This is a genomic window from Flavobacterium jejuense (genome assembly GCF_006491595.2).
In the GTDB taxonomy this organism is placed as follows: domain Bacteria; phylum Bacteroidota; class Bacteroidia; order Flavobacteriales; family Flavobacteriaceae; genus Flavobacterium; species Flavobacterium jejuense.
This window is the reverse complement of the sequence record NZ_VEVQ02000012.1, coordinates 1-57,671: the sequence shown is the minus strand read 5'-3', so window position 1 is coordinate 57,671 and position 57,671 is coordinate 1. Positions and strand designations below refer to the sequence as shown.

The 57,671-nt window shown below is 30.2% G+C and carries 41 protein-coding genes and 1 pseudogene (1 of these 42 running past the window's edge); 29 read left to right on the top strand and 13 right to left on the bottom strand.

What is annotated here, in order from left to right; translation table 11 throughout:
• Both FIA58_RS16215 and FIA58_RS16210 read left to right on the top strand, forming a co-directional pair.
• Positions 1–115 carry the 3' end of a DUF547 domain-containing protein gene (locus FIA58_RS16215; RefSeq protein WP_243754694.1) on the top strand. Its footprint begins 854 nt before the window's first position, so the window shows 115 of its 969 coding nt (coding positions 855–969); the start codon falls outside the window, past its left edge; the stop codon is at positions 113–115.
• A gap of 141 nt (positions 116–256) precedes the next feature.
• Entirely contained in the window at positions 257–832 is a 576-nt protein-coding gene (locus tag FIA58_RS16210) for a DUF2911 domain-containing protein (protein ID WP_140963732.1), read from the top strand.
• A gap of 115 nt (positions 833–947) precedes the next feature.
• Here the strand turns inward: FIA58_RS16210 and FIA58_RS16205 are convergent, their stop codons facing one another.
• A complete protein-coding gene (locus FIA58_RS16205) occupies positions 948–1,940 on the bottom strand; it encodes a glycoside hydrolase family 113 (RefSeq protein ID WP_140963729.1) in 993 nt (330 codons plus the stop codon).
• A gap of 170 nt (positions 1,941–2,110) precedes the next feature.
• Here FIA58_RS16205 and FIA58_RS16200 point away from each other — a divergent pair, with 170 nt between their 5' ends.
• The 6 genes from FIA58_RS16200 to mptB all read left to right on the top strand — a co-directional run bounded on the left by FIA58_RS16200 (position 2,111) and on the right by mptB (position 9,251).
• Positions 2,111–3,403: an NAD(P)/FAD-dependent oxidoreductase gene (locus tag FIA58_RS16200; RefSeq protein ID WP_140963725.1), complete on the top strand. Its 1,293-nt coding sequence runs from the start codon at positions 2,111–2,113 to the stop codon at positions 3,401–3,403.
• 2 nt (positions 3,404–3,405) lie between these two features.
• Positions 3,406–5,265 (top strand): 4Fe-4S binding protein, encoded by a 1,860-nt coding sequence (locus FIA58_RS16195; RefSeq protein WP_243754693.1) that lies wholly within the window; start codon positions 3,406–3,408, stop codon positions 5,263–5,265.
• Positions 5,266–5,342: 77 nt separating this feature from the next.
• Positions 5,343–5,747 carry a toxin-antitoxin system YwqK family antitoxin gene (locus FIA58_RS16190; RefSeq protein ID WP_140963721.1) on the top strand — a complete coding sequence of 135 codons (405 nt, stop codon included), beginning with the start codon at positions 5,343–5,345 and terminating at the stop codon, positions 5,745–5,747.
• A complete protein-coding gene (locus FIA58_RS16185; RefSeq protein WP_140963718.1) occupies positions 5,744–6,442 on the top strand; it encodes a glycosyltransferase family 2 protein in 699 nt (232 codons plus the stop codon). The genes FIA58_RS16190 and FIA58_RS16185 overlap by 4 nt, the downstream gene beginning before the upstream one ends.
• Complete coding sequence (locus FIA58_RS16180) at positions 6,442–7,926, top strand: cellulose synthase family protein (RefSeq protein ID WP_140963715.1); 1,485 nt, start codon at positions 6,442–6,444, stop codon at positions 7,924–7,926. The genes FIA58_RS16185 and FIA58_RS16180 overlap by 1 nt, the downstream gene beginning before the upstream one ends.
• A gap of 2 nt (positions 7,927–7,928) precedes the next feature.
• The gene (mptB, locus tag FIA58_RS16175) at positions 7,929–9,251 is read left to right on the top strand and encodes a polyprenol phosphomannose-dependent alpha 1,6 mannosyltransferase MptB (RefSeq protein WP_243754692.1); all 1,323 of its coding nucleotides are present in this window, start codon (positions 7,929–7,931) and stop codon (positions 9,249–9,251) included.
• A 371-nt stretch (positions 9,252–9,622) separates the two neighbouring features.
• On the opposite strand, the gene FIA58_RS16170 is transcribed toward mptB, so the two are convergent.
• Complete coding sequence (locus FIA58_RS16170) at positions 9,623–10,903, bottom strand: UDP-N-acetylmuramoyl-tripeptide--D-alanyl-D-alanine ligase (RefSeq protein ID WP_140963713.1); 1,281 nt, start codon at positions 10,901–10,903, stop codon at positions 9,623–9,625.
• A gap of 69 nt (positions 10,904–10,972) precedes the next feature.
• Positions 10,973–12,670, bottom strand: a complete 1,698-nt coding sequence (gene gldJ, locus FIA58_RS16165) for a gliding motility lipoprotein GldJ (RefSeq protein ID WP_140963710.1) — start codon at positions 12,668–12,670, stop codon at positions 10,973–10,975.
• Between the two features lie 209 nt (positions 12,671–12,879).
• Between gldJ and porU the strand changes: the two genes are divergently transcribed.
• The 11 genes from porU to FIA58_RS16110 all read left to right on the top strand — a co-directional run bounded on the left by porU (position 12,880) and on the right by FIA58_RS16110 (position 26,693).
• Entirely contained in the window at positions 12,880–16,788 is a 3,909-nt protein-coding gene (gene porU, locus FIA58_RS16160) for a type IX secretion system sortase PorU (protein WP_140963708.1), read from the top strand.
• A 37-nt stretch (positions 16,789–16,825) separates the two neighbouring features.
• Positions 16,826–18,028 carry a type IX secretion system outer membrane channel protein PorV gene (gene porV, locus FIA58_RS16155; RefSeq protein WP_140963705.1) on the top strand — a complete coding sequence of 401 codons (1,203 nt, stop codon included), beginning with the start codon at positions 16,826–16,828 and terminating at the stop codon, positions 18,026–18,028.
• Positions 18,029–18,092: 64 nt separating this feature from the next.
• On the top strand, positions 18,093–18,575 hold the full coding sequence (cdd, locus tag FIA58_RS16150; protein ID WP_140963702.1) for a cytidine deaminase: 483 nt from the start codon (positions 18,093–18,095) through the stop codon (positions 18,573–18,575).
• A 164-nt stretch (positions 18,576–18,739) separates the two neighbouring features.
• Positions 18,740–19,738 carry a pyruvate dehydrogenase (acetyl-transferring) E1 component subunit alpha gene (gene pdhA, locus FIA58_RS16145; protein WP_140963700.1) on the top strand — a complete coding sequence of 333 codons (999 nt, stop codon included), beginning with the start codon at positions 18,740–18,742 and terminating at the stop codon, positions 19,736–19,738.
• A gap of 5 nt (positions 19,739–19,743) precedes the next feature.
• A complete protein-coding gene (locus FIA58_RS16140; protein WP_140963697.1) occupies positions 19,744–21,387 on the top strand; it encodes a pyruvate dehydrogenase complex dihydrolipoamide acetyltransferase in 1,644 nt (547 codons plus the stop codon).
• 129 nt (positions 21,388–21,516) lie between these two features.
• Positions 21,517–21,900 (top strand): DoxX family protein, encoded by a 384-nt coding sequence (locus tag FIA58_RS16135; protein WP_140963695.1) that lies wholly within the window; start codon positions 21,517–21,519, stop codon positions 21,898–21,900.
• A 70-nt stretch (positions 21,901–21,970) separates the two neighbouring features.
• Positions 21,971–22,954: a M28 family metallopeptidase gene (locus FIA58_RS16130; RefSeq protein WP_140963693.1), complete on the top strand. Its 984-nt coding sequence runs from the start codon at positions 21,971–21,973 to the stop codon at positions 22,952–22,954.
• 2 nt (positions 22,955–22,956) lie between these two features.
• On the top strand, positions 22,957–23,637 hold the full coding sequence (locus FIA58_RS16125; protein ID WP_140963690.1) for an SDR family NAD(P)-dependent oxidoreductase: 681 nt from the start codon (positions 22,957–22,959) through the stop codon (positions 23,635–23,637).
• A gap of 3 nt (positions 23,638–23,640) precedes the next feature.
• Positions 23,641–24,243 (top strand): SprT-like domain-containing protein, encoded by a 603-nt coding sequence (locus FIA58_RS16120; protein WP_140963688.1) that lies wholly within the window; start codon positions 23,641–23,643, stop codon positions 24,241–24,243.
• 8 nt (positions 24,244–24,251) lie between these two features.
• Positions 24,252–25,307 (top strand): mannose-1-phosphate guanylyltransferase, encoded by a 1,056-nt coding sequence (locus tag FIA58_RS16115; protein WP_140963814.1) that lies wholly within the window; start codon positions 24,252–24,254, stop codon positions 25,305–25,307.
• A gap of 6 nt (positions 25,308–25,313) precedes the next feature.
• The gene (locus FIA58_RS16110; protein ID WP_140963686.1) at positions 25,314–26,693 is read left to right on the top strand and encodes a DUF389 domain-containing protein; all 1,380 of its coding nucleotides are present in this window, start codon (positions 25,314–25,316) and stop codon (positions 26,691–26,693) included.
• A gap of 1 nt (position 26,694) precedes the next feature.
• Here FIA58_RS16110 and FIA58_RS16105 read toward each other — a convergent pair whose 3' ends face one another.
• From FIA58_RS16105 to FIA58_RS16090, 4 genes are all read right to left on the bottom strand, one after another.
• Positions 26,695–27,465 carry an ABC transporter ATP-binding protein gene (locus FIA58_RS16105; protein ID WP_140963684.1) on the bottom strand — a complete coding sequence of 257 codons (771 nt, stop codon included), beginning with the start codon at positions 27,463–27,465 and terminating at the stop codon, positions 26,695–26,697.
• A complete protein-coding gene (locus FIA58_RS16100; protein ID WP_140963681.1) occupies positions 27,462–28,211 on the bottom strand; it encodes an MlaE family ABC transporter permease in 750 nt (249 codons plus the stop codon). The genes FIA58_RS16105 and FIA58_RS16100 overlap by 4 nt, the downstream gene beginning before the upstream one ends.
• 162 nt (positions 28,212–28,373) lie before the next feature.
• Positions 28,374–29,225 carry a glycosyltransferase gene (locus FIA58_RS16095; RefSeq protein ID WP_140963679.1) on the bottom strand — a complete coding sequence of 284 codons (852 nt, stop codon included), beginning with the start codon at positions 29,223–29,225 and terminating at the stop codon, positions 28,374–28,376.
• Between the two features lie 18 nt (positions 29,226–29,243).
• Positions 29,244–29,774, bottom strand: coding sequence for a class I SAM-dependent methyltransferase (locus tag FIA58_RS16090; RefSeq protein ID WP_140963676.1), 531 nt, complete (start codon positions 29,772–29,774; stop codon positions 29,244–29,246).
• 140 nt (positions 29,775–29,914) lie between these two features.
• Between FIA58_RS16090 and FIA58_RS16085 the strand changes: the two genes are divergently transcribed.
• The gene (locus FIA58_RS16085) at positions 29,915–31,195 is read left to right on the top strand and encodes a metal-dependent hydrolase family protein (RefSeq protein ID WP_140963674.1); all 1,281 of its coding nucleotides are present in this window, start codon (positions 29,915–29,917) and stop codon (positions 31,193–31,195) included.
• A gap of 74 nt (positions 31,196–31,269) precedes the next feature.
• On the opposite strand, the gene FIA58_RS16080 is transcribed toward FIA58_RS16085, so the two are convergent.
• Positions 31,270–32,328 carry a 3-oxoacyl-ACP synthase III family protein gene (locus FIA58_RS16080; RefSeq protein WP_140963671.1) on the bottom strand — a complete coding sequence of 353 codons (1,059 nt, stop codon included), beginning with the start codon at positions 32,326–32,328 and terminating at the stop codon, positions 31,270–31,272.
• Between the two features lie 521 nt (positions 32,329–32,849).
• Here FIA58_RS16080 and FIA58_RS16075 point away from each other — a divergent pair.
• Positions 32,850–33,053, top strand: a complete 204-nt coding sequence (locus FIA58_RS16075; protein ID WP_140963668.1) for a hypothetical protein — start codon at positions 32,850–32,852, stop codon at positions 33,051–33,053.
• Positions 33,054–33,071: 18 nt separating this feature from the next.
• Here the strand turns inward: FIA58_RS16075 and FIA58_RS16070 are convergent, their stop codons facing one another.
• On the bottom strand, positions 33,072–33,443 hold the full coding sequence (locus tag FIA58_RS16070; protein WP_140963665.1) for a group III truncated hemoglobin: 372 nt from the start codon (positions 33,441–33,443) through the stop codon (positions 33,072–33,074).
• Positions 33,444–33,902: 459 nt separating this feature from the next.
• Here FIA58_RS16070 and bglX point away from each other — a divergent pair, with 459 nt between their 5' ends.
• The 7 genes from bglX to FIA58_RS16035 all read left to right on the top strand — a co-directional run bounded on the left by bglX (position 33,903) and on the right by FIA58_RS16035 (position 50,867).
• A complete protein-coding gene (gene bglX / locus FIA58_RS16065) occupies positions 33,903–36,185 on the top strand; it encodes a beta-glucosidase BglX (protein ID WP_140963663.1) in 2,283 nt (760 codons plus the stop codon).
• 127 nt (positions 36,186–36,312) lie between these two features.
• Positions 36,313–40,467: a hybrid sensor histidine kinase/response regulator transcription factor gene (locus tag FIA58_RS16060; protein WP_140963660.1), complete on the top strand. Its 4,155-nt coding sequence runs from the start codon at positions 36,313–36,315 to the stop codon at positions 40,465–40,467.
• Between the two features lie 406 nt (positions 40,468–40,873).
• Positions 40,874–43,978, top strand: coding sequence for a SusC/RagA family TonB-linked outer membrane protein (locus FIA58_RS16055; protein WP_140963657.1), 3,105 nt, complete (start codon positions 40,874–40,876; stop codon positions 43,976–43,978).
• A gap of 57 nt (positions 43,979–44,035) precedes the next feature.
• The gene (locus FIA58_RS16050) at positions 44,036–45,559 is read left to right on the top strand and encodes a RagB/SusD family nutrient uptake outer membrane protein (RefSeq protein ID WP_140963656.1); all 1,524 of its coding nucleotides are present in this window, start codon (positions 44,036–44,038) and stop codon (positions 45,557–45,559) included.
• A gap of 10 nt (positions 45,560–45,569) precedes the next feature.
• Complete coding sequence (locus FIA58_RS16045) at positions 45,570–46,682, top strand: IPT/TIG domain-containing protein (RefSeq protein WP_208022826.1); 1,113 nt, start codon at positions 45,570–45,572, stop codon at positions 46,680–46,682.
• Between the two features lie 173 nt (positions 46,683–46,855).
• Positions 46,856–48,205, top strand: a complete 1,350-nt coding sequence (locus FIA58_RS16040; protein ID WP_140963650.1) for an endo-1,4-beta-xylanase — start codon at positions 46,856–46,858, stop codon at positions 48,203–48,205.
• A gap of 28 nt (positions 48,206–48,233) precedes the next feature.
• Positions 48,234–50,867: a glycoside hydrolase family 3 protein gene (locus FIA58_RS16035; protein WP_140963647.1), complete on the top strand. Its 2,634-nt coding sequence runs from the start codon at positions 48,234–48,236 to the stop codon at positions 50,865–50,867.
• Positions 50,868–50,959: 92 nt separating this feature from the next.
• On the opposite strand, the gene gcvP is transcribed toward FIA58_RS16035, so the two are convergent.
• Positions 50,960–53,803 carry an aminomethyl-transferring glycine dehydrogenase gene (gene gcvP / locus FIA58_RS16030; protein WP_140963645.1) on the bottom strand — a complete coding sequence of 948 codons (2,844 nt, stop codon included), beginning with the start codon at positions 53,801–53,803 and terminating at the stop codon, positions 50,960–50,962.
• 194 nt (positions 53,804–53,997) lie between these two features.
• Here gcvP and FIA58_RS16025 point away from each other — a divergent pair, with 194 nt between their 5' ends.
• A complete protein-coding gene (locus tag FIA58_RS16025; protein WP_140963642.1) occupies positions 53,998–54,810 on the top strand; it encodes a UbiA prenyltransferase family protein in 813 nt (270 codons plus the stop codon).
• Between the two features lie 264 nt (positions 54,811–55,074).
• On the opposite strand, the pseudogene FIA58_RS16020 reads toward FIA58_RS16025, so the two are convergent.
• From FIA58_RS16020 to FIA58_RS16010, 3 genes and pseudogenes are all read right to left on the bottom strand, one after another.
• Positions 55,075–55,773, bottom strand: a pseudogene (locus FIA58_RS16020) (IS1 family transposase).
• A gap of 272 nt (positions 55,774–56,045) precedes the next feature.
• Complete coding sequence (locus tag FIA58_RS16015) at positions 56,046–56,774, bottom strand: hypothetical protein (RefSeq protein WP_140963640.1); 729 nt, start codon at positions 56,772–56,774, stop codon at positions 56,046–56,048.
• An 11-nt stretch (positions 56,775–56,785) separates the two neighbouring features.
• On the bottom strand, positions 56,786–57,671 hold an 886-nt coding region (locus tag FIA58_RS16010), incomplete at its 5' end, for an RHS repeat-associated core domain-containing protein (RefSeq protein WP_140963637.1).

Here is a 57,671-nt window from a genome sequence, read left to right as displayed (position 1 = left end):
TTTTAAAAATACAAACACTTCAGTTATTGATTTTTTGAATAAATATTCAGCAACAAAAATTAGTAATGAAGCAAAAGTCAGTTATTTAGATTATAATTGGAGTTTAAATGAATAACTTATTATAATACATCTTTTTAAAATTGCATTAAGGTTATTTCAAAATCATGAATAAACTAAAATGATGTTAAATAGTACTTCATTCTACTACAAAGGAATTACTTTTGGATAATATTTTCAAATAAACAAACTATATAAAATGAAAAAAATTGTATTAAGTATTGTTTTAGCAGTATTTACTTTAGCTGTAAATGCTCAGGAGTTCTCAAAAATTGATAAAAGTATTATGGATGCTTCTTATTATCCGGATAACGCTCCAAAACGCGCTTTTATCAAAGATAAAACAAAACAAATGGAAGCTGAACCAAAAATTAGAATATTGTATTCTCGTCCATTAAAAAATGGAAGAACTATTTTTGGTGATGTGGTTAAATTTAATGAAGCATGGAGAATAGGAGCGAACGAATCAACAGAAGTTTTATTTATGACTGATGTTGTTTTTGGTGGAACCAAAGTAAAAGCAGGTCGCTATACGCTTATTGCAATTCCAACTGAAAAGGAATGGACTGTTAAATTAAATTCTGTAAATGATGGATGGGGAAATTATTCTCATGATCCAGCATTTGATATCGCAAGTATAACTGTTCCAACTTTAACATCAGACAAAGAGATTGAAGCATTATCTATTACTATGTATGAAAAAAGTAAAAATGTAGTGCATATAAAAATTGGTTGGGATAAAACAATTGCTGAAATTCCAGTGACTTTAAAATAAAATTTAAGAGACTGATAGTAATACACTTTTACTATCAGTTTTTATATTTTAAGTAAAATAGAGTGCTTTTAATATTAAATAAAGTAATCTTTGTGAAAAGAACTTATTTGAATAGTTATTTCATTTTCTCGTAAACTTGTTTTACTATTTCAAATGAAGGTTTATTTTGCACCGTATAATCAGTGTCGTTTAGTCCACCAACTTGTGAATGATTTTCAAACCATTTCCATAAAAAACCTCCAGCAAACCAGTCTTCATGCCAAAATTCATTATACAAAGCTTGTAATGCGTTTTTTTGAGCCAATAAGTTTACTTTTTTTTCTTTTGAGAAGTTCCAAGGTTCATGAGTTGTGTAATCCATACTTTGATAACCGTATTCAGTAAATAAAACCTTCTTTTTGATATTTTTAGAAAAATTAGCAATACTATTTTTATGAGTTGACCATTTTTCTTCTAATTGTGAAATAGTTGGAGTTTGTTCATTAGCCAATGGGAAATAAGCATCAATCCCTATGTAATCTAGTTCTTTAAAAAAAGGAACATTTTGATAAGTATCCCAATTTTCAGCATAGGTTAATTGGCCTTTGTATGTCTTTTTTATTTTTTGAATTAAGGTATGCCAAAATTGTGGCCTGTTTTTTACAAAATAGTTTAACTCTGTTCCAATGCATAATAACTCAATACTCTGTTTTTGAGCTAGCTCGGCATAAAAAAGAATAAATTTTGCATAATTATTTTCAAATTTCATCCATTCTTCTTCTGTTTTCATTTCTATATGTCCTGTAAAACCTCTGGGAATCCAAATTTGGGGTTTTAACATGATTTTCATTTGGTTAGAATGAAAAATTGTACTAGCATTTACAATGCCTTCTTCTCTTTCTCCAATCCATTGTCTTTTTGAATTATAAAAAATAGTAGTATCATTTAAAGTTTTCATAAATGCAAAAGGCATTAATGTTACCCAATTAGCATTTATTTCTTTAACAGGATTCACTTCCTTTTGACTTGTTAAAGTATTTGACGCTACAAAACTAATTCCATTGATTTTGTTTTCTTGCGAAGAACAGAAAGTAAACAGAAGAAATACTAAATAAGATAATTTTTTCATTTTTTGAGTGACTTTGTAAAAAGTATTGTTTTTTTATTTAAATATACTATTTTATGTAGCATTGGGAAAATATTTAATTTAGAACTAAAACCTATTTTCTAAATAAAAGTAAGAATTCTAACTTTAATTAGTATCTTAATGTTTTATTTTTACCCTGTTAAATTTTATACATGGAACATATTGTTATTATTGGAAATGGGATTTCGGGTGTCACACTCGCGAGACACATTCGTAAAAATTCAGATAAGAAAATTACTATAGTTTCTGCTGAGACCGAATTCTTTTTTTCAAGAACTGCTTTAATGTATGTTTATATGGGACATATGAAATTTGAACATACGCAATCTTATGAAAATCATTTTTGGAAAAAAAACCGAATAGATTTAGTCTTTAAAAGAGTGGAAAAAGTTATTTCCACAGAGAATAGTTTGCAAATGGAGGATAATTCGATTTTAAAATATGATAAATTAGTTATTGCTGCTGGTTCTAAATCGAATAAATTCGGTTGGCCTGGTCAAGATTTAAAAGGAGTTTTAGGGTTATATCATAAACAAGATTTAGAAGTATTAGAAGACCTTTCTAAAAATGCAAAACGTGCTGTTATTGTTGGAGGTGGTTTGATTGGAATAGAATTGGCCGAGATGCTATTAACTAGAAATATTCCAGTTACTTTTTTGGTAAGAGAAACCAATTTTTGGGGTGGAGTTTTACCAGAAGGAGAAGCTAAATTAATAGGGCGTCACATGTTAGAACATCATATAGATTTACGATTTGAAACCAATTTAAAAGAAATTATTTCTGATGAAAATGGGAGAGCTAAAGCAATAGTTACAGAAAAAGGGGATGTGATTGAGTGCAATATAGTTGGTTTAACTGTTGGTGTTTCTCCTAATATAGATTTTTTAAAAGGTTCAGGTATTGAAACCAATAAAGGGGTCTTGGTAAACCGATTTTTAGAGACTAATATTTCAAATATTTATGCTATTGGAGATTGCGCTGAACAGCATGAGGCTATTGGCTACAGAAAAAATATTGAAGCCGTTTGGTACACAGGTAGGATGATGGGTGAAGTCTTAGCACAAACTATCTGTGGCAATAAAATGCAATACAATCCTGGTCATTGGTTTAATTCAGCTAAATTTCTAGATATTGAATACCAAACTTACGGTTGGGTTTGGGCAAAACCGAAAAGCTATGAAAAACAATTTTATTGGGAACATAAATCGGGTAAAATAGCTATTCGAATTTCATATCATAAGGAAACTATGGAGTTTTTAGGAATAAATATCTTTGGTATTAGAATGCGTCATGAGTTTTTTGATAAAGTTTTAACGGAGAAGAAAAGTGTAGATTTTGTGATTGAAAATTTAAAACAAGCCAATTTTGATCCAGAATTTTATAAGCATTATGAAAAAGAGATTGCTAGTCAATTTAAAAATGAATTTCCAACCTTAAAAACGTAGTAATGAAAAATATAAAAACTTTACGATTAATAGGTTTAATACTCTTTATCGCATCAGTATTCATTTTTATTGTGACTTTATTCATTGGTAGTTATTCTTTAACTGAATTGGTAATTAAAGATACTTTTTCAAGTAAATCTGAAAGAGTTATTTCAACTTTTACCAAAGTTGCTAAAGAAAGAGGAGTTTTAGGCAAGGAAATTGGAAATCCATTTTCTTTTAATGATGAAATCACTTCGTTATTAGAAGAATATAATGCTAAGATTACTAAGGATATTGAGATTGAAAAAGGACTTTCAGAAGAAGAAATTAATCAAATATTCGAAAAAACGATTCAAGGAGGCAAGATTTCCTATTCAAAAGCAGTTTTAGAATCTGTTTTCCAAAATAACTCAGATAAAATAAAATTAGTAGATGAAGCTACAAATTGGATGTATTCGTCTACTAAAAATTATGGAAAAGCAGCAGACTTTAAAAATGATTTTACCAATAAAATAGTAGATATTAACAGAAGTAATGCACAAGAATTTTTGTTATATGATAACAAGTATACTAAATTTGATATTGCTAAAGCAGCTGTAACGGGTCCGTTAAAGGAAAATAAAAAAGGGTATTTATTTCTAACTTTTGGATTAGGAATTATTGGTTCGTTGGTGTTTATTATAACAGGTTTATTTCTAGAACCAATTGCAGGAATTAAAAACAATGGAATTTATTTATCTGAAGCTACTAATAGAGGTTGGGTAGCGCTTTTTGTATTTGGATTTTTAGTTTCTTTTTATATTCTTTTGTATTTCTGTCCTTATTACATAGTTAACTGGACAAACATTGTAGACCCATTAAAATCAATGTTTAAAGAAGGAGAAAGAGCTTCTCAATGGTTTTTATACGGTATTTTGTACTGTGTTTCCATGATTGTAATGGGAATTCGAATGTTTATCAAATACAGACACAATAGTTATCAAATAGTACGAACAGCAAGCGTTTTGTTTTTTCAAATCATTTTTGCTTTTTTATTAGTTGAAATTTTACCCTTATTTGATTTGCCAGGAGTTGATTTAAAAAACGCTTGGCCTTTAGATTATAACTTTGTTACCGATTGGAATGTAAAACAACATTTAGATGCAGGGCATTTAGGTAAATTTATGTTTGTTTGGAGTGTTATTTTGAGTTTAATTGTTGTTCCAGTAATGGTTTATTTTTATGGGAAACGCTGGTATTGTTCATGGGTTTGTGGTTGTGGTGGCTTGGCTGAAACGTTAGGTGATCCTTATCGTCAGCTTTCAGATAAAAGACTAATTGCTTGGAAAATTGAAAGATGGACTATTTACCCTATTTTCGTTTTTGCTATTATTATGACTATTGTTGTTGGCTATAATACTTATAATATTGTTTACAATCCTTCAAATGTTGGAGATAGCACGCTATTTGGAATTAATGCATACAAAATAAATGAAATTTACGGTTTTTTAATAGGGTCGATTTTCGCAGGTGTTATTGGAACAGGTTTTTATCCAATTTTAGGTAATCGAACATGGTGCCGTTTTGGATGTCCTTTGGCAGCTTATATGGGAATTATTCAACGTTTTAAATCTAGATTCAGGATTACTACTAATGGCGGGCAATGTATCTCATGTGGAAATTGTTCAACTTACTGTGAACAAGGGATAGATGTAAGAGCTTATGCACAAAAAGGGGAGAATATTGTACGTGCTTCCTGTGTCGGTTGTGGTGTTTGTTCCGCTGTATGTCCTAGAGGAGTACTAAAATTAGAGAATGCTTCCGAAAAAGGAAGAATTAATCCTAATGAAATTTTACTAGGTAATGATGTTAATTTAATGGATTTGTTAAATCAAAAATAATTTAAAACCACAAATTCCCTTTCCACGTATATGTATTTATAAGTTTAGCTTTTGAAAATTTTAAATTTTGTATAAATATGAACAAGTTAGTAATAGTATGTTTCTTTTTCTTAATTGTATCTTTCGCTTTTGGACAAAAAAAATACATAAAGAACTATTATAACAATGGCAAGTTGAAAGAGGAAGGTTGGATAGAAAATAATAAAAAAGTAGATTATTGGTTTTTTTATTATACTGATGGAACCAAAAAAGAAGAAGGGCATTTTGAAGATGATCAAAAGATAAAATGGTGGATTTTTTATAATGATAATGGAAAGGTTATTAAAAAAAGTGAATTTGAAAACAATAAATTAAACGGATTTACAATTATATACAAAAAGAATAAAATTATACGAGCCGAAGAATATTTTATGAATAAAAAAACTAATCAATGGGAAAGTGTAGCGGCTTTCAAAAAAGATAATCCGTTTCTGTTTTTATGATACAACCAAGAATAAAAGTGATTATTCCTGCTTTTAATGAAGAGAAGGCGATAGTTAATGTAATAAATGAAATTCCCAATATTGTTTCCGAAGTTATTGTAGTCGATAATAATTCTATTGATAAAACGGCTGAAGTTGCTGAAAATGCTGGAGCAACTGTTCTATTTGAATCTAGAAAAGGATACGGTTATGCTTGTTTAAAAGGCTTAGATTACATAAAAGAACAAAATGAAGATCCAGATATAATTGTTTTTTTAGATGGTGATTATTCGGATTATCCAGAAGAGTTATTAAAAATTATTGAACCTATTGTAAATAAAGAAGTTAATTTTGTAATTGGTGCAAGAGTGAAGAGACTTCGAGAAAAAGGAGCAATGACTCCTCAACAAGTTTTTGGTAATTGGTTAGCGACGTTTTTAATGAAGGTTTTTTTTAATGCTAAGTTCTCTGATTTGGGTCCGTTTAGAGCTATTGAATATCAAAAATTGCTAGCTTTGCATATGGAAGATAAGACCTATGGATGGACAGTGGAAATGCAGTTAAAGGCTTTAAAACAAAATTTGACATATGTTGAAATTCCTGTTCAATATAAAAATAGAATAGGTGTTTCAAAAGTATCAGGAACTGTAAAAGGTACAGTAATGGCAGGAGTAAAAATAATAGGGTGGATACTTAAATATAGTTTAAAGAAATAATGATATATCTTATACTTTCTTACATAATATTGTTTTTTTACAGCTTAGCAATAGTATTGATTTTTTTCTATAGTTTAGCTCAGTTTAATTTGCTTTTAAACTATTTGAAAAGCAAAAAACAAGTATTAAAAAGACAACAATTTGACTTTGAAAACACTTCTGAAATTCCTTTTGTAACTATTCAGCTTCCCGTTTTTAATGAAAAATATGTAGTTGAAAGATTACTTCAAACAATCTCAAAATTAGAATATCCAATTGAAAAACTTGAAATTCAAGTTTTAGATGATTCCATTGATGATTCAGTTATAGAAACAAAAAGAATAATTAATGAGATTTCAAAAAGAGGAATAGATATTCAACATATTTGTAGAGAAAATAGAATAGGTTTTAAAGCAGGTGCTTTAAAAGCAGGTTTAAAAACAGCAAAAGGCGATTTTATAGCTATTTTTGATGCAGATTTTGTTCCAAAAACAGACTGGCTTCTTAAGACGATTCCTTACTTTAAAGATGGAAAAGTTGGAGTAGTTCAAACAAGATGGGGTCATATTAACAGAAACTTTTCTTTATTGACAAAGATTCAAGCCTTTGCTTTAGATGCCCATTTTACTTTAGAACAAGTGGGACGTAATTCTAAAAAGCACTTTATTAATTTTAATGGAACTGCTGGCGTTTGGAGAAAATCATGTATTATAGATGCAGGAAATTGGGAAAGTGATACTTTGACTGAGGATTTAGATTTAAGTTATAGAGCACAATTAAAGGAATGGGAATTTGTTTATTTGGAAGATATAGAAACTCCAGCCGAACTTCCAGCGGTCTTGAGTGCTGCACGTTCTCAGCAATTTAGATGGAATAAAGGTGGTGCAGAAAACTTTAAAAAAATGTCAAAATGTATTATAGAAGCTCATAATGTTACAACTAAAACAAAATTCCATGGTTTATTACACCTTCTGAATAGTTCTATGTTTTTATGCGTTTTTGCAATGGCAGTTTTAAGTGTGCCAGTTTTGTATATAAAAAACGAATATCCACAACTAACAATATTGTTTAACATTGTTGCATTTTTTGTGGTGACATCGATTATTTTTTTTATATGTTATTGGTTTACATATAAGAAAATCAATGGTGGAGGAGTTAGTAATTTTTTTAGATATATTAGAATGTTTTTTACTTTTTATACTATTGCTATGGGATTTTCTTTTCAGAATTCAATAGCTGTTTTAGAAGGATTAATTGGTAAAAAAAGTGAATTTGTAAGAACTCCAAAATTCAATATAGAGACATTAAAAGAAAAATGGAAAGAAAATATTTATATATCTCACAAAATTTCTAAAAATACTATTGTAGAAGGGTTTTTGGTTTTATATTTTCTATTCGGTATTTATAGTGGATATTTATTAAATGATTATGGACTATTGCCTTTTCATTTAATGTTATTGATAGGTTATGGATATGTTTTTATAAAATCATTTAAATCAACTTGAAATTGAATATTTCTTTTATAAAAAAATATAAAGAGGCTTACCTTGTTATTTTATCTATTATAGCTTATGTTAGTTTAGGTTATTTTGTAGTTAGGGATAATTTCTTCCATTTGTTTTTATTTTATTCATTTGCTTTTATAGCTCTTTATTTTCTATATAATTCCCAATCGCTTTCTGAAAAAAAGTTGTTCATAATAGGTGTTTTTTTTAGATTAGTATTCTTATTTTGTTTGCCATTTTGGTCACAAGATTTTTATAGGTTTATTTGGGATGGAAGGCTAGTTCTCTCTGGAATTAGTCCTTATTTATTTCGTCCAAATGATGTGATTGAAAATATAACAATGTTTCAATCTCAGGAATTATATAATGGAATGGGTAATTTAAGCGCATCTCATTTTTCAAATTATCCACCAATTAATCAGTTCTTTTTTGCAGTTGCTGCTTTTTTTTCTCCTAAATCTATTTTTTTTTCATCCTTTATTTTTAAAATAATAATCCTTTTTTCAGATATTGGAATTTATCATTTTGGTAAAAAAATACTAAATATGCTAAATTTGAATTCTAAGAATGTTTTTTTGTATTTTTTAAATCCTTTAGTCATTATAGAACTAGTTGGTAATGTTCATTTTGAAGGTGTAATGTTGTTTTTTTTTATTTTGGGAGTGTTTTTGTTTTTTAAAGATAAATGGATAATTAGCGCTTTGTTTATTGCTTTGTCTATATCAACGAAGTTGTTACCATTGTTGTTGTTGCCTTTTTTTTATCAAATGTTAGGTTTTAAAAAGAGTATTGTTTTTTATACAATAGTTATAGTGCTTAATCTTATTCTTTTTCTTCCTTTTGTATCTGAAACATTAATTCATAATTACTCAGAAACGATTTCTTTGTGGTTTGTGAATTTTGAATTTAATGCGAGTTTTTACTATATATTTAGAGAAATAGGTTATTGGGTTAAAGGGTATAATACAATAGGTATTATTGGGAAAATTACTCCTATTTTTTTAATTGTAATTATTCTTTTTTATTCCCTCTTTAGAAAGAATAAAACATATAATTGTTTTTTTATAAATAGCTTGTTTGCACTTGCTATTTACTTTTTTTTATCAACTACCATTCATCCTTGGTATATAATTAATTTGTTAATTATATCAATTTTTACTAAATATAGGTTTGTTGTAATTTGGAGTTTTGTCATAGTTATTAGTTATTTTGCGTATAGTCAAGTTCCTTTTAAAGAAAATCTTTTTTTAATCTTCTTAGAGTACTTGTTTGTGTTTGGTTACCTTTTTTATGAACTCAAGAAAAAACACACTGATTTATTTTAATTAAATAAGAGTGAGTATGGTAATTAAGTGGTTTTATTGTAGTGAAATTAATGTTTTTTTATGTAAAAAGGAAGAATCCTTGAATTTAATCTTATTCAAACTATGGAGTTTTTAATATAGTTCTAATGATAGTAATTCAAAATAGAGAAGTCTTATGCTAAATAAATATAAATAATGATATTTTGATTGCTTTTAGCTATATGGTGTTCAGTTTTTGATAAAGTTAACTAGATAAAATTTATTAAAAATGTTTTAAATAGTGATAGTCAAACTGATTTTTTGAAAGATTATTTTGAGAGAAAGTAATTTTAAATTTTTAAAGCTATTTGTTGTCAATTTGAAAAGAATGTTAAAAGTGCAATTTAAGTTGTTTAGAGAAGTTCTAAAACTCTTTCTAAAGCCATTCCTCTAGAACCTTTTATTAAAAATAATCCATTTTTAGGGATTTGTTTTATAAATAAATTTGTGAAATTCTCGAAAGTATCAAAAAAATAAAAATTCTTTTTGTTTATTTTGTTAGAGTAAAAATCATTTCCAATAAAATAACAAGTTAGACCTTTTTGTTTATTTAATTTTGCAACAATTTTTTCATGTTCTTTTAAGCTTTCGAGACCAAGTTCAAACATATCACCAAAAATAATTATTTTATTATTTTGATTAAGTTGGGCAAAGTTTTCAATTGCAGCATTCATACTACTAGGATTTGCATTATAAGCATCTAGAATAATTTGATTGTTGTTTTTTTGGATCAGTTGAGATCTATTATTTGTTGGAATATAGTTTTCGATAGCCTCTTTTATTAAGTTGCTTTCAACTGAAAAAAAGTTGCCAATGGTTATAGCAGCGTTAATATTGTTTGCATTATAGATGCCAATTAAATTTGATTTTATTATTTCATTCATATAATTAACTTCAACCATTGGGTTAGCAATTATATCTTTTATTACAACATCACTGTTTTTATTTGTTGAAAAAGTATATCTTTTACTATTCTTGGTTTTCTCATTTTGTAATTCATCGTCAAGATTTACAAAAAGTTCTTTGTTTTCTTTCTGGATGTATTTATATAATTCACTTTTACCTTCTATTACACCCTCAACTCCTCCAAAGCCTTCTAGATGTGCTTTTCCAAAATTAGTTATATATCCATAATCGGGTTCCGCAATACCACAAAGAAATTCTATTTCTTTTTTGTGATTAGCACCCATTTCAATAATGCCTATTTCAGTTTCTTTTGTTAGTGATAATAGTGTTAAAGGAACACCTATATGGTTGTTGAGATTTCCGATAGTAGCTATAGTCTTAAACTTCTTTGATAGTACACAATTGATTAACTCCTTTGTTGTCGTTTTTCCATTGCTACCAGTTAAGGCTATGATTTTTGCTTTTAATGTTCTTCTATGAAAATTAGCAAGTTTTTGTAGAGTATTTAGTGTATCTGATACTAGTATAGTACGGTTGTCAATATAATAATCCTTGTTGTCTATTATGACATATTTTGCTCCTTTTTCTAAGGCTTCTTTTGCGAATGTATTTGCGTCAAATTTATCACCTTTTAGTGCGAAAAAAAGATCGTTTTTTATTATTTTTCTTGTATCAGTTATCACAGAGTTACACTCTATAAATTTTGCGTATATGTCTTCAGTATTCATAAAGCGAATATAATAAAAAAGCCCATTTTTTAAAAAAAATGGGCTTTTAATATGAAAATTATTTTTGTCTTAGAATTTTGGATTACCTCTAGGAGATTTCTTGTTTGATTTAGGTCCAACTTTAGACATTGCATTTCTAAACCCAATGTAATCAGTTGCCATATCTTGAGGGAAATATCTTCTAGATGCTGGATCTAACCAATATGCTCTATCTCTCCAAGATCCTCCTTTGTAAACTCTTACTTCGTTGTTTACTAAAGTAGTTCTTTTGTCAGATTTATCATATTTTTTATTCATTTCGCCACTAGCACTATCAACAGAAATTGAATGTCTAGGTGACTCATACATTCTTTTGTTGTCTTTACCTTCATCATCATCTTCTGACCCAAAGTCAAAATATCTTGTAGAAGGCTTGTCTCCATCTCTATAATCTCTATTGTCAGAAGTTGAAAAGTTTTGTCTTAAGTAAGTTTCTTCTTGGTCAACAGGTACTTGAGCAACTTGTCCTGGGAAATTTCTTGCTAAAATTTTACCATTACTTAAAGTGTCATATTTGATGTTTTCGGCAGTTACAACTTCAACAATTCCATCTTCACCAATTTTATTCTTCATATACACATTTCCTCTATAGTAGTTGAAATCATTTGCTTCATCATCTACTACAGGTCTGTATACATCGGCTACCCATTCAGCTACATTTCCAGCCATATCATATAGACCAAAGTCGTTTGCAGGATAGCTCTTTACTTTATTTGTAATGTCAGCACCATCGTCACTCCATCCAGCAATTCCACCATAATCACCTCTGCCTTGTTTGAAGTTTGCTAACTGATCACCTCTTTGTTGTCTTGATCCTGAACGTGTGTATTGACCGTTCCAAGGGTATTTTTTTTGTCCTTTATATATGTTGAACTCTCTGTTTCCAACTAATGCTGACGCAGCGTATTCCCATTCTGCTTCTGTAGGTAGCCTGAATTCAGGAAGGATTAAGCCAGAATTGATTTGTGCATAAACATTTATAGCAGTATCAGAAACTTCTTTTCTTCCTCCATTCATTTCTCTTTTTAAAAGTATGTCTTCGTTTCCACCAAATGTTTTTGTTGGAGCAGCTAAATAAGTTTCAGTACTGAATGTTGATTCAGCTGTAACATCAGATCCTAAGCTTATCTTAGCATCTTTTTTTAGATATCCATTTTTCTCTAACATGTTCTCGTTAACACGGTCTGTTCTCCACTTACTAAACTCTACCGCTTGAATCCAGTTAACACCAACTACAGGGTACTCCGAATAAGCAGGGTGTCTTAAGTAGTTGTTCGTCATAGTTTCGTTGTAACCAAGACGGTTTCTCCAAACTAAAGTATCAGGAATTGCACCTGTGTATATGTTTTTGTAATTCTCTTCTGTTGGTGGGAAAACTGTTTTTAACCAAAATAAGTATTCAGTATACATTAAGTTAGTTACTTCAGTTTCGTCCATGTAAAAAGATTGAATGTGCTGCTGACTTGGAGAATTATTCCAATCATGCATTACATCATCCTGTACTTTTCCCATTGTGAAAGTACCTCCTTCGACTGGAACCATTCCAGGAGGTGTTTCTTGTTTAGTGTAGTTAGAATTGTGTTGGAAGCCACCATTTTTATCGTTAATCTTCCATCCAGTAGCTCTTGAGGCTCCTTTTGTGCTAGAACTTTTGCTACAACTGCTCAAACCAATAGTTATTGATAATATCAATAACGCCTTCAAAGTCATAATTTGCTTAATTTTCATACTCTAGTAGGTAATAAATTTAGTGTCGCAAGATAGTAATTATGTGTTAATTTGCAACATGATTTTAAAAAAATGTAAAAAAAAATTAATTTTATGTTAAAATTGCTTTATTACAACGATTTATTTTATTTTTTATTGCACAAATAAGATATTTTAATTTTTTTTATTTCTCTTTGTAATATTAAAATGCAAATTACGTTATTCTTCTAATGAAAAAGAAATTATTATACGCCTTTCTTTTGATTGGCACTGTTATAAGTGCTCAAAATAATAAATCTATTAATTTAAAATGGAACGATGGAGTAGTCTATTCTAATAATGGTTTTGAAAGAAAGTACCCTAGTTTTGATGGTTTGTTTTTTTCTTTAGATGTAGTAGAAGGGGTTATTTCTTATAAGAGAGAAGAACTTTTACCTGATCTTATTGATGAAAACTCTTTGCAGGTGACTAATGTTTCTTACCAAGTTTTGTCTGAAGTGGAATTGCTTAATTTGAATAAAGACAAAATACCTAATTCTTTGCTTCCGAAAATAGAATCTTTTTTTGCTAGGGATCAAGTTGTTTCTTTGTTCTCATTTTCACCTATTGTTAAAAATGGGAATGTGTATAAGAAGGTTGTTTCTTTAAATTACAATTATAATTTTAAAAGTAGTTCTAATCGTTTTTTTGGTATAAATAGTATAACTAATTCAGTTTTTGCGTCAGGAAACTGGTATCGTTTTTATGTTGAAAAATCTGGTGTTTATAAAATTTCTAAATCTTTTTTACAAAGTTTAGGTTTTGATGTAAATGTTGATCCTAGAAATATTAAAATTTACGGTAATGGTGGAAGAATGCTTCCATTGTTGAATAGTACTGATTATCCTGAGGATATCGAGGAGAATGCGATTCAGTTTATTGGTGAAAGTGATGGTGTCTTTAATGATAGTGATTATATTTTGTTTTACGCAGAAGGTGTTGATACTTGGAATGAAGAAAGTTTAACTAAAAATAATTTATTTTCTGATAAATCTTATTATTATGTTACTTCGAATGGTGGTCAGGGGAAAAGAATTTTTTCTGCATCAGAGCCATCAGCTAGTGCATCATTAAATTTCAGTAAATTTGATGATACTATAATTTATGAAAAGGATTTAGTTAATATTGCTAAAGTTGGTAGAAGATGGTTTGGAGAAGCATTTAATGTTAATAATAATCAGAATTTTAATTTTTCTATTCCTAATGTAGATTTATCTGTGCCAATTGCAATAAAAGTTAACATGGCTTCGGTTTCTTTTGGTAATACTTCGTTTCAAGTTAAGGCTAATAATCAATCTTTAGGTAATGTTAGTTTTTTGGCTTTACAAAATGGAGGTACAGCAGAAGGTTTTGAGAATGTATTGAATACTACTTTTCCTGCGGCACCAACAGTTTCTATTGATTTAATTTATAATAATGGAGGGGTGCCTTCGTCTAATGGTTATTTAGATTTTATTATGTTGAAAGCAAAGAGGAATTTGCAAGGTTATGGGAAACAGTTTTTGTTTTATAATGAGGATGAACAAAATAATATTGGTGTTGGTCAATATACTATTTCTAATGCAAATTCAATAAATCAAGTTTGGGATGTTACAGATATTTCTAATGTGACTAGTTATTCAAATCCAAATCAATCGGTTTTTTCATTTAAGGTTTCTCTTGGTTTTCAGAAAAAATATATCGCGATTGATAATGGGGATTTTTATATACCTTTAAAAGAAACCATGACAAATGTTTCAAATCAAAATTTAAAAGGAACCATTTTTAATAATAATCAGGGTGATTTTCAGGATATTGATTATTTAATTATTTCACCAGAATTTTTAATAAATCAAGCCGAACGTTTGGCTAATTTTCATAGAAATAACTCAGGTTTGGTTGTTAAAGTAGTTAATTTAGAATCAATATATAAAGAATTTAGTTCTGGTAAACAAGATGTTGCGGCAATTCGAAATTTTGTGAGATATGTTTATAGAAATGCTTCTGATCCTTCAAAAAGAGTAAAATATGTTAATCTTTTTGGAGATGCTTCTTATGATTATAAAGATAGATTAACAAATAATACTAATGTCGTTCCAGTTTTTCATGGTTTTAATCCTAATGCAGGTGAAGTTAATAATTCATCAAATATGTCTTTGTTTACTGCTTTTATATCAGATGATTTTTTTGGATTAATGGATGATAATGAAGGACCAATGACTAACAGTATTGATGGAATAGATATAGCAGTAGGAAGGATGTTGGTTTCGTCCGTGCAACAAGCTCAGGAAATGGTTGATAAAGTTATTGATTATCATGATGAACAATCGTATGGAAGGTGGAGAAATAGTTATATAATCTATTCGGATGATGCAGATACTCAAGGAGATGCACAATTACAATTTGCTTTGAATAATTTGGCAGATGATTTAACCTCACAAAAACCTTTTGTAAATGTTAAAAAAATACATACTGATGCCTATATTCAGCAAGTGGCAGCAGGTGGCGAGCGTTATCCTGATGCAAAGAATGATTTTCTTGATGCGTTGCGTTTAGGTGCGTTAGTGGTAAATTATTTGGGACATGGTAGTGAAGAGTCATTAGCAAGGGAGCGTTTGTTTGAAAAGTTAGATGCTCAAAATTTATATAATCCATACAGATATCCTTTGTTTATAACTATTACTTGTGATTTTACTCGTTTTGATGATCCGAATCGTTTTTCTGGTGGAGAATATATGTATTGGAATGCTCAGGGTGGGGCAGTTAGTTTAATCGCAACTACAAGGTTAATAGGTGTTACAACTGGTCTTGTGATGAATGATTTGTTAAACGCTAGATTGTATGCTTTTGGGTCAAATGAATATCCGACAATTGCTGAAGCACTTCGATTAGTGAAGTTGCAACCTGGAACATCAGATAATAGAAGGGTTGTTTTTTACATTGGTGATCCAGCCTTAAAATTGGCAATTCCTAAGCCTAAAGTGGTACTTACTGAAGTTAATGATGTTCCTATAGATCAATTTACAGGAACTTTTCAGGCATTAAGCTTGATGAAAATTAAAGGAGCTATAGTAGATGAGAATGATGCTGTTATTTCTAATTATAATGGTGATTTGGCAGTCCAAATTTTTGATAAAGATATTAATAGAACTACGTTAGGGAATAATGGTGTAGTTTCTCCATCTCCTTCTGGAACAACAATTGAAGGTGTTTTTTTTCCTGCAGGGCAATTAATTACTATGGGTTTTAATACTTCTGGGGAGACTATTTTTAGAGGAAATGCTTCTGTTAATAACGGTGTTTTTGAGCTGAGTTTTGTAGTTCCTCAAGATATTAAAATTCCTGTTGGAAACGGAAAAATCAGCTTTTACTCAAAAAGGAATAATCCTGTCTTGGAAAATCAAGCAGGTTATAATAAAGATATACTTATTGGTGGTGTGAACACTAATGCTCCAGCTGATAATACTCCGCCTGTTGTTAGGTTGTACTTAAATGATGAGAGTTTTGTCTCTGGAAGTATTTCTAATTGTTCTCCTATATTGCTGGCTTTTTTAGAGGATGAAAATGGAATTAATACAGCTAGTGGGATTGGTCATGATATTGTGGCTATTTTAGATGGTGACGAATCAAATCCTTATGTTTTAAATGATTATTATGAAACTGAAAATGATGATTACACTCGAGGTAAAATAAGATACCAATTTAGAGATCTTTCACCTGGATTGCATACTATTGTTTTTAAAGCTTGGGATGTGTATAATAATTTGGTAACAACAGAAATTCAATTTAACGCTGTTTGTGGAAGTGAAAATATTACCTTGGAAAGGGTGCTTAATTATCCAAATCCTTTTGTTAGTTATACAGAGTTTTGGTTTACTCATAATAGACCATTTGAGCCACTTGATGTTCAGGTTCAAATTTTAACAATTACTGGAAAGTTGGTAAGAACTATTAATCAACAAGTTGTTACAGATGGGTTTTTATGTAGAGATATAAAATGGGATGGGAAAGACGATTTTGGTGATAAAATTGGTAAAGGTGTTTATGTTTATAAGTTAACAGTAAGGTCTGCAAGTAATGGTGATTCAGCAGAAAAATACGAGAAACTTGTAATACTGTAATAAAATATTATATTTGTCTAATTAATTTACAATAAGAATGAAGAAAATAGCAGTTTTATTAACTATATTTATAACAGGTCAATATTTAAAAGCTCAGGAAAGAGTTATTACGACAGGAGTTCCTTTTTTATTAATTGCTGCTGATGCAAGATCTGCAGGTATGGGTGATATGGGTGTGGCAACTTCTACAGATGCTTTTTCACAGCAACATAATCCTGCTAAGTATGCTTTTTCTTTAGAAAAGCAAGGTTTTTCTTTGAGTTATACTCCTTATTTAACTAGTATAGCTAATGATATCTCGTTAGGGCAAGTAACTTACTTTAATAGAATTAATGAAAGAAGTGCTTTTGCGGGTTCGCTCCGATATTTTGGTTTGGGAGATATTCAATTAACAAATGCTTCTGGTGATCTACAAAATGTTGTTAGTCCTAATGAGTTGGCTCTAGACGGTTCATACTCTTTAAAATTGAGTGAGCGTTTTTCTATGGCTGTTGGTGGTAGATTCATTCGTTCTAACTTGAAAATTGCTGGAGTTGGTAATGATGCTACAGCAGCTACTACTTTTGCGGTCGATATAGCTGGGTATTATCAATCAGAAGAAATTGCTTATCAGGATTTTAATGGTAGATGGAGAGCAGGTTTTAACTTCCAAAATTTAGGTCCAAAAATTAATTATGATAATGATAAACTAATAGAAAATTCAAATTTCATTCCTTCTAATATGCGTTTAGGGGCAGGTTTTGATTTTATTTTTGATGAATATAATAAAGTGGCAGTTTCTGCGGAAATAACAAAATTATTGGTGCCAACACCTCCTGCTGAAGTATTTCCGATAGATTCAAATGGAGACGGAACCATTGATTCTACAGAAAGAGAAGATGCAAGAAATCTTAATAGTGCAAATAGTTTAGAGTATAGAAAAACAGGCTGGGTAAGTGGTATTTTTAAATCTTTTAATGATGCTCCAGATGGATTTGGTGAAGAATTAAAGGAGTTTACTTATGCTTTAGGAGCTGAATATGCTTATCAAGATTCTTTTGCATTAAGAACAGGATATTTTCACGAAAGTCCTACAAAAGGAGCTAGAAAATATTTTACTTTGGGGGCTGGATTTAAATATAATGCAGTTAAAATTGATGTTTCTTATTTGTTCTCAGCATCTAAAGTTAGGAATCCATTAGAAAATACGCTTCGTTTTTCACTATCGTTTAATTTTGGTGATGGTTATGACGAATTATAATATAAAAATAATAAAAATTAAAGTGTCCAAATTCTTCTAGAGTTTGGATTTTTTTTCCTTATATATGAAGCAAATTACTATTACAACAACATTTTCAGTTTATGATTCTCTAGAAGAACTTAAATTAGAAGATAAAAAAATTATGTTACAGGCTATTGAAGCAAGAAAAAAAGCATATGCGCCTTATTCTAAATTTAGTGTTGGAACCGCGGTTTTATTAGATAATAATGAAGTTATTTTAGGTTCTAATCAGGAAAATGCTGCTTATCCATCTGGATTATGTGCAGAACGAGTAGCTATTTTTTATGCAGGAGCAAATTATCCTAATGCTAAGGTTTTAAAATTATTTATCTCAGCATCTCCTCAAGATAGAGAATTAGAAGATCCTATACCACCATGTGGTTCTTGTAGGCAGTCAATTGCTGAATATGAGATGAAGCAAGATGTTGAAATTGAGATTTATTTTATGGGTTCAAAAGGGAAGGTATATCATTCAAATTCATTGAAAAATTTATTACCCTTTCTCTTTGAGAAAAAGCATCTATAACGTTATCGTTGATAAAATATAAGATATTCGTAATAAAATAAAGAAAATTGATAAGAATTAATTTTTTCAATAAGCTAGTATGTAGTATTTTTGCTTTTTGTAAAATTTTTCAAATGAAGTTTTTATCTTTTTTTGTAAAATAATCCAATTTAATTCATAAACAAATGAAACCAATAACAAAAGAAGTTTACCTGAAATGGTATGAAGAAATGCAATTTTGGAGAAAGTTTGAAGATAAACTAGCTGCACTTTACATTCAACAAAAAGTGAGAGGATTTCTGCATTTATATAATGGACAAGAAGCCGTGTTAGCAGGTGCTTTACATGCAATGGATTTGTCAAAAGATAAAATGATAACGGCTTATCGTAATCACGTACAGCCAATAGGTATGGGAGTTGATCCAAGAAGAATTATGGCTGAGCTTTTAGGTAAAGCAACAGGTACTTCTCAAGGTTTAGGAGGTTCTATGCATATTTTTTCTAAAGAACATGGTTTCTACGGAGGACATGGGATTGTTGGAGGTCAAATTCCATTAGGAGCAGGTTTGGCTTTTGGAGATAAATATTTTGAAACTGGTGGAGTTACAATGACTTATTTTGGTGATGGAGCAGCACGTCAAGGTTCTTTACATGAAACTTTTAACATGGCTATGTTGTGGAAGTTGCCAGTTGTGTTTATCGTTGAGAATAATGGATATGCTATGGGGACTTCGGTAGAAAGAACAGCAAACCACACTGATATTTGGAAATTAGGATTAGGATATGAAATGCCTTGTGGACCAGTTGATGGAATGAATCCAATTAAAGTTGCCGAAGCTATGTATGAAGCAATTGAAAGAGCAAGAAGAGGTGATGGGCCAACATTCTTAGAAATGAAAACATACCGTTACAGAGGACATTCAATGTCTGATGCACAACATTATAGAACTAAAGAAGAAGTTGAAGAATATAAAAAAATTGACCCTATTACTCAAGTTTTAGATGTTATTAAAGAAAATAATTATGCTACCGAAGAAGAAATCGAAGCAATTGATAAAAGAGTAAGGGATTTAGTTAGCGAATGTGAAAAATTTGCTGAAGAATCTCCTTATCCAGAATTGAATGTTATGTATGATGTAGTATACGAACAAGAAAATTATCCATTTTTACCTCATAAATTATAAGCACTATGGCAACAGTAATTACAATGCCTCGTTTAAGCGATACGATGACAGAAGGAACCGTGGCAACATGGCTTAAAAAAGTTGGAGATAAAATTCAAGAAGGCGACATTTTAGCAGAAATAGAAACCGATAAAGCTACAATGGAGTTTGAATCGTTTAACGCAGGAACTTTATTACATATTGGTATTAACGAAGGTGAAACAGCTCCTGTAGATTCACTTTTAGCAATTATAGGTGATGAAGGAGAAGATGTTTCAAGCTTGTTAAAAGATAATAAAGCAGAAGAAAAAGAGTCTTCATCTGAGCCTGAAAATACTGGAGAAACAAAAGAGAAAGAATTAAAATCAAGTTCAACTTTACCAGAAGGAGTTATAGTCGTTACAATGCCTCGTTTGAGTGATACAATGACTGAGGGAACTGTAGCAACTTGGTTAAAAAAAGTAGGCGATGCTATTTCTGAAGGAGATATTCTTGCAGAAATAGAAACCGATAAGGCTACAATGGAGTTTGAGTCATTTAATGCAGGTACATTGCTTTATATTGGAGTTCAGGAGGGTGAGTCTGCTCCTGTGGATAGTGTTTTAGCAATTCTTGGACCTGAAGGGACAGATGTTTCTGGAGTTGTGGCTAATTATAAATCAGGTGATTCGGAAAATACATCTGTAAAAGAAGAAGTGAAAACAGAAGTGAAATCTGAGAATTCTTCACCAAATGTTCAAAATACAGATACTAATTCATCTGGTAGAATATTTGCATCTCCATTAGCTAAAAAAATAGCTGAAGAAAAAGGAATTAACTTATCGCAAGTTAAAGGTTCTGGTGAGAACGGTAGAATTGTAAAATCAGATGTAGAGAACTTTACTTCATCTAGTACTTCAAGCGTTTCTGCTTCAAATAGTTCTTCGGAAGCAGTTAAAGAAGCTACAAATTCTGTTGCAACGGTAAAACCATTCGTTCCAGCAGGAGAAGTATACCAAGAGGAAATTAAGAATTCGCAAATGCGTAAAGTTATTGCTAAACGTTTAGCAGAGTCTAAATTTACGGCACCTCATTATTATTTAACTATTGAGTTAGATATGGATAACGCTATTGCTTCTCGAACGATGATTAATTCGCTTCCTGATACAAAAGTGTCTTTTAATGATATGGTTATCAAAGCTTGTGCTATGGCATTAAAAAAGCACCCACAAGTTAATTCACAATGGAAAGATGAGGCTATGATTATTAATCATCATGTGAATATTGGTGTTGCTGTGGCTGTTGAAGATGGTTTAGTGGTTCCAGTATTGAAATTTACAGACCTAATGAGTTTAACTCAAATTGGAGCAAATGTAAGAGATATGGCTGGTAGATCTAAAGCAAAGAAAATTCAACCTGCAGAAATGGAAGGAAGTACTTTTACTATTTCAAATCTTGGAATGTTTGGTATTCAATCTTTCACATCTATTATTAATCAACCAAACTCTGCCATTTTATCTGTTGGTACAATAGTTGAAAAGCCAGTTGTTAAAAATGGGCAGATTGTTGTAGGAAATACAATGACGGTAACATTAGCATGTGATCATAGAACAGTTGATGGAGCAACAGGAGCTCAATTTTTACAAACACTTAAGGCTTTTATGGAAAATCCAGTTACTATGTTGGCTTAATTGAAATAGTATATATCATATGAAAATCCCGTCTAAGCGGGATTTTTTTTGTTTATTAAACTAAAGTACTCTAGCTAACATTTTAGTTTATAGATATCAATTACTTTTGTTTTGAATTGAAACTTCATTATGATGAAAATAATTTTATTTGTTAAGCTTATAGCGGTAATTATTTTACTGCAAACTTTATTCTTTAAATTTACAGGAGCCTCTGAAAGTGTTTATATATTTTCTACTTTAGGAATTGAACCCTATGGAAGAATAGGTTCTGGTATAGTTGAGCTAATTGCTTCTCTATTGATTATAATACCTAGAACAACTTTAATTGGAGCGTTGCTAGGTATGGTAACAATGTTGGGAGCTATAGTGTCTCATTTAACTATTTTAGGGATAGAAGTTCAAAACGATGGAGGTTTTTTATTTGTGTTGGCAATTATTACTTTTATCTGTTGTTTTGTTTTAGTATATATTAATAAGAATAAAATTCTTGATTTAACAAAGCTTAAGATGTAGATTTTAAATCTTCTACTCCTAAAAATATCGATATTGTCAGGATTTTATTATTTTTACGAAAATAAAAAAAATGAAAAAAATATCTTTTTTTACAAGTTTACTTCTTGTAGCTTGTGGAGGTGCTAAACCTATTGTTTCTAATATTCCAACTGACGATGTTGCTATTGTTAATACTGTAGCTAAAATAGATTTTGTAAAAGAAGAAAATGTTTCAAAAACACTTAAATTTTTAACTTCTGACGAACTAGAAGGGCGAAATACTGGAAGTGAAGGAATTGAAAAGGCGAGTGCTTATCTAGAAAATCTACTAAAAGAAAATGGAGTAAAACCTTATTTTAAAACATATAAGGATACACTTTCTAATTTTGATAGACCAGCTTATAATGTTGTTGGTTTTATTGAAGGAAATGATTCAAAATTGAAGAATGAATTTGTAATTATTGGAGCACATTACGATCATATTGGGAGAATTAAAGCGGTGAATGGAGATGATATAGCTAATGGAGCTAATGATAATGCTTCAGGAACAACAGCTGTAACTGAAGTAATGAAGTATTTTGCAAAAAATAAAACGAACAAACGTAGTTTGATTATTACTTTCTTTTCTGCTGAGGAAAAAGGACTTTTGGGGTCAAAACATTTGGCTAAAAAACTAAAAGAACAAAATCTAAATCTGTATTTTATGTTTAATTATGAAATGATAGGTGTTAAGATGAATAGAGAAGATATGTTGTTGTATCTAACTGGTTTTGGAAAGAGTAATATGGCTCAAATAATGAATGATTATTCAGGTGAAAAATTAATTGGTTACATACCAGCAGAAACACAATATCAATTGTTTAGAGCATCAGATAATTATCCTTTTTTTACTGAATTTGATGTTCCTGCTCAAACGGTTTCTACTTTTGATTTTGAAAATTTTCAATTCTATCATCAGCCAGATGATGAATTTGAATTAATGGATACAAAACATATGACAAATGTTATTAATAAAACTATTCCTGTTTTAGAAGCCATGATGAATGCAGAAACAAAGGAAATTCAAATGAAGTAATAATGAAAAACATAATTATAACTGGAACATCAAGAGGGATTGGATATGAGTTGGCTTTGCAATTTGCTAATGAAGGCCATCAAATTCTTGCTATTTCAAGAAAAACACCTAAAGAGTTCTTAGGAAATCAAAATATTACTTGTTTAAGCATTGATATTTCTATTGAAGAAGAATTGTTAAAAATTGAACAGTTTGTAAGTCAATCTTGGAATAGTAAAGTGGATATAATTATTCATAATGCAGGTTTATTAATTCATAAACCTTTTGAAAATTTATCATCAAAAGACTTTGAACAAGTATATAAGGTAAATGTTTTTGCTGTAGCTGAATTGACTCGGATTTGTATTCCATTTCTTCAAAAAGGTAGTCATGTTGTGACGATTAGTTCTATGGGAGGTATTCAAGGAAGTATGAAATTTTCTGGTTTAGCTGCATACAGTTCGAGTAAAGGTGCTGTAATTACACTTTCAGAATTGTTAGCAGAAGAATATAAAGATAAAGGAATTACTTTTAATGTTTTAGCATTAGGTTCTGTAAATACTGAAATGTTACAAGAAGCCTTTCCAGGCTATGAAGCTCCAGTATCTGCGAAGGAAATGGCAGATTATATTTTTAATTTTGCATTGACAGGAAATATGTTCTACAATGGAAAAGTCTTACAAGTTTCATCAACTACACCATAAAAATTGAGTGACGTTTTAAAAAAATATTTACCAGAACACGCAGTTCAATCTTGTTTTGAATTAATCAAAGCCAATCATGTTCATTTAAAAATTGTAAATGAACGAGTAACTCGTCATGGTGATTATAGGAAGAATGCTAATGGATTTCACCAGATAACAGTTAATGCTAGTTTAAATAAATACCGTTTTTTAATAACTTTAATTCATGAAATTGCACATTTAGTAGCTTTTGAGAAATACGGAAGGTATATTAAGCCACATGGAGAAGAATGGAAATTTACGTTTCAACAATTAATGATGCCATTTATTAGACCAGAAATTTTTCCTAATCAGTTATTACCCCTTTTAGCAAGACATTTTAAAAACCCGAAAGCTAGTAGCGATACAGATGCAACATTATCATTGGCCTTAAAACAATATGATGAGAAAGAGTCAGATAAAAATTATATCTTTGAGATACCATATGGTTCACATTTTAGAATTCATAACGGAAAGGTTTTTAAGAAAATAGCACTTCGTGTTAAAAGATATGAATGTATTGAATTGCAAACAGGTAGAATGTTTTTATTTCAACCTAATGCTGAAGTAGAAGTTGTACCAAATTAAAATAAATGATGAATAAAAATTATTACGCAATATTAATGGCTGGAGGAGTAGGGTCTCGTTTTTGGCCAGTAAGCACAACCGATTTTCCAAAGCAATTTCATGATATGCTAGGAACTGGAGAGACTTTGATTCAAAAAACATTTGCTAGGCTTTCTCAAATTATTCCTAAAGAGAATATATTGATTTTAACTAATGAAAGTTATAATGATATTGTTTTAGAGCAATTGCCCTCTGTTAAGCAAGAACAAATTATTTTAGAACCAGCTATGCGTAATACAGCTCCTTGTATTTTGTATGCATCACTTAAAATAGAAAAGAAAAACCCTAATGCTGTCGTTTTAGTAGCGCCAAGTGATCATTGGATTGAAGATGAAATGCAATTTATTTCAAATATTCAACATTCTTTTGATTTTTGTGAATCTCAAGATAATTTAATGACTTTAGGAATTTTACCTACCTTTCCAAACACTGGATATGGTTATATTGAATACGATAAATTGGATAGTAGACCTGTAAAAAAGGTGATTCAGTTTAGAGAGAAACCAGATTATGCAACTGCTCGTCAATTTATTCAAAGTAGAAACTTTTTATGGAATGCAGGGATTTTTATTTGGAGTATAAAATCCATTTTGAATGCCTTTCAAATTTTTCAACCAGAGATGTATCAGCATTTTTTAAGGGGATATGAAGCCTATAATACAGATGAAGAAAAAACTTTTATTGCTGAGAATTATCCTTTAGCTGAAAACATATCAATAGATTATGCTATTTTAGAGAAAGCGCAAAATGTTTTTGTAATGTCTGCTACTTTTGATTGGAACGATCTAGGAACATGGGGGTCGTTATACGATAAACTTCCTAAGGATATAAATAATAATGCAGTTGTAAATGCAAATGTCTTTTTAGAAAATGCATCTCATAATATAATTCGTACAGAAGGGAAAAAACTAGTGGTTATTGATGGTCTTAATGATTTTATAGTGGTAGACAAAGAACATGTTTTATTGATTTATCCAAAAAGTAAAGAACAAGATATAAAAAAGATAGTAGCTAAATTAAAGTAAGAAATTATGGAGGGTAACAACAATTCATTTGGCGATCTTTCGAAAAGAATAAAATTATTTCTTAGAGGAATTTTTGATATTTCAACAGATACAGACCGTTTAGCTACAATTGAAGATATTAAGTCTGGAATTGATATGAAAGGTCAAAATGCATGGATTTTAATTTTCTCCATTTTGATAGCTTCTACTGGTTTAAATGTTAGTTCAACAGCTGTTGTAATTGGAGCCATGTTGATTTCTCCACTAATGGGGCCAATATTAGGAATGGGGCTTTCCTTAGGGATTAATGATTTAGATTTATTAAGAAAATCGTTGAAAAACTTTGGAGTAATGGTTGTGTTGAGCTTAACTACATCCTTTTTGTTTTTCAGTATTCCATTGTTTAAAAACGAAACTCCAGAACTTTTAGCGCGTACAGCACCTAATGTTTTAGATGTAATTATTGCTCTTTCAGGTGGTTTGGCCTTAATTATAGCATTAAGTCGAAGAAATAAATCAGTTAATACAATTGCAGGTGTTGCTATTGCTACAGCATTAATGCCACCACTATGTACTGCTGGTTTTAGTTTAGCAACTGGACATTGGGCATATTTTGGAGGAGCTATTTTTTTGTTTTCAATAAATACTATTTTTATTGCATCTGCTACTTATATAGTTGTTAAATTTTTAAAATTTCCCCTTAAAGAATATGCGGATAAACTTCGTAAAAAGAGAATTTCTCAAGGACTAACATTTTTAGCATTACTTATTTTTTTACCAAGTGTTTTTATGTTTTACCAATTGTATAAAAAATCTGACTTTGAGCAAAAAGTAAATGGTGTTTTATTGGAATTAAAAGAAGATAAAGGAATAAGTATTTTAGATGTAGATTCCAATTATAAAGACAATATTGTAGAATTCGCAGTTTTAGGAAAAAGCTTAGGAAAAGAAGATATAGATAAAATTCAAAATAAAATGAAGAAACTAGGTTATGAAAACGTTAGTTTTAAAGTTTTACAAGATGTGGAGAACAAGGAGACATTAAGTCGTTTAAGTGAAATTGAAAATTCATATTTAACGACTCAGCAATTATTGGTCAAAAAAGAAGAACAATTGGTTAATAAAGATAAAGAAATTTATGAGTTGAAAACGAAACTAAACTCAAATATGAGTATTTCTTTTGATGAAGTTTCTAAAGAAATAAAAAGCCTAAATTCTAATATTACTTCAATAACCTTCTACAACCGTATTTCTACGGATTTTAAAAAAATCGATACTATTCCTAATTTTGTTTTAAAATGGGATGCAAAAACTAAGAAAAGTGAAATTAGTAAAGAAACAACCAAATATCAGAATTGGTTAATCCAAAAAATGAAGAATAAGAAAGTTGTAGTTAAGTCAGAATAATTTAATTAGTATCTTCTTCTAAATACATTTTTCTAACTTTTTTAAACAGTTCTGAAGAATATACAAAATCTGTTACTGCTTCATTATCAGTTTTAAAAATTTCTTTGTTAGAACCTTCCCATTCTAATAACCCATTTTTTAAGAATATAATTTTCTCACCAATTTCCATCACAGAATTCATATCATGAGTATTAATTACTGTAGTGATATTGTATTCTTCTGTAATTTCTTTAATTAAATTATCAATTACTATAGCAGTTTTAGGATCTAAACCAGAGTTAGGTTCATCGCAAAACAAATATTTTGGATTATTTACAATAGCACGAGCAATTGCAACACGCTTTTGCATTCCTCCAGAAATTTCTGAAGGTTTTTTATCATTTGCATTAATAAGATTGACTCTGTCAATTACAAAATTAACACGCTCCTTAATTTCAGTGGCCGTTTTTTTGGTAAACATTTTCAAAGGAAAACCAATATTTTCTTCGACAGTCATGCTGTCAAATAAAGCACTTCCTTGGAAAACCATTCCTATTTCGGTACGTAATTCCCTTTTTTCATCATCTGTTAAATTGGAGTAAATTCTTCCGTCAAATTCAATGGTTCCTGTTTCAGGAGTGTGAATACCCAATAACGACTTCAAAAAGACAGTTTTTCCAGAACCACTTTGACCTATGATTAAATTGGTTTTACCAGCTTCAAAACTAGTTGTGATGCCTTTTAAAACTTTCTGATCTCCAAATGTTTTTTCCAAGTTATTTACGACTATCATGAGCTTAAAAGAAGTTGGGTTAATATATAATTCATTAAAATAATAACTACTGATGTCCAAACAAACGCTACCGTACTGGCTTTCCCTACTTCAAGAGCACCACCTTTCATATAAAAACCATGAAAAGAAGGAATAGTAGCAAGTATTAATGCAAAAACAATTGTTTTTATAAAAGCGTAAGCAATATGAAAAGGAATAAATTCAGTTTGAATCCCTTGAATAAATTCAGCGCTAGAGGTAAAACCACCGTAAACACCAGCAATATAACCACCAAAAACACCTAAAAACATACTTAAACTAATAACAAAAGGATACAGTAAAAGGGCTATTATTTTTGGAAAGACCAAATAATTTAAGGAGTTCACTCCCATTACTTCTAAAGCGTCTATTTGTTCAGTCACACGCATGGTTCCAATACTAGAAGTAATAAAGGAACCCATCTTCCCAGCCATAATAACCGAAATAAATGTAGGTGCAAACTCTAAAATAACCGATTGCCTTGTTGCAAAACCAATTAAATATTTAGGAATTAGAGGGTTGGTTAGGTTTAAAGCGGTTTGAATAGCAACAACTCCACCAACGAAAAATGAGATGAAAGATACAATTCCTAAAGAGTCAATAATTAAATCATCAATCTCTTTTAAAATGAGTTGTTTCATCACGCTCCATTTGGTGGGTTTGTTAAAAACCTCTTTGAGCATAATAAAATACCTTCCTATTTGTGATAAGTAACGAATGAGCATCATGGTTTATAAATATCTGCTAAAATAATAAGAAGTTACGAGTTGTGAGTGATAAGTCAAAAGTTTTTTTGGGCGTTACCTTTCAGGTCGTGCTATTCACTATATCTTTTGCTTCATTATATTACACAAAAGGATGCCGTTACCATCACTAACACATATAAAAGATCATTTTAAAATTTTCTCCTTCATTTTTTGCCAACGATATTTTCGTATAAAAGTAGCTTGTTCTTTAGTTACTAATAAATCTTTGTTAGAAGATTTTGCTTTCCAAAATCCTTTTATGTAGTCTAAAAACAATAAAGGTTTTTTCTTTTTTAAAGCTAGTTTTAGGGACGCAATCACAGTAATCATAAAACCATAACCCAAACTATAAAAAGCCTCACCTTGTTTATAACGAGACGCTTTATTATAATTAGCTCCAGTGGGTTTTAAGTGTTTTACATGTAAAGAGGTGTCAGTTACCACTTTCCAATAGTAGAATTTGCATAATAATTCATCTACTGTATCCCAACCCATAGCAGGTTTTAAACCTCCTATTTGTTTAAAAGTAGTTTTTCGATATGCTTTAAAAGCACCACGTATATGATCTTTATCGGTTAAGTTTTCTAAAATCCATTTTTCATCTTTTTCAATGTAAGCAAAACCACCAACCATTCCAATGCTATCATCAGACTTAAAATGATTGATAATAGTTTCAAAGTAATTAGCAGGAAAAATTAAATCGGCATCTACTTTTACAATAATATCGTAATTATCATCAATGTGTTTCTCTCCCTCATGAAAAGCTTGAATAACTTTGCTCCCTGGTAAGTGTATAGCTTCCGAATTTTTATTTACTAATGAAATATAAGAATGTTTATCAATATACGATTTTACAATTTCGGAAGTAGTATCTGTAGAATTATCATCTACCACAATAACTTTAGAAGGCAAAACAGTTTGATTAACCAAAGAATCTAAGGTTAAACCAATAAACTGCTCTTCGTTATGAGCTGGAATGATTATTTGATAATTCATTTTGCTAATCACTTTTTACTAATTATTAACCACTTTTTCAGCATAAACCAAATAATATCTTGGTGTAAAATAGCGTAACAAAGGTCTAAAGCCTATTTTTTTAACAGGATGCGTAAATTGAACACTATCTATAATTTTAAATCCTGTCTTTTCTAATAACCAGTCTAATTGCCAATCTTCAAATTCATGATAATGTCTGTCCCATTTATCAGTTTTACTTCTATAGGCTGATGAAAACCATAATCGCATTGGTATCGAAATAAATACTTTATCACACTTTACATTTTCTAAAATAGTGTAAGGATTTAAAAGATGTTCGAAAATTTCAAAAGCTGTAAAAACACCATATTTTTCATTTTTTAAAGTGCTTTGGTCGTTATCTAAATCTTCTCCTTTAGTATTGATTACAGAATATCCATTCTCTTCCATAATTTTAGAAAAGGGATTGGAAACACCTAAATCTAAAATAGTTTCTGATGTTGGAATGTGTTTTTTTAAAAATGCCAACGTAATTCTAAAACGTTTATTTGGAAATGTCTTTTCGTACATAGTTATTGCGATAACGAAATAAGCTTTCGTTAATAAATTATAATATTTGTTGGTAAAGTTACAAAGATTTCAGTGCTTTTAAAATGATTATTTTATGAAGTTGTTTTTTTGTATTTTTAACCATACTAAACAAAAACAAAATGAAGAAAATAATTTCAATTGTATGGTTGTTTTTGGCAACTATCTTATTTGCTCAAAACAAAACTATAATTCAATGTGGAAAATTTGTAGATGTAAAAAACAATAAGATTCTCAATAATATGACTATTGTAGTTATAGATGATAAAATTGAAAATATTACTGATAAAAAAGTAGCTATTGGTAGAAATGATACTTTTTATGATTTATCTGCCAAAACAGTCATGCCAGGTTTAATTGATATGTATGTGCATTTGGAACATGAAACAAATGCCAAGCAATATTTGGAAGAGTTTACAATGAATGAAGCAGATATCGCTTATCGTTCTATTGGTTATGCTGAGAAAACACTGATGGCTGGTTTTACAACAGTAAGAGATTTAGGAGGAACCAATGTAAATATTTCGTTGAGGAGAGCAATAGAAGCTGGGTTGGTTAATGGTCCCAGAGTTTTTACGGCTGGAAAAACCATTGCTTCAACAGGTGGTCATGCTGATCCAACAAATGGTTATCGTAGTGATTTAATGGGAAATCCCGGACCAGAATCTGGTGTGGCAAATGGAGCTGATGAATGTGTAAAAGCTGTAAGACAACGTTATAAAGAGGGAAGTGATTTAATTAAAATTACAGCTTCTGGAGGTGTTCTGAGCGTGGCTAAAAGTGGAGAAAATTCTCAGTTTACAATAGAAGAAATTCAGGCAATTGTAAAAACAGCTAATGATTATGGTTTTAAAGTTGCAGCGCATTGTCACGGTGAAGAAGCTATGAGAAGAGCTGTGATTGGAGGAGTACATTCTATAGAACATGGAACGTATATGAGTGAAGATGTAATGCAATTAATGAAAGAGTACGGAACGTATTTGGTTCCCACAGTAACTGCAGGGAAAGCAGTAGGGCAATTTGCGAAAATTCCTAATTATTATCCCGACATAGTTGTGCCTAAAGCTTTAGCTATAGGTCCTAAAATTCAAAATACCTTTGAAAGAGCTTATAAATATGGTGTTAAAATTGCCTTTGGTACTGATGCTGGAGTTTTTGCTCATGGAGATAACTGGAAAGAGTTTATTTATATGAATGAAGTTGGGATGCCTTTTATGGAAATTTTAAAAACAGCTACAATAAATGCTGCTGATTTATTAGGTCAATCTGAAAGTATTGGAACGCTAGAAAAAGGGAAGTTTGCAGATATTATTGCTGTTGATGGTGATCCAATAAAAGACGTCGTAGTAATGGGGGAAGTTACTTTTGTTATGAAGGCTGGAAAGGTTTTTAAAAATAAATAATTAGATTGCATGTTATAAAATAGAAAGGGAATTCTATAATATCTGTATTCTCTTTCTATTTTATAATATTAAGATTACATTCTATATGTAACTGCATTTATATTCATTCCTGCACCCACAGAAGCAAATAAGATAACATCACCTTTATTTAAACTGTGATTTTCAATTTCCCCTTTGACTAATAAATCATATAATGTAGGAACAGTAGCTACACTAGAATTTCCTAATCGATGAATACTCATAGGCATAACATCGTTAGGAGGAGTTTGTTTGTATAATTTATAAAAACGATGAATGATAGCTTCATCCATTTTTTCATTAGCTTGATGGATCAATATTTTTTTAACGTCATTAATTGCTATTCCACTAGTATCTAAGCATTCTTTCATAGCTTTTGGAACATTGCTTAAAGCAAATTCATAAATTTTACGACCATGCATTTTTATATAACGGACATCAGGATTGTGTGTTTTATTAAAAGAGTTGCCAAAAAATAAATAATAAGCTTCATCATAAGTATAACTCGCTGATTCATGTGCTAAAATTCCGCCTTCTTCATCTGTAGCTTCTAGTATTGTAGCACCAGCACCATCAGAATAAATCATAGAATCTCTATCGTGTGGATCAACTACTCTAGATAACGTTTCTGCACCAATTATCAAACATTTTTTAGCCATTCCTGATTGAATAAAAGCTTTTGCTTGAATCATTCCTTCAATCCAACCTGGACATCCAAAAAGCATGTCGTATGCTACACATTTTGGGTTTTTAATACGTAAGTCAAATTTAACTCTTGTAGCTAAACTAGGTAGTGTGTCAGCTTGAATAGCTCCTTTTTTTACGTTTCCAAAATTATGAGCAAAAATAATATAATCTAGTGTTTCTGGATCTATATTAGCATCTTTAATAGCTTTTTTTGCTGCTAAAGCTGCTATGTCTGAAGTGTTTAAGTCATTAGTAACATACCTTCTTTCTTGTATTCCTGTAATTTCAAGGAATTTTTGAGCTACAATATCATTTGGATGAGGAAATGGAGTTCCATCATCATTTAGAAAGACATGTTTTGCAAAATCAATATTAGATATGATTTCTGTAGGAATATAACTTCCAGAACCAGTTATTTTTATATTCATGGTAATTTTTTGGGTTAACACAACGAAATTATAGATTATTTCTTAACAAAAGTTTGAAATGATATAATTATTTTGATTTATTGACAAATTAACAATATTAAGTTAAAAAAACAAGATATTGTCAATATTATATGAGTTGTTAAAGGACGTATTTGTAAAGTTGATTCATACCTATTTAATTTCATACCTCTTTTTAGAAACTCAAAATGAGATTTTAAAAGTTAGTATATCTAATTGATAATTCAAAATTGTATTTTTGAGTTAATATATTTTGTGACCTGTGCTAAAATCGATGCAGATTGTTATATAGAAATAGTTAATAGAATACTTACAAAAGCATTTTATAAGTTCTGATTTATTAAAGCTGCTCCTAAAATTTAAAGATACTAAGTTAGAACAAGAAGCTTTAAAAGTGATTAAAGAATATGTTGCTAAAAACAAATGGGCAGAGACTGTTGAATATTGCTACCTAGAAAGATGTAGAATGGAATACAATAAGAGACAGAATTTCTGGAGTTACTTTGGGACGAGTAATTTACGCCATAACGGTACTGAAAACAACTTCTGGAAAATGTAAATGGCAACCTATTCAAATTCGTCAGAACTATGACGGACAAAAATATGGAGTTTCATTTGTAAATGGAAATATGGGATTAGCTATTCCATCTGAATGCTCTGAAGCTAAGAAGTATTTTAAAAGTACCACTGTTAAAAAGACTGTCTAATTAAATTGGGCAGTCTTTTTATTGAAATTTAATTTGCATTACAGTTGACATACTTAGCGCATTGGTTTTCATTTGCTCTGCAATCTTTCCTTTGAAAAGAGTATCAATAGTACTATATAAATGATTTAACCAAATTTCAAAATGTTCTTTAGAAAGAGAATGTTTTTCATGAATGTTTTTATGAATTTGTAACATATTATTGGAATAACCTCCTTTTAAAAATAAAGATTGTTCCCAAAAAGTTGTTAGTGTTTCAAAATGATCCTCTAAATGTTGATCTACAGTAGTTACTTTGGTAAAGAAAAAATTAATAGTAGTATCCGCTAAAAGTTTGTCATAGAACTTCCTCATGATAATTAAAATATCTTCTCTTGTAGTTATATCTTTCATGTTTTTAAATTACGTTCATGGTTAAAAAAATAGGATTCATTAAATTAAATATAAATGTTTAATTCAATCAGCTTTTAAAATTAATTATTTTGATTTTGACGTTTTAGTATAAATTATGCAACATTTATATTATATAATGCTTTAAAAATGCTATTAAAAAACCTAACTATAAACCTACTTTTACAAGATGTTAATTTATTGAAATCTCATTTTTAACCCTTTAAATTGTGATAATTATACAAATATCTTTAGAAAAATAAATTGTATGTAATTTTCATGGTTAAAGTTACTATTCTTTTTTTACAAAGTAGAACAATAAATTGGTTTTTGTTTTTTCTCGACCATAAGTTAATTATTTCATGTAGTAAGAATAGTAGAAGTAATAGAATATTATAGTTTTTAAGCACACTAAATAAAGACTAAGAAAAGATAAAAAATCAATAATTAAAATTATAAAACATGAATAAACAAGTTAAAGTATTTTCATTGTTGTTGTTTAGTATAGTTGCATTAAGCCATGCGCAATTAAAAAAACATTTAGATAAAAAATTATCAATAGAAGATCGAGTTTCATTTTTAATGAAAGAAATGACGATAGAGGAAAAAGTAGGTCAAATGAATCAATACAATGGAACTTGGGACTTTACAGGACCAAGACCTGAATCAGGTTCTGAAGAACTAAAATACGAACATTTAAAGCAAGGATGGGTTGGCTCTATGTTGTCTGTTAGAGGTGTTAAGGAAGTTCTGGCTGTTCAAAAGATAGCGGTTGAAGAAACCCGCTTAGGAATTCCATTGATTTTTGGTTTTGATGTCATTCATGGTTATAAAACATTAAGTCCAATTCCTTTGGCAGAAGCAGCAAGTTGGGATTTAGAAGCAATTAAAAAATCGGCTAGTATAGCTGCGGATGAGGCTTCAGCTTCTGGATTGAATTGGACTTTCGGACCCAATGTAGATATTTCAAATGATGCTAGATGGGGAAGAGTTATGGAAGGTGCTGGTGAAGATCCTTATTTAGGTAGTAAAATAGCAATTGCTAGAGTAAAAGGTTTTCAAGGGGAAAAATTAGATGCAAATAACACTATTGCTGCTTGTGCTAAACATTTTGCTGCTTATGGTTTTGTTGAAGCTGGAAGAGAGTATAATGGTGTAGATATGAGCATTTCAAAATTATATAATACGGTTTTACCTTCTTTTAAAGCAACTGTAGATGCAGGAGTTCGTACATTTATGAATTCGTTTAATATCCTAAATGGGGTTCCAGCAACAGGGAATAGTTATTTACAAAGAGATATTTTAAAAGGAGATTGGGAATTTAATGGTTTTGTGGTTTCAGATTGGGCTTCTATTGGAGAAATGATTACTCATGGATATGCAGTTGATGGAGCAGATGCTTCAGCAAAAGCAGTTGAAGCGGGTTCTGATATGGATATGGAATCTCATCTGTATGTAACAGAATTAGTGAAATTAGTAAAGAATGGCACAGTTAAAGAGAGCTTAGTGGATGATGCAGTACGAAGAATTTTAAGAGTGAAATTTGAATTGGGTTTATTTGATGATCCATATAAATATTGCGATGAAAATCGTGAAAAAAAGACCATTGGTAATAAAGCAAATAATGAAGCAGTATTGGATATGGCTAAAAAATCGATTGTTTTATTGAAAAATGAAGGAAATTTACTTCCACTAAAGAAATCAGGAATTAAAATTGCGCTTATTGGTGCATTAGCTAGTGATAAAAATAGTCCATTGGGAAGTTGGAGAATTGCAGCTGATGATGATACAGCAGTTTCGGTATTAGAAGGAATGCAGAAATATAAAAGCAATAAATTAGTTTATGAAAAAGGGACAGATGTTTCTACAGATAAACAATTATTTGTTCAAGAGGTGAAAATAAATTACACTGATTTTTCAGGATTTGAAGCCGCTAAAAAAGTCGCAAAAGAAGCAGATGTTGTAATAATGGTGTTAGGAGAAATTGGCTTTCAAAGTGGTGAAGGAAGAAGTAGAACTGAATTAGGTTTACCTGGAAATCAACAGCAATTATTAGAAGAAGTTCATGAAGTCAATCCAAATATTGTTTTGGTTTTAAATAACGGTCGTCCCCTTTCAATTCCTTGGGCTGCTGAAAATGTTCCTGCAATTGTAGAAGCTTGGCAATTAGGAACTCAAACCGGAAATGCAGTTGCAGAAGTTTTATATGGTGACTATAATCCGAGTGGGAAATTACCTATGTCTTTTCCTAGAAATGTAGGACAATGTCCTATTTATTATAATTCATATAATACGGGAAGACCAACAAATAAAGATAATAATGTGTTTTGGTCTCATTATATAGATGCAGAAAAAAGTCCTTTGTACTCGTTTGGCTATGGTTTAAGTTATACAACTTTTGAATATAAAAATTTAAAAATCAATAATCTAAATCCAAAAAAGGGAGAAGTTATTTCAATTTCTGTAGAGGTTACTAATACAGGAAATTTTGATGGGAAAGAAGTTGTACAATTATACTTGAATGATGAAGTAGCTAGTATTGTTAGACCTGTAAAAGAATTAAAAGGATTTGAATTAATAACTTTAAAAAAAGGAGAAACAAAAAAGGTTGTATTTAAGCTAACAGATAAAGAAATGGGCTTCTATAATAATGAGGGCGCATTTAATGTGGAAGAAGGGGTCTTTAATATAATGGTAGGAGGAAACTCTATAGAAGGGTTGACGAGTAAATTTGAATTAAAATAATTTTTTAACAAGTACGAAGTAATAAAGTAAAAAAGGTTTCTGTAAAAAAGTAGGAATAAAAATTTAATGAAAAAGTTTTTTTTATGAATACTTTTTAAATAAATTTAACTTTAATGCTAAGTTTAAAATGTGTAAAAATCAAACTAAATATTTCTTTATCCTTTTATCCTTTTCTTTAAACTTGGTGTTTTCTCAGAATAAATTTGAAAATTATCAATTTAGAAGTATAAAAGAAGCAACTTCAAAAAGAGCTATATCAACAATCATAAAAGACCAGTATGGCTTTATATGGATTGGAACAAATGGTGCTGGTTTATTTAAATATGATGGCTCTAATTATATAGGATATGAATATGAAGCTAAAAATAAAGGTTCAATAAATAGCAACTTAATTTACAGTATGCATGTTGATACTCATAATAATTTATGGGTAGGAACAGATGAAGGTCTTTGTAAGTATAACAGAGATTTAGATAGTTTTGTTAAAATTAATATTGAAGAAGTTATCGCTAAAGGGTATAATGAACCAATAACTGTTAAAAGCATAATTGAAGATAATAATGGTAATTTAATTCTGGGAACTTTTGGATACGGTATTTTAAAAGTGAACCTTAAAACACTTCAAACAACTCAAATTAGAAATGGTTTATTAGCGAGAAATGATTCTCAAATAAACTACCTCGCTAAAAAGAAAAGTGGGACTATTTATATTGCTTCAAATTATGGTTTATTAAGTTTAGATGCAAATGATAAAGTAGTTCAGGTTTATAAAGATAAATTCAAAAAAAAGCCCATTTATGAAACTATTGAAACTTTAGTTGTCGACAAACAAGGATATCTTTGGTTAGGTACTACTTCAGATGGGTTAATTAAAATGAAACCAGACAATGATAATTATCAATTTGAAGTTTTTCCAATAACTACAAATAAAATATTATCAATTATTGAAAGTAATCTCAATTTTATCATTTGTGGTACTGAAAATCATGGATTAATTATCGTAAATTATAATGGTGAAGTTCAACAAAAGTATTTGCATAGTAAATACAATAATAATAGTTTAAAATCAAATTCTGTTTGGTCATTGTACGAAGATGAAGAGAATAGAATTTGGTTAGGATATTACAATAAAGGATTTGGAGTGTTTGATAAACCAAATGCTAAATTTAAGGCTGTAGAATCTATTTTAAATAATGAAAATTCCTTACAAACGAGTTCAGTAACTTCTGTAGTAAAAGATAAATCTGGTAAATTATTAATTAGTAGCGAAGGAGGTGGAATTGATATCTTCAATCCTGCCGATAAAACTTTTATCCAAGTTAATAAAAAAAATCAAAATTATTATTCAGGTTTAGATGCAAATGATATACAAACTATTTTTATTGATAGTAAACAAAATATTTGGGTGGGAAGTTGGAATCAAGGGGTGTATTTTTTAAAAAAAGGGACGAATGCTTTTGTAAATTATAACGTAAGTAATACACCTACACTTAAATCAAATCGTATTTTTTGTTTTACTGAAGATTCTAAAGGAAGGATTTGGATAGGGACTTTTATTAAAGGATTGCATTATTATGATCCCATTCAAAATAAATTTTTTCATTGCGAGTCTAAATCTTTTGTGGATAGTGAATTGGATTCATCCTATATAAGAAAACTTTTGGTTGATTCTGATGATGTGTTATGGGTAGGAACTATCTTAGGATTATATAAGGTAAGTTTAAAACAAGAATCTGAATTTCAAGTTAAATCCATGAAAAATTTAATGATGAAAGATTTGAAAAAACACAATAGCATTCATACTATCTTGTCATTATATGAATCAAATGACAAAACAATTTGGGTAGGAACAGATGGAGCAGGATTGTTTAGTTATAATAAAAAAAATAATACATTTTCAAACTATACTGATTTTCCTGGTTTAAAGGAAAAATCGGTAAGAGCAATAATAGCAGATGATCATGATAATTTATGGATTAGTGGAGGTTCAGGAATTACTAAATTAGATATTAAAAATAAAACAAGTATAAATTTTACAATTGAAGATGGACTCTTATCAAACGAGTTTAGTAATAACGCAGTGTTTAAAGGGAATAGTGGTGAATTGTATTTTGGTAATTATGAAGGGATGAATTATTTCGACCCCAATCAAGTTATTAAAGCAGAAAAAGAACCTCTTTTGTATTTTAGTGATTTTAAATTGTTCAATAAATCAGTAACTCCAAATGATAATGAATCACCACTAACTAAAGTTATTGCTGAAACAAATCATGTTACACTAAAACATTCACAATCAGTTTTTACAATTGAATATGCGGGAATAGATTATAATAATTTTAGAAAAAATAAATATGCATATTATTTAGAAGGTTTTGAAGAAAATTGGAATTATGTAGGGAATAATAGTTCAGCTACCTATACTAATTTAGAGCCTGGAGAATATACATTTAAATTAAAATCAGGAAATAGAGTAGGTTCTTGGAATAAAAAGCCATTAGAATTAAAGATTACAGTTTTGCCTCCATGGTGGAAAACTTCTTATGCGTATGTAATTTATTTTATTCTTACAGGATTATTTTCTTTTTATATCGTTAGATTCTATCAAAACCGATTCAAAGCAAAGCAAGCTATTATTTTAGAACGTGAAAAAACAATTCAAATTGAAAAATTAAACAATAAAAAATTACAGTTCTTTACGAATATTTCTCATGAATTTAGAACACCTCTTACGTTGATTATTAATCCTTTAGAAGATATATTAAAAAATAAACGCCAAGAATTGTCTAGTACAGTTTACAATAAATTGAAAACGATTCATAAAAGTTCTGATCGACTTTCTAGATTAATTAACGAATTAATGGACTTTAATAAACTAAAATTTAATACAATTTCTCTTCAAGTAAGTAAATTAGAAGTTATAGGTTTTGTAAAAGAAATTATTAGTTATTTTGATGAAGAAGCTTTGGTTAGAAACATAACAGTTTCATTTGAATGCTCAGAAGAAACTTTAGAAGATTGGTTGGATCCAAAAATGTTTGAAAAAATTATTTTCAATATTATTTCAAATGCTTTTAAATTCACACCAGATGGAGGAGCTATTATAGTAACTATAAAAAAACAAGAACTCACTCAAGATACATTTTTGCTAAATGCGGAAACTCAAAAAGTATCCACTTATTCTATCGCTATTGAAGATACTGGTTCAGGTTTAGATAATAAAGATTTAAAAAGAATTTTTGATCGTTTTTATCAAGTTAATAATTTGAATAAAGCCTATTATGGTAGTACAGGAATTGGTTTAGAAGTGGTAAAAGAATTTGTAGAGTTGCACAAAGGGAAGATTGATGTCGAAAGTATGTTAGGAGTTGGAACTAAGTTTACAGTAACTTTTCCAATAGGAAAAGAATATTTTGAAGAAGGTCAAATTTGTAAAGAACCTTTTGAAAAGGGAAGTTTAAAAGGAAAATTCCAAACGGAATCTTTTGAAGAAATCAATAATGTTGAGATTGATGAAGTAGAAATTAAAAAAGAACATACTGTTTTGATTGTTGAAGATAATTCAGAATTAAGAAATTATTTAAAGAGCGAATTAAAAAAACAATACAAGATTATCGTTGCAGAGAATGGTAAAAAAGGATATGAATTAGCTGTCTCTAAGTTGCCAGATTTAATAATTACAGATGTTATTATGCCTGTAATGAATGGATTGGATTTCTGTAAAAAAGTTAAAACCAATATAAAAACAAGCCATATACCTTTATTGATGCTTTCTGCTAAAGCTATGGTAAAAGACCGTTTAGAAGGAATTGATTCAGGAGCAGATATCTACTTAAGTAAGCCATTTGATATGGATATTTTAAAATCAAGTTTAGCTCAGCTTATTACTAGTAGACAAATTATTTTTAATAAGTTATATACTGGAATTACAAAACAAGGTAAAGAAAAAACAACAACATTAGACTTAGAATTCATTCAAAAAATTTTAAATCTAATCAATGAAAATATAAGCGAATCTCAATTAAATGTGGAACTACTTTCTTCAAAAGTTTTTTTAAGTAGAAGTCAGTTGTATCGAAAAATAAAAACACTAACAGGAGTTTCTATCAATGAGTTTATCAGAAATGTTCGGTTAGAAAAAGCTAAATATCTAATTGAACAAGGAGATAATAATATAAATGAAATTAGTTATAAAGTTGGTTTTACCTCTCCTTCTTATTTTACTAAATGCTATAAAATAAAATACGGTCACCTTCCTACACAAGAGAAAAACTTTAGAGATTAAAGATATTTGATCAAAGTTAATTAAAAAGAGAACTCATCATTATTTGTCTAAAAAAATAAAGATGAGTTCTCTTTTTAATATGACTGTAATTTTTAAATTATTTATAGTTATAAGAAAAAATTAAGTTAATTTTTATGAATACTTTATTTTTTGTTTTGATAAATAATTATATCCATAATCTTAATTACTCTTTTTTTGAGGCTTTTTTGCATCAAATTTACCATAAAATGCATCATTTGTTCTATCAATTTTGTTGCATTCAGAGTAATTTAGTTAAGAAATATTTAACATAAATTATTGTCAATTATGCTTTATAAAAAGGAGTGTTACATGACAATGTTTTTTTTTAATATTTTATTAATTAAAATTACAATTAACTAAAAACTAAATCTAAACAATCCTTTTTATGAAGAAAAAATTAATAAAAAAATTACTGTTTCTATTTTTGTTTCTATCGGGAAATTTTTTCTTTGCACAAACAGTAAAAGGTAAAGTAACATCAGGAGGTTTTTCTTTGCCAGGTGTAAGTGTAGTAGTGGACGGTACTAATAATGGAACAAATACCGATTTTGACGGTTTATTCTCATTAAGTAATGTTCCCGCTGGTGCTACGCTTACTTTCAGTTATGTAGGTTTTAAAACCATTCAAGTACCTGCAAAAATAGGTTCTGTAATGGAAGTAACTATGTCTGAAGATGCGCAATCACTAGATGAAGTTGTTGTAATTGGTTATGGTACTACAAAAAGAAAAGATATTACTGGTGCCATTTCGTCTATCAAAGCTTCAGAAATACAAGATAAACCATTTACCTCTATTGATCAAGCCTTGATTGGAAAAGCGGCTGGTGTAAATGTTACTCAAAATTCAGGAACTCCTGGAGGTGGAGTTTCGGTTCAAATTAGAGGAATCACTTCGATTAATGGGAACGAGCCCTTATATGTTATAGATGGAACACCTGTTTTTCCAGATAAAAATAACGATTCGTTTTCATTTGGAGCACTAGGTGGCGGAAACGGACAAACAAAAAATTCTGCCTTATCGGGCCTTAATATTTCAGATATTGAGTCTATAGACATCTTAAAAGATGCTTCTGCTACTGCAATTTATGGTGCCAATGGTGCCAATGGTGTTGTGTTGATTACAACAAAAAAAGGAAAGAAAGGAAGGTCTATAATTTCTTATGAAACTTATATTGGTACTCAAGAGGCTGTGAATTTTGTAGACGTTTTGGATTTACCTGAGTATGCTAGATATCAAACTAAAGTGTACCAATTAAGCGGTCAGCCAATTCCTTTTCAATACCAAACCCCAGATTTGTTAGGAAATGGAACTAATTGGCAAGACGAACTTTTTAGAACAGCAACAATTTATAACCACCAATTATCGTTTTCAGGAGGAAAAGAAGGAACACGATATTATACTTCTATCAACTATTTTGATCAAGAAGGAATAGTGCTTAATTCCAATTTTAATAGATTATCATTAAGGTTAAATGTTGATAGTGAGGTGAAATCTTGGTTGAAAATAGGGAATAATATGTCATTAAGTAAATCTACCCAAAAAGTAGTACGAAATGACGATAGAGGAGGTTTAGTGATGAATACCTTAAGACAATCACCAGAATTGCCAGTAAGATTTCCTGACGGATCCTATGCTGGACCTATGGGGAATATAGGGTCTTCTGCAAATGAAGCTTCAAACCCAATAGCACTCTCTGAATACAATAACGCTACAACTTATAGGTATAAAATTAATGGTAATTTATTCGCGGATATTAATCTATTAAAGGGATTAGTATTTAGAACAGAATTAGGATATGATTTAAATTTTGGTAAAAACAGATCTTTCGCTCCTAAATATACTTTGGGGAATGTTACCGAACTCCTAAATAAATCTTTTAAACAACAAGATCAAAGCTTTTATTGGAATATCAAAAATTATTTTACTTATAGTAAGACCATTAAAGAAGATCATAATTTTACTCTTTTGCTAGGTCAAGAAGCTCAAGAAAGTAGATATGAATATTTGAGTGGATATCGTTCAGGTGAATTTTTAAGTAGTAATTTTGATAATTTAGATATTGGAGATATTGATACAGCCGTTAATGGAAACGGATCGGGAAGATGGTCGATGACGTCCTATATTTCTAGATTGAATTATAGTTTTTCGGATAAATATTCTTTTTCTGCGTCATTAAGAGCAGATGCTTCTTCCAACTTTGGACCTAATAATAAATGGGGTTATTTTCCATCGTTTTCTGGAGGTTGGACAATGAGTAATGAAGATTTTTTCACACCTTTAAAAGGGATAATTAACTACTTAAAGTATAGAGTAGGTTATGGTGCCGTAGGAAATCAAAACATACCAGCTAATCGATACGAAACCATTTTGTCTTTAATAGCATCGCCTTTTGGAGGAACTTCTCCTACAATAGATAATTTAGGGAATCCAGATATAAAATGGGAATCTCTTAAATCCTTCAATGCAGGTTTTGAAATGGGATTATTAAGTGATGCAATTAAAATTGATTTTGATTATTATATCAAAAACTCTTCGGATTTCTTAACACGACAAATTAATGATGAATCAAATCAAAGTGCACTTAATTTTTATTTGAATACTGGAGAAATTCTTACTAAAGGTATTGACTTGTCTTTGAATACTAAAAATATTTCAAAGGATAATTTTAGTTGGGAAACCACCGTTATTTTTTCTAAATATACAAATGAATTAACAAGCTTCCAAGGATTAGGAAAATCGTTATTAGGGAAAGTACAGTTTGATCAATTTACTGTAACTAGAACAACGGAAGGAGAACCAGTAGGTCAATTTTATGGCTATGTTACCGATGGATTATTTAGAAATGATGCCGAATTGGCTGCAGGTCCTATTCAAGAATCTGGAACAGGTGTTGGTGATATACGATTTAAAGACATAAATGAAGATGGGAAAATTGATTCTAAAGATCAGGCACCAATAGGAAGTGCAATCCCAGATTTTACATACTCTTTATCCAATAATTTCAAATATAAAAACTTCAATTTATCGATAGTACTTCAAGGAAGTCAAGGAAATGATATATATAATTTTACACGTCATTATATTGATGGTATTCATCCTGGTTTTGGTGATCGATTTAGTAATGTAAGTGCAGAAGTAGCTAATGCTTTTGAAGTTGGAGTAAATGAAAATACAAATGTTCCTAGAATTACGCTTACAGACCCAAATGGGAATGGTAGAATTTCTGATCGATTTGTAGAAGATGGCTCTTACCTAAGAATTCAAAATATTTCTTTAGGGTATGATTTGCCAACGAAAGTTTTTGGAAAATCTATTTTTTCAAAAGCAAGACTTTATGTTAATGTGCAGAATTTATACACCTTTACTAAGTACTCAGGGTTCGATCCTGCATTAGGGAATCTAGATCAAAATGTTACCTTAAGCGGTATCGATTTAGGAAGGTATCCTGCCCCAAGAACTACTTCAATTGGAGTGAATTTAGAATTTTAATAGAACACAATTTATATCGTGTTACTAAATGATATTTAAACTTTTAAACTACTTGTTATGAAAAATTATTTTAAACTTTTACCGATACTAATATTGGTAGCGTTGCTATCTATAGTATCCTGTTCAGATGAGTTTTTAGACGCACCATCTGAAAATCAATTAACACCGTCTGATTTACCTGAAGGAATTACTCCTTTTGATGGAATTGCAGAAAGTATGTATTTTAAGCCATGGTTTACTTTTAATGATAAATTCTTAATTGCAGTGGGTGATATGTATGCTGGGAATGCTTTTACTTTTGATGGAGCTTATCAGCAATTTAAAGAAGCTCAAGTAACCTCTCAAAATCCTATATTAACAGAAGGATATGTTTCCTTATTCTCAGTAATAGATCAAGCTAATAATCTTATGAGTTTGGCTGAAGGGAGAAAGGATGAATTGCCTGAGGCGTCTTATAAAAACTCAATAGCTATTTCAAGATTTATGAGAGCCAATGCTTATTTCTATTTAGTTAGAACTTTTGGAGCTGTACCTATTGTAGCTAATGCGGGTTCGGCTTCGCAACCTAAAAGAAATATTATTGAAGATGTGTACACATTTATTAAATTGGATTTGCAATATGCAATTGAAAATTTACCAGAAACCTCTGTAAAGAGGGGATATGTCAATCAAACAGTTGCTAAAGGTATTTTAGCTAAAGTTCATTTAACCTTAAATGAATATGCAGAATGTGCAAGTTTAATTGAAGAAGTTATGGGTGGTCAATATTCTCTAATTCAGGATTATGGGAAAATGTTTAGTAGCCCAGAGGATAATAATAGTTCTGAGAGTTTGTTCGCTTTACAATGGAAAGCTATTGCTACACAATGGGGAACACAAAATACCAATCAAGCCTATATCGTTCCTGCAGGATCAGGAATAACAGGTGGTGGTGATGGATGGGGTGTTTATCTACCGTCAATATCTCTGCAAAATGATTTTGAAAATGGGGATTTAAGAAAGAAACATACTATTATGACTGATGGTGATTTCTATCCTGAATTATTAAGCTCTAGCGGTGGATTTACATATGAAAAAATCTATTCAGCAACTGCAGCTAATTTTAGAAAGTACATTGTAGGTTCGGCAGCAGAACGAAACGATGTTTTTTTTATGAAAACTTCTCAAAACACAATTATTCTTAGATACTCAGATATTTTGCTAATGTATGCAGAAGCAAAGTTAGCAGGAGGAAATTCTACTACAGACGGAGCTGCATTAAATGCTTATAATGAAGTTAGAATAAGAGCTGGTTTGCCAATTAAAACTATTTTAACCAGAGATGATTTGTTCAAAGAAAGAAGAATTGAATTCGCTCTTGAAGGTCAATATTTCTTTGACTTAAAACGTAGAGGTTTAAGTGAAGCTATAGCAATTATTTCACAACAAGAAGTCGGTTTCTATTCCGATGATGAAAGAACAATTTTAGTATCTACAATGATTACTCCAGGTAGTAATTATTTTGAATTACCATTGCCACAGTCAGCAATTGATACTAATCCTTCATTAACAGAACCACCTGTTCCTTATAACTTTAACTAATAATATTATTATGAATAAAATTAAATATATATTCTTGTCTTTTTTGATTTTGACCTCTTTCATGGCCTGTCAAAATGATGATGATGTAGTTGTACAAGTAGATGCAATGGTCTCAGAACCAGGAGATTTATTAAATGAAGCTTTTCCCTTTAGCAAAATAAGAGTAGAAGGTCAAGGACTCTCAGATCTAGAACAAATAGTGTTGGATAATAGAATTAATGTAAGTTTTAACCCAACTTATAATTCAGATAAGTCTTTTATTTTTACAGTTCCTTTTGATATAACTCAAGGAAGTAGATTTGGGATGCAATCTATTACTTTTATTACTAGAAATGGTTCAGTAACTAAAGATTTTGAAATTTTACGTCCGCTTCCAATTGTTAGTGGATTTAATCCAGAAACCCCTTTAGTCGGACAGCCTGCGACTATAAATGGAGATTGGTTTTATGATGTGACTAGCGTGACTTTTGATGGTAATCAAATTAATTATACAGTAAATTCGGCCACTAAAATAACAATTACTGTTCCAGCCACAGCAACTACAGGAGCTGATTTAGTTGTCACTACTCCAAGTGGATCCGCTACACGATTTATGGATGTAAGTTTAGGATTTACCATAGTGAATGTTTCTGATTTTGATGGAGGTGGAGAAAGAATTAGTTGGAGTTCTTATGGTGATATTGATACTTTTAATGATAATACTACAGGAGGACCTACTGGTAATTATGCAACACTAACTTGGTCAGGAGCAAATACAAATGGCTATAATGGTACAAGTGGAGGTGGAGGTGCAAATTTCTTAAGTGCTACTAGTACTGATGGAGAAAAAGGATATATCGATTTAGATATAAGTGCTAATGATATTGGTGCTCATGTAGCCGTTCAACTTAATACTATTGGAGGTGTTAATTATGGATATAACTTTATAGTAACAGATACGAATTGGACTAATTATTCTTTATTACTTTCTGATTTTAGTGACGATTATGGATATGGTTCCAATACAAACGGTGATCCAGATCCTTCACAAATCAATGAAATTAAAATTGGAGTGGTTCAAAATAACACACCAAATCCAACGGTATTAAATTTTGACAATATTAAAATAAAATATATGGAGTAGAAATGTTAGAGTTAGTTTGAATTTTAAAAAAGTTGTTATAAAAGGACAACTTTTTTTTCTAAAATCACATAGTTCCTACTTTAAAATAAATACTTATAAGGACTAACTAAATACTATAATAAAGCCCATTACTTAAATAAAAAACAATTTTGAAAAGAATAAATAAATTACTTATGAAAAAAATATTTGTAGGCATTTGTACAGGAATAGTCTTTTTTTTGAATGCCTGTTCTAAAGACGATGCCCCAAGTTCCGCTATACTCGCTACTCCAGTAGCAAATCCAGCAACAGAAATTAACGATACTAGTTTTAAAGCCAAATGGAATTTTGTTTCCTCAGCTCAAAATTATTTATTAGATGTTTCTCTCTCTCCTGATTTTACTGATTTTGTAACTAATTATAATGCAAAATCAGTAAATGATTTAAATGATATCGTTATGAATTTAATAGGTGGAACACAATATTATTACAGAGTGAGAGCTGTAAGAGGAACAGAGATATCAAACTATTCTAATGTGATTTCTGTAATTACTTCGGGAACATTTGTAAATCCAGATACACCTTTGAAAGTCAAAGCAGCAAATAATTTTTTTGTTGGTGCTGCGGTAAGTTCGAGTAGGTTGTCTGGGGCATATAATACACTAATAACGACAGAATTTAGTAGTATAACCGCTGAAAATGAAATGAAAATGGAAACCATTTTCACAGGACCTGGTACTTATAATTGGACGCAAGCTGATGCCATAGTAGATTATGCAATTGCAAATAATATAAATGTTCACGGTCATGCACTAGTATGGCATGGATCGGTACCTAGTTGGATGAATTCTTATACAGGAACTGATGCAGAATTTGAACAGTTAGTTCATGATTATATTACTGCAGTTGTTACTAGATATAGTGGAAAAGTAACTTCTTGGGATGTGGTAAATGAAGCTATTAACGATGGAGGAGGAACAAGAAATACTATTTTTCTTCAAAAAATGGGCGCTAATTATATTGCAAAATGTTTCCAATGGGCAAGAGAGGCAGATCCGAATGTGCTTTTGTTTTATAACGATTATAATACATCTACTGATATTTCTAAACAAAATGATGTATATGCTTTAATCGATGATTTAAAAACTAATAATGTGCCAATTGATGGTGTTGGTCTTCAAATGCATATTAAATATGATAGTCCTACCAAACAAGAACTACAAACAGATGTTGATAAAGTACTAGCTAGAAATTTAAAACTTCATTTTTCAGAATTAGATGTGAGAGCTAATTCTAATGATAGTCAAGTATTGAATACTTTAACACCTGAAAGAAAATTAGCTCAAAAAATGAAATACAGAGAAGTAGTTGAAGTCTATAATGCTATTCCTGCAACTTATAAGTATGCCATAACAGTTTGGGGTATTAAAGACAATGAATCATGGATTTTAAATCAATTTAATAGAGTCGATTGGCCTTTGTTATTTGATAATTCATTTAATAGAAAAGTAACGCATACTGGATTTTTAGAAGGATTAGAATAAACAATTAAAAAAAGAAAGTATTACAATTATGTTTGGAAAAGCAACAACTCTTATACTATTGCTCTTTGTTTTAGGATGTCAGACCAAAAAAGAAATAGCAATTCATAAAGATACAAGTAAGACATTTGAAGAACGTGCCAAATATATTGTTTCACAAATGACCTTAGAAGAGAAAGTATCACAAATGACCTATCAATCACCAGCTATTGAAAGACTTGAAATTCCTGAAATGAACTGGTGGAACGAATGTTTACACGGTGTAGCTCGTGCAGGGAAAGCAACAGTTTTTCCACAAGCAATTGGAATGAGTGCCATGTGGGATAGAAATCTAATGTTTAAAGTTGCAGATGCTATTTCAGATGAAGCCAGAGCAAAACATTCTGAATTTGCCTCAAGAAATAAAAGAGGTATCTATCAAGGATTAACATATTGGACCCCAAATATTAATATTTTTAGAGATCCAAGATGGGGAAGAGGAATGGAAACTTATGGCGAAGATCCTTATCTGACAGGAGAATTAGCAGTACAATTTATAAAAGGACTACAAGGGGATGATCCCAAATATTATAAAATTATTGCTACTGCTAAACATTTTGTAGTACATAGTGGTCCAGAAAATGAAAGGCATAGTTTTAATGCGGAACCTTCTTCTTTTGATATGATAAATACATACAGTCCACAATTTGAAAAAGTGGTAAAAGAAGCTCATGTATATTCAGTAATGTGTGCTTATAATAGCTTTAAAGGATTGCCATGTTGTGGGAATAAAAAACTAAGTGATTTACTACGTAATGATTGGGGCTTTAATGGTTATATTGTTTCTGATTGTTGGGCTGTAAAAGACTTTTATGACAAAGACGCTCATGAAATAGTTGCTACTAAAGAAGAAGCTTCTGCAATGGCTGTTAAAGCAGGTACGGATTTAAATTGCGGGGATTCTTATCCTTCTCTAATTAATGCGATTAAACAAAAATTAATTACAGAAGCAGAATTAGACGTTGCTGTAGAACGATTACTTTGCGCTCGTATGAAATTAGGACTTTTTGCACCAGCTGGAGATGTAAAATATGAAAAAATTCCATTTAGTGTGGTAGATTCTGAAGTACATCGATTATTGGCTTTGGAAACGGCAAGAAAGTCAATAGTCTTATTGAAAAATGAGAACAATATTTTACCATTAAGTAAAGACCTTAAAAAAATAGCCGTAATAGGACCAAATGCAAATGAATTGGATGTCTTATTAGGCAATTATAATGGTTTCCCTTCCAATGGAATTACACCACTTAAAGGACTACAAAAGAAATTACCACAAGCAGAAGTTCAGTTTGCTCAAGGTTGCCCTTTGGTAGAAGGATTGCCTATTTTGGAAGCGGTTTCTTCTGATGTTTTATTTACAGATAGTTCTTGTAAAGTGAATGGATTAAACGCTGCCTATTTCAATAATTTAGATTTTAGTGGAACTCCTTTGCATTCTCAAATAGACAAACAAGTAAATTTCACTTGGAAAGCAACAGCCCCTTTTAAGGATATGAACTATGATAAATACTCCGTTCTATGGACTGGTTATTTATCAGTTTCAGAATCTGGGAAGTATGCTTTAGGAGGTGAAGCTTTTTCAGGGATGAAATTATTTTTAGATGATAAATTAATAGTCGAAAGAGAGGATATGCACGAACCTAAAAAAGTCTATGAATTCGTTACTCTTGAAGCTAAAAAAGTTTATAAAATCAAATTAGAATACAAGCAAGATAACACAGAGCATGCTATCATGCGTTTTTTATGGGATACTCCTCGCAGTACTCTTGAAAAAGAAGCTCTTGATTTAGCAAGGGAATCAGATGTGGTGATTTTATGTATGGGTCTTAGCCCAATGCTAGAAGGTGAAGAGATGAAAGTAAAAGTAGATGGTTTTTCTGGTGGAGATAGAAATGATTTAAAATTACCTGCTTCTCAAACAAATCTGATGAAGAAATTAAAAGAATTGGACAAACCTATGGTACTAGTAATGTTAAATGGGAGTGCTGTTGGAATTAATTGGGAAAATGAGAACATTCCTGCTATTTTAGAAGCTTGGTATCCAGGTCAAGCAGGAGGAACTGCTATAGCCGATGTGCTTTTTGGTGATTATAATCCATCAGGACGATTACCTCTTACGTTCTATAAGGATATTGCAGATATACCTGAATTTAATGATTACAGTATGAAAGGGAAAACTTATCGCTATTTTCAAGAAACACCTTTATACGATTTTGGGTTTGGCTTAAGCTATACTACTTTTTCTTATGACAATTTGGTTGTCCAAAATGAAATAACTGCGGGTAAAGAAATAAAACTATCAGTCGATGTTACTAATACAGGGAAAAATGAGGGTGACGAAGTAGTTCAGTGCTATTTTACGAATCCTAAAGGAGATGAACTAAATACCATTCGTACGTTAGTAGGTTTTGATAGAGTCTTCTTGAAAGTAGGAGAAACAAAAAGAGTTTCTTTTACCATTTATCCTAAGCAATTAGCACAAATGAATAACAATAATATAGTAGAACTTTCCTCAGGAGATTTATTATTTTCTGTTGGAGGAATGCAACCTAGTGAAACACGAATAGCAACGAAAAACGTAGTACAAGCCAAAGTAAAAATAGTAGGTAAAACGGTAGTTTATTAGCTCTAAAAATAATTCAACTATCAACTGTAAAAAGAAACCCCAAATACAAAAATTATGTATTTGGGGTTTTTAATTGATTTTTAATTTTCAAATTACATATAAGCTTCAATTGGAGCACAGCTACAAACTAAATTTCTATCACCATAAGTTTCATCTACACGACGAACACTTGGCCAAAATTTATTGTCAGCAACATATTCTAATGGATAAGCTGCTTTCTCTCTACTATACGGTAAAGACCAAGTATCTGCTGTTAACATAGCTAAAGTATGTGGAGCATTTTTTAATACATTATTTGGTTCTTCAATAGAAGCAGCTTCAATTTCTTGTCGAATAGCAATCATAGCATCACAAAAACGATCTAATTCTGATACGTCTTCCGATTCTGTAGGTTCGACCATTAAAGTTCCGGCAACAGGGAAAGAAACCGTTGGAGCATGGAAGCCATAATCCATTAAACGTTTTGCTATATCCGTAACTTCAATGCCTTTTGCTTTGAAAGCTCTGCAATCTAAAATCATTTCGTGAGCAGCTCTTCCTTTTTCACCAGAATATAAAATAGGATAATGTGCCTCTAAACGAGCTTTCATGTAATTAGCATTTAGAATAGCATATTTAGTAGTATTTGTAACTCCTTCAGCACCTAACATGCAAATGTATCCATAAGAAATTAAACAGACTAAAGCAGAACCATAAGGCGCACCTGAAATAGCAGTTATGGCTTGTTCTCCACCTACATTTACTAAAGGATTACTTGGTAAAAAAGGGACTAGTTTTTCGTTCACACATATTGGTCCAACACCTGGTCCACCACCTCCATGAGGAATAGCAAAGGTTTTATGTAAGTTTAGGTGACAAACATCTGCACCAATAGTAGCTGGATTAGTTAAACCAACTTGTGCATTCATATTAGCACCATCCATATAAACTAAACCTCCATTGTCGTGGATAATTTGCGTTATTTCTTTAATTGCACTTTCAAAAACACCGTGAGTAGATGGATAAGTTACCATTAAACAAGATAATTCGTCTTTATATTGAATGGCTTTTTCTCTTACATCTTCCACATCAATATTGCCATTTTTCATAGTTTTGGTAACGATAATCTTCATTCCTGCCATTGCAGCTGATGCAGGGTTCGTTCCATGTGCAGAGGCAGGAATCAAACAAACCGTTCTTTGGTTGTCACCTCTTGATTGATGATAAGCACGAATAGTCATTAAACCTGCATATTCTCCTTGTGCACCAGAATTAGGTTGTAAGGTAGTGCCAGCAAAACCAGTAATCACATTCAATTGGTGTTCTAGTTTTTTAAGCATTTTGGTATATCCTTCCACTTGATTTAAAGGAGCAAAGGGATGAATGGTGTTCCAATAAGGCATACTTAAGGGTAACATTTCTGCAGCGGCATTTAATTTCATCGTACAAGAACCTAAAGCAATCATTGAGTGATTTAATGATAAATCTTTACGTTCTAATTTTTTAATATAACGCATCAAACTGGTTTCAGAGTGGTATTTGTTAAATACTTCATGCGTTAAAAAATCTGATTTACGATTTAGATGCATTGGATAATTGTTTTCCAATGTATATTCATTTACTTCAAAAGCTTCCTTTCCTAAGGCTTCAGCGAAAACAGCAATTACTTCATTTATATCTGTAAATAAGATGGTTTCGTTTAGCGAAATTGAAATTGTTTCTGCATCAATATAGTAGAAGTTAATTTCATTCTTTTCTGCAATAGGTCTTACTTTTTTAGCATCCGCTTTTACAACTATAGTATCAAAGAAAGCCGTGTTTGTTTGGTAAACTCCTAATTTATTTAAGGCATTGGCCAAAGTGGAAGCCATACCATGAACTTTATCTGCAATATATTGTAATCCCTTTGGACCATGATAAACAGCAAACATTCCTGCCATTACTGACAATAATACTTGAGCCGTACAAATATTAGAAGTCGCTTTTTCACGTTTAATATGTTGTTCTCGCGTTTGTAAAGCCATTCTTAAAGCACGATTCCCATCCGCATCTTGAGAAACCCCAATGATTCTTCCTGGCATGGAACGTTTGTATTCTTCTTTAGTAGCAAAATAAGCAGCATGAGGACCACCATAACCCATTGGAATACCAAAACGTTGTGTGGTTCCTACAACTACAGCAGCTCCCATTTCTCCTGGAGGTGTTAATTTTACTAATGATAAAATATCAGCAGCAACTGCTACTTTTATTTCATTGTCATTTGCTTTTTTGATGAAATCAGCATAATCATACACCTGACCATATTTTCCTGGATATTGAAGAATTGCTCCAAAATATTCGTTAGAAAAATCAAATTCTTGGTGATTACCAATGACTAATTCTACACCAATAGGAGTAGAACGTGTTTGTAAAACGGATAAAGTTTGTGGTAATATTTCTTCAGAAACAAAGAATTTACAAACATTGTTTTTCTTTTGGTCTCTAGAACGTACGTCAAACAACAAAGCCATCGCTTCTGCAGCTGCTGTACTTTCATCTAATAAAGAAGCATTCGCGATTTCCATACCTGTTAACTCAATAACTGTTGTTTGGAAGTTTAAAATAGCCTCTAGTCTTCCTTGTGCAATCTCTGCTTGATAAGGAGTATAAGCAGTGTACCAACCTGGGTTTTCAAATATGTTTCTTTGAATTGCAGGAGGAACAATCGTAGGATGATAGCCTAAGCCAATATATGATTTAAATACCTTATTGGTTCTACCTAATTGACGAATATGATTCGCATATTCATATTCCGTCATAATGTGCTCCAAATATAATGGCTCTTTCAAGCGAATATCATTTGGAATAGTTTCATAAATTAATTGATCTAAAGTTTCAACACCAATGGTTTCCAACATTTTAGGTAAATCTGTTTCTCTTGGTCCTAAGTGTCTTAAAGCAAATGAGTCTGTTTTCATTTATCTAAATATAAAGTATGTGAGTTGTGTTTTTCTTATATTTAATAAGATTGTTTATATAATCTAAATTTTACTTTAAATTAATGTTGCAAAAGTAATTATTAAAGTTTTAATTTTTTCTTAAATTTGGTTGAAAATTTGTGATTTTTTGAACAAAATCCCCATCTTATTAACACATTCATTATTTTTGTTCCATGAAGTATTTGAAGTCCTTTCTCGATTTTTACATTGAAAGTAGTTTACACGTTGCTTTGGCTGTTTATGCCTTAATTCGCATTACGTTTTTAAAGTTGAATATTCCTTACGAAGAGCCAGTGGCTTATTTTGGTTTTTTTGGTACCATAGTAGGCTATAATTTTATTAAATATGATGAACTAGCCCGTGTAAAAAAAATAAAGTTGAACAAAATGTTTAAAGCTATTATAGGCATTAGTTTTATTTCTTTTTTTGCAGCTTTATACTGCTTTTTGGAGCTAAAAACCAAAACCAAATTAGTAGGATTTATTGCTTTAATAATAACCATTTTATACACTTTGCCTTTCTTTCCTAAAAAATCAAACCTTCGCAATTGGAGTGGTGTGAAAATTTATTTGGTAGCCATAGCTTGGGTAGCAGTAACGGTTTTCTTACCAGTTCTAAATGGTGATTATGATTTTGATACGACTGTTTTATTAAAAAGTATCCAACGTTTTGTATTCGTTTTTGTGTTAATGTTAATTTTTGAAATTATCGATTTACAAGTAGATGTTAAAACCCTACAAACCATCCCTCAACGGATAGGAATTAAAAGAACCAAGTGGCTTACCTATGGTTTACTACTCCTTTTCATTTTAATGGATTTTTTAAAAGAAAACGCAACTGAAAAGCATATTATAACTACTATTTTAGTAGCTTTCATAATTGCTGGTTTTACTTTTTTTGCGAACAATAAACGCAATACCTACTATACCAGCTTTTGGGTAGAAAGTATTCCACTATTTTGGTTATTGTTATTACTATTTCTTTAATGGATTAACCTTAATAGTTTGAGTTTTTTATATAGAGAAATAAAACAAATGAGTATCTGAAGCTCTTAAAATAAAGACTGTTTACTGTTTCGTTTTATATTAATTTTAGTATTTGCTTCTAAAAACCACTTTAAAACCATTTTCCTTCGTTATAAGTATCTAAAAGGAACGAAATTAACCACAGCTACGAACAAAACTCGAACAAAACAAAAAACCAGTTGAGAATCAAATAAAAAGGATGCAACATTTGCAACAATTGAAGCTTTAACTCCAAAAATAAATACGCAAAACATATTGTAAAAGAATAAAGCTTCTGCTAAAGCAAATCGTTTTTCGCTGCAATCACTTTAAATGAGTTCGCATAGTAAGATTGTTTCTTTCAATTTGGTTAGTGCCAAAACGATTTACTTTGTGAACTACTGTTTCTAATAAAGATTTGTAATGCACCAAACCATCTGTATAAATGACTTTTGGAGTAGCTAGTAATAAAGAATTAGTTACATACTGAATAGTTCTTTTGGTTCTTCTTCCTAAACTGAAACTCACCACACGTTTTGTTTTTCTTTCTAAAGCATACACAATCCATATGGGTTTGTCTTTTCGCTTTAAATAACAACGCATTTCATCTACTTCATACATCTTATTCTTATAGAAAATAGGATTAGGAATCTTTTTTGCAATGGCAATAATTCTTTTCAAAACAGTAGTAGTTGCAATTTGTAATATTCTTGCTGTGCTTCTTATCCCTAAGCCTTCTTTTATAAATTGAATAATTTTAGCATTTGTATTCAGTTTATAGGCTTTGTAACAATAAAAATCGATACTTCTTTTATAGCAATTTTTACAATAAAACTGTTGCTTTTTATTTTTGGTAAAACCATTTTTGACTAAATTTTTAGTGTTGCAATGAGGACAAATACCAGTATCACTAATTTTAATACACGAGGTCGATTTTTTTATCATTTTCTTCGTTTTAAGAACTTCAAACATGAAAAAAGATGAACTATATAGCTCATCTTTTTTATAATTATTTTTAATTTTTATTGATTATCAATCCATTAGAAACTCTTAAAGCCTTCATCACTAAATCTGGTACATTACCAAAAAAAGATGAACTATGTAGCTCATCTTTTTTACAATTATTTTTAATTTTTATTGATTATCAATTTATTAGACATTCAAATTGAACTCATCACTAACTCTGTAACATTACCATCTTTGAAATGTTACCCAGTTCAGTTTAATATCCCATACCATTTAATATTTTGTTTCCAATCGATTTTTTTATAGTCTACGTCTTTATTAGTAAAAATTTGATAAACTTTCATGTTATTAATATTTTTGATTATACTTTTTATCTTCAAAATATCTACTTTAGAAACTCTTTTATCTGCAAATAGCATCACATTTATTTTAGAAACATCATCTAATTCAGTATTTGCAATATGTAAATTAATATTTCTTTTTAAATCATCAAAACTTAAAAAAATATTGTTCGATGTCTTTAGTATGACTTTATTTTTATCATATAAAGCATATAGAATATAAGCAGTCTCTTCATTTAAAACTGGACTAAGATTTGATTTAATTGGCAAATTTAAATTTAAAGATTTATTAAAATACTCAAATGCATTATTAATTCTTACAAGTTTTAAAAAGTCAATTTCATCTTTGTTTTTTCTTAACAGTAAAGTATCATTAACTAACTTATAATTATAACATATTTTTTTTTTATTCTTATCTATTTTTAAACTATCAAAATAAATATAAGAGTTATCAATATCCCATCTAAAATTATTCCTAACTCCCCATTGTTCAATTATTAAAGAATCATCATAAAACTCTAAGTCAATTTCATTTGAGCTATTGATTGAACTCCAGTTCCCAAATAGTTTATCTTTTTGTTGAATTGAAGAACATCCAAAAATTAACAAACAAGTTATTAACACAAACATATATCTCATAACATAATTATTTATTTTGATTGAAAAATCTTAATATACTCATCTATTTTTTTACGCCAGTATTTAACATATTTTATTCTTAATTCATTTGTTCTAAAACCAACAAAATTTATATCGTATCCTCTTGAACCTTTATGTTTTTCAGATGAGAAGCTAACGGCATAATGACCAGCAGTAAAAGTATCTTGTCCTAAACCCCATGTTTGGGCATCATCATAGAAGTCATTACCATTTACTTTACCACGGTAATTGTCTTTCTTAGCCACTAAAACAGAAGTGTGTGTTGAATAATTTATAAAATAGTCTTTGCCTCCAGTGCCTATAACGTTATAATCATTATCAAACTTTACATTACCCCATAAAAATGATGTATAATCTCCTGTAACTTTATTTACTCCTGTCATTGAAAGATTAATACTAATAAGATTTTTTCTTAATTCGTTAGAATCATTAGCAAAAACAATACTAGCAGCTTCATTTATCATAGAGAACTGCATTACAAGATTATAAGCATTCATTACAGCAGCAAATTTAGGAGTCTTATCAAAAAAATAAAATGAGGCACTATTTTCTTCTGCTTTATTATATAAATTCACAATATCTTTGTGGGTAATTGGATTTGAATCATGTAAACTTTCATCACTATTGTCACTTTGTTCCTCATGACCAGCGCTGTCGATAAAATTACCATAACTTACTCTCATCCCATCTGGGTCTACAAAAAATATTGGATTATTTAAAGCATATGCATATGGAGATAATGGACAGTACTTTTCCGCAAGCGGGTCAATATTCATCCATCTACCTAAAGCAGGGTCATAATTCCTAGCTCCGTAATCGTACATATTCAGTCCTAGTTCCGTTTGCAGTTCTTTACCGTTGTATTTATAATTGTAA

Coding starts and splice junctions, on each gene's coding strand:
- FIA58_RS16115 (WP_140963814.1), top strand. CDS start 24,252: ATGAATAAAAATTATTACGCAATATTAATGGCTGGAGGAGTAGGGTCT.
- FIA58_RS16105 (WP_140963684.1), bottom strand. CDS start 27,465: ATGATAGTCGTAAATAACTTGGAAAAAACATTTGGAGATCAGAAAGTT.
- FIA58_RS16210 (WP_140963732.1), top strand. CDS start 257: ATGAAAAAAATTGTATTAAGTATTGTTTTAGCAGTATTTACTTTAGCT.
- FIA58_RS16110 (WP_140963686.1), top strand. CDS start 25,314: ATGGAGGGTAACAACAATTCATTTGGCGATCTTTCGAAAAGAATAAAA.
- FIA58_RS16125 (WP_140963690.1), top strand. CDS start 22,957: ATGAAAAACATAATTATAACTGGAACATCAAGAGGGATTGGATATGAG.
- gcvP (WP_140963645.1), bottom strand. CDS start 53,803: ATGAAAACAGACTCATTTGCTTTAAGACACTTAGGACCAAGAGAAACA.
- gldJ (WP_140963710.1), bottom strand. CDS start 12,670: ATGAAAATTAAGCAAATTATGACTTTGAAGGCGTTATTGATATTATCA.
- FIA58_RS16100 (WP_140963681.1), bottom strand. CDS start 28,211: ATGATGCTCATTCGTTACTTATCACAAATAGGAAGGTATTTTATTATG.
- FIA58_RS16080 (WP_140963671.1), bottom strand. CDS start 32,328: ATGAATATAAAAATAACTGGTTCTGGAAGTTATATTCCTACAGAAATC.
- FIA58_RS16130 (WP_140963693.1), top strand. CDS start 21,971: ATGAAAAAAATATCTTTTTTTACAAGTTTACTTCTTGTAGCTTGTGGA.
- FIA58_RS16070 (WP_140963665.1), bottom strand. CDS start 33,443: ATGAAAGATATAACTACAAGAGAAGATATTTTAATTATCATGAGGAAG.
- FIA58_RS16085 (WP_140963674.1), top strand. CDS start 29,915: ATGAAGAAAATAATTTCAATTGTATGGTTGTTTTTGGCAACTATCTTA.
- FIA58_RS16045 (WP_208022826.1), top strand. CDS start 45,570: ATGAATAAAATTAAATATATATTCTTGTCTTTTTTGATTTTGACCTCT.
- FIA58_RS16015 (WP_140963640.1), bottom strand. CDS start 56,774: ATGAGATATATGTTTGTGTTAATAACTTGTTTGTTAATTTTTGGATGT.
- FIA58_RS16060 (WP_140963660.1), top strand. CDS start 36,313: ATGTGTAAAAATCAAACTAAATATTTCTTTATCCTTTTATCCTTTTCT.
- FIA58_RS16195 (WP_243754693.1), top strand. CDS start 3,406: ATGAAAAATATAAAAACTTTACGATTAATAGGTTTAATACTCTTTATC.
- FIA58_RS16035 (WP_140963647.1), top strand. CDS start 48,234: ATGTTTGGAAAAGCAACAACTCTTATACTATTGCTCTTTGTTTTAGGA.
- bglX (WP_140963663.1), top strand. CDS start 33,903: ATGAATAAACAAGTTAAAGTATTTTCATTGTTGTTGTTTAGTATAGTT.
- FIA58_RS16180 (WP_140963715.1), top strand. CDS start 6,442: ATGATATATCTTATACTTTCTTACATAATATTGTTTTTTTACAGCTTA.
- FIA58_RS16205 (WP_140963729.1), bottom strand. CDS start 1,940: ATGAAAAAATTATCTTATTTAGTATTTCTTCTGTTTACTTTCTGTTCT.
- FIA58_RS16190 (WP_140963721.1), top strand. CDS start 5,343: ATGAACAAGTTAGTAATAGTATGTTTCTTTTTCTTAATTGTATCTTTC.
- FIA58_RS16055 (WP_140963657.1), top strand. CDS start 40,874: ATGAAGAAAAAATTAATAAAAAAATTACTGTTTCTATTTTTGTTTCTA.
- cdd (WP_140963702.1), top strand. CDS start 18,093: ATGAAGCAAATTACTATTACAACAACATTTTCAGTTTATGATTCTCTA.
- FIA58_RS16200 (WP_140963725.1), top strand. CDS start 2,111: ATGGAACATATTGTTATTATTGGAAATGGGATTTCGGGTGTCACACTC.
- FIA58_RS16025 (WP_140963642.1), top strand. CDS start 53,998: ATGAAGTATTTGAAGTCCTTTCTCGATTTTTACATTGAAAGTAGTTTA.
- FIA58_RS16135 (WP_140963695.1), top strand. CDS start 21,517: ATGATGAAAATAATTTTATTTGTTAAGCTTATAGCGGTAATTATTTTA.
- FIA58_RS16170 (WP_140963713.1), bottom strand. CDS start 10,903: ATGAATACTGAAGACATATACGCAAAATTTATAGAGTGTAACTCTGTG.
- FIA58_RS16090 (WP_140963676.1), bottom strand. CDS start 29,774: ATGTACGAAAAGACATTTCCAAATAAACGTTTTAGAATTACGTTGGCA.
- FIA58_RS16050 (WP_140963656.1), top strand. CDS start 44,036: ATGAAAAATTATTTTAAACTTTTACCGATACTAATATTGGTAGCGTTG.
- FIA58_RS16095 (WP_140963679.1), bottom strand. CDS start 29,225: ATGAATTATCAAATAATCATTCCAGCTCATAACGAAGAGCAGTTTATT.
- FIA58_RS16040 (WP_140963650.1), top strand. CDS start 46,856: ATGAAAAAAATATTTGTAGGCATTTGTACAGGAATAGTCTTTTTTTTG.
- FIA58_RS16185 (WP_140963718.1), top strand. CDS start 5,744: ATGATACAACCAAGAATAAAAGTGATTATTCCTGCTTTTAATGAAGAG.
- pdhA (WP_140963700.1), top strand. CDS start 18,740: ATGAAACCAATAACAAAAGAAGTTTACCTGAAATGGTATGAAGAAATG.
- FIA58_RS16140 (WP_140963697.1), top strand. CDS start 19,744: ATGGCAACAGTAATTACAATGCCTCGTTTAAGCGATACGATGACAGAA.
- porU (WP_140963708.1), top strand. CDS start 12,880: ATGAAAAAGAAATTATTATACGCCTTTCTTTTGATTGGCACTGTTATA.
- porV (WP_140963705.1), top strand. CDS start 16,826: ATGAAGAAAATAGCAGTTTTATTAACTATATTTATAACAGGTCAATAT.